Origin of the sequence: Streptomyces sp. NPDC015032, assembly GCF_043080425.1 — a bacterium.
Taxonomy (GTDB): Bacteria; Actinomycetota; Actinomycetes; order Streptomycetales; family Streptomycetaceae; genus Streptomyces.
The window spans coordinates 1-56739 of sequence record NZ_JBIBVN010000038.1 but is presented as its reverse complement, the minus strand read 5'-3'; the positions used below and the strand labels follow the sequence as shown (position 1 = coordinate 56739).

52 protein-coding genes and 1 pseudogene are annotated in these 56739 nt (G+C 69.7%); 24 read left to right on the top strand and 29 right to left on the bottom strand.

Annotated elements, in window-relative coordinates:
* The first annotated feature begins 916 nt into the window (after positions 1-916).
* Entirely contained in the window at positions 917-1507 is a 591-nt protein-coding gene (locus ACF08M_RS34065; protein WP_392189135.1) for a hypothetical protein, read from the top strand.
* A 578-nt stretch (positions 1508-2085) separates the two neighbouring features.
* Positions 2086-2880 carry a nucleotidyltransferase domain-containing protein gene (locus ACF08M_RS34060; RefSeq protein WP_392189134.1) on the top strand — a complete coding sequence of 265 codons (795 nt, stop codon included), beginning with the start codon at positions 2086-2088 and terminating at the stop codon, positions 2878-2880.
* 590 nt (positions 2881-3470) lie between these two features.
* Here the strand turns inward: ACF08M_RS34060 and ACF08M_RS34055 are convergent.
* Both ACF08M_RS34055 and ACF08M_RS34050 read right to left on the bottom strand, forming a co-directional pair.
* A complete protein-coding gene (locus tag ACF08M_RS34055; RefSeq protein ID WP_392189133.1) occupies positions 3471-3812 on the bottom strand; it encodes a GNAT family N-acetyltransferase in 342 nt (113 codons plus the stop codon).
* A 21-nt stretch (positions 3813-3833) separates the two neighbouring features.
* Positions 3834-4757: a pirin family protein gene (locus ACF08M_RS34050; RefSeq protein WP_392189132.1), complete on the bottom strand. Its 924-nt coding sequence runs from the start codon at positions 4755-4757 to the stop codon at positions 3834-3836.
* 110 nt (positions 4758-4867) lie between these two features.
* On the opposite strand from ACF08M_RS34050, the gene ACF08M_RS34045 reads away from it, so the two are divergent.
* Positions 4868-5347, top strand: coding sequence for a carboxymuconolactone decarboxylase family protein (locus tag ACF08M_RS34045; RefSeq protein WP_392189146.1), 480 nt, complete (start codon positions 4868-4870; stop codon positions 5345-5347).
* Positions 5348-5867: 520 nt separating this feature from the next.
* On the opposite strand, the gene ACF08M_RS34040 is transcribed toward ACF08M_RS34045, so the two are convergent.
* Positions 5868-6920, bottom strand: a complete 1053-nt coding sequence (locus tag ACF08M_RS34040; protein WP_392189131.1) for an alpha/beta hydrolase — start codon at positions 6918-6920, stop codon at positions 5868-5870.
* Positions 6921-7034: 114 nt separating this feature from the next.
* On the opposite strand from ACF08M_RS34040, the gene ACF08M_RS34035 reads away from it, so the two are divergent.
* The 5 genes from ACF08M_RS34035 (at position 7035) to ACF08M_RS34015 (ending at position 13641) form a co-directional block, all read left to right on the top strand.
* Complete coding sequence (locus ACF08M_RS34035; protein ID WP_392189130.1) at positions 7035-7634, top strand: TetR/AcrR family transcriptional regulator; 600 nt, start codon at positions 7035-7037, stop codon at positions 7632-7634.
* Between the two features lie 878 nt (positions 7635-8512).
* A complete protein-coding gene (locus ACF08M_RS34030) occupies positions 8513-10450 on the top strand; it encodes a multicopper oxidase family protein (RefSeq protein ID WP_392189129.1) in 1938 nt (645 codons plus the stop codon).
* Positions 10451-10493: 43 nt separating this feature from the next.
* A complete protein-coding gene (locus tag ACF08M_RS34025; RefSeq protein ID WP_392189128.1) occupies positions 10494-10922 on the top strand; it encodes a MarR family winged helix-turn-helix transcriptional regulator in 429 nt (142 codons plus the stop codon).
* Positions 10923-11564: 642 nt separating this feature from the next.
* A complete protein-coding gene (locus ACF08M_RS34020; protein ID WP_392189127.1) occupies positions 11565-12605 on the top strand; it encodes an NAD(P)/FAD-dependent oxidoreductase in 1041 nt (346 codons plus the stop codon).
* A 613-nt stretch (positions 12606-13218) separates the two neighbouring features.
* The gene (locus ACF08M_RS34015; protein ID WP_392189126.1) at positions 13219-13641 is read left to right on the top strand and encodes a hypothetical protein; all 423 of its coding nucleotides are present in this window, start codon (positions 13219-13221) and stop codon (positions 13639-13641) included.
* 218 nt (positions 13642-13859) lie between these two features.
* Here the strand turns inward: ACF08M_RS34015 and ACF08M_RS34010 are convergent.
* From ACF08M_RS34010 to ACF08M_RS33985, 6 genes and pseudogenes are all read right to left on the bottom strand, one after another.
* Positions 13860-13931 (bottom strand): annotated as a pseudogene (locus tag ACF08M_RS34010) (hypothetical protein); the annotation flags it as partial.
* 25 nt (positions 13932-13956) lie between these two features.
* Positions 13957-14643 (bottom strand): HAD family hydrolase, encoded by a 687-nt coding sequence (locus tag ACF08M_RS34005; protein ID WP_392189125.1) that lies wholly within the window; start codon positions 14641-14643, stop codon positions 13957-13959.
* 123 nt (positions 14644-14766) lie between these two features.
* A complete protein-coding gene (locus ACF08M_RS34000) occupies positions 14767-15894 on the bottom strand; it encodes an ABC transporter ATP-binding protein (protein ID WP_392189124.1) in 1128 nt (375 codons plus the stop codon).
* Between the two features lie 277 nt (positions 15895-16171).
* Complete coding sequence (locus ACF08M_RS33995; protein ID WP_392189123.1) at positions 16172-16999, bottom strand: ABC transporter permease; 828 nt, start codon at positions 16997-16999, stop codon at positions 16172-16174.
* Entirely contained in the window at positions 16987-17919 is a 933-nt protein-coding gene (locus ACF08M_RS33990; RefSeq protein WP_392189122.1) for an ABC transporter permease, read from the bottom strand. Before ACF08M_RS33990 ends, ACF08M_RS33995 begins: the two co-directional genes overlap by 13 nt.
* Complete coding sequence (locus tag ACF08M_RS33985) at positions 17916-19016, bottom strand: ABC transporter substrate-binding protein (RefSeq protein WP_392189145.1); 1101 nt, start codon at positions 19014-19016, stop codon at positions 17916-17918. The genes ACF08M_RS33990 and ACF08M_RS33985 overlap by 4 nt, the downstream gene beginning before the upstream one ends.
* A gap of 305 nt (positions 19017-19321) precedes the next feature.
* On the opposite strand from ACF08M_RS33985, the gene ACF08M_RS33980 reads away from it, so the two are divergent.
* Entirely contained in the window at positions 19322-20035 is a 714-nt protein-coding gene (locus ACF08M_RS33980) for a GntR family transcriptional regulator (protein WP_392189121.1), read from the top strand.
* 196 nt (positions 20036-20231) lie between these two features.
* Here the strand turns inward: ACF08M_RS33980 and ACF08M_RS33975 are convergent, their stop codons facing one another.
* The 6 genes from ACF08M_RS33975 to ACF08M_RS33950 all read right to left on the bottom strand — a co-directional run bounded on the left by ACF08M_RS33975 (position 20232) and on the right by ACF08M_RS33950 (position 26820).
* Positions 20232-21530, bottom strand: coding sequence for a nitrate/nitrite transporter (locus ACF08M_RS33975; protein ID WP_392189120.1), 1299 nt, complete (start codon positions 21528-21530; stop codon positions 20232-20234).
* Positions 21527-22612: a sugar phosphate isomerase/epimerase family protein gene (locus ACF08M_RS33970; protein WP_392189119.1), complete on the bottom strand. Its 1086-nt coding sequence runs from the start codon at positions 22610-22612 to the stop codon at positions 21527-21529. Before ACF08M_RS33970 ends, ACF08M_RS33975 begins: the two co-directional genes overlap by 4 nt.
* 133 nt (positions 22613-22745) lie before the next feature.
* Positions 22746-24266, bottom strand: a complete 1521-nt coding sequence (locus ACF08M_RS33965; RefSeq protein ID WP_392189118.1) for a PLP-dependent aminotransferase family protein — start codon at positions 24264-24266, stop codon at positions 22746-22748.
* A gap of 698 nt (positions 24267-24964) precedes the next feature.
* On the bottom strand, positions 24965-25639 hold the full coding sequence (locus tag ACF08M_RS33960; RefSeq protein WP_392189117.1) for an alpha/beta fold hydrolase: 675 nt from the start codon (positions 25637-25639) through the stop codon (positions 24965-24967).
* A 239-nt stretch (positions 25640-25878) separates the two neighbouring features.
* Positions 25879-26367, bottom strand: coding sequence for a hypothetical protein (locus tag ACF08M_RS33955; protein ID WP_392189116.1), 489 nt, complete (start codon positions 26365-26367; stop codon positions 25879-25881).
* A gap of 57 nt (positions 26368-26424) precedes the next feature.
* The gene (locus ACF08M_RS33950) at positions 26425-26820 is read right to left on the bottom strand and encodes a hypothetical protein (protein ID WP_392189115.1); all 396 of its coding nucleotides are present in this window, start codon (positions 26818-26820) and stop codon (positions 26425-26427) included.
* Positions 26821-27121: 301 nt separating this feature from the next.
* Here ACF08M_RS33950 and ACF08M_RS33945 point away from each other — a divergent pair, with 301 nt between their 5' ends.
* The 3 genes from ACF08M_RS33945 to ACF08M_RS33935 all read left to right on the top strand — a co-directional run bounded on the left by ACF08M_RS33945 (position 27122) and on the right by ACF08M_RS33935 (position 29055).
* Positions 27122-27385 carry a hypothetical protein gene (locus tag ACF08M_RS33945; protein ID WP_392189114.1) on the top strand — a complete coding sequence of 88 codons (264 nt, stop codon included), beginning with the start codon at positions 27122-27124 and terminating at the stop codon, positions 27383-27385.
* A 31-nt stretch (positions 27386-27416) separates the two neighbouring features.
* Positions 27417-28076, top strand: coding sequence for an NADPH-dependent FMN reductase (locus tag ACF08M_RS33940; RefSeq protein ID WP_392189113.1), 660 nt, complete (start codon positions 27417-27419; stop codon positions 28074-28076).
* Positions 28077-28428: 352 nt separating this feature from the next.
* A complete protein-coding gene (locus ACF08M_RS33935; RefSeq protein ID WP_392189112.1) occupies positions 28429-29055 on the top strand; it encodes a TetR/AcrR family transcriptional regulator in 627 nt (208 codons plus the stop codon).
* Between the two features lie 3 nt (positions 29056-29058).
* On the opposite strand, the gene ACF08M_RS33930 is transcribed toward ACF08M_RS33935, so the two are convergent.
* Positions 29059-30090, bottom strand: coding sequence for an SMP-30/gluconolactonase/LRE family protein (locus ACF08M_RS33930; RefSeq protein WP_392189111.1), 1032 nt, complete (start codon positions 30088-30090; stop codon positions 29059-29061).
* Positions 30091-30236: 146 nt separating this feature from the next.
* Positions 30237-31298 (bottom strand): SDR family NAD(P)-dependent oxidoreductase, encoded by a 1062-nt coding sequence (locus tag ACF08M_RS33925; RefSeq protein WP_392189110.1) that lies wholly within the window; start codon positions 31296-31298, stop codon positions 30237-30239.
* 176 nt (positions 31299-31474) lie between these two features.
* Between ACF08M_RS33925 and ACF08M_RS33920 the strand changes: the two genes are divergently transcribed.
* Positions 31475-33289, top strand: coding sequence for a flavin-containing monooxygenase (locus ACF08M_RS33920; RefSeq protein WP_392189109.1), 1815 nt, complete (start codon positions 31475-31477; stop codon positions 33287-33289).
* 225 nt (positions 33290-33514) lie between these two features.
* Here ACF08M_RS33920 and ACF08M_RS33915 read toward each other — a convergent pair whose 3' ends face one another.
* From ACF08M_RS33915 to ACF08M_RS33900, 4 genes are all read right to left on the bottom strand, one after another.
* Positions 33515-35587 carry a discoidin domain-containing protein gene (locus tag ACF08M_RS33915; RefSeq protein ID WP_392189108.1) on the bottom strand — a complete coding sequence of 691 codons (2073 nt, stop codon included), beginning with the start codon at positions 35585-35587 and terminating at the stop codon, positions 33515-33517.
* 198 nt (positions 35588-35785) lie between these two features.
* Complete coding sequence (locus ACF08M_RS33910; protein WP_392189107.1) at positions 35786-37042, bottom strand: MFS transporter; 1257 nt, start codon at positions 37040-37042, stop codon at positions 35786-35788.
* Between the two features lie 14 nt (positions 37043-37056).
* The gene (locus ACF08M_RS33905) at positions 37057-38424 is read right to left on the bottom strand and encodes a GH1 family beta-glucosidase (RefSeq protein ID WP_392189106.1); all 1368 of its coding nucleotides are present in this window, start codon (positions 38422-38424) and stop codon (positions 37057-37059) included.
* Between the two features lie 902 nt (positions 38425-39326).
* Positions 39327-39989 (bottom strand): TetR/AcrR family transcriptional regulator, encoded by a 663-nt coding sequence (locus tag ACF08M_RS33900; RefSeq protein WP_392189105.1) that lies wholly within the window; start codon positions 39987-39989, stop codon positions 39327-39329.
* 167 nt (positions 39990-40156) lie between these two features.
* On the opposite strand from ACF08M_RS33900, the gene ACF08M_RS33895 reads away from it, so the two are divergent.
* Positions 40157-40459 (top strand): hypothetical protein, encoded by a 303-nt coding sequence (locus ACF08M_RS33895; protein WP_392189104.1) that lies wholly within the window; start codon positions 40157-40159, stop codon positions 40457-40459.
* A 398-nt stretch (positions 40460-40857) separates the two neighbouring features.
* On the opposite strand, the gene ACF08M_RS33890 is transcribed toward ACF08M_RS33895, so the two are convergent.
* Positions 40858-41751, bottom strand: a complete 894-nt coding sequence (locus ACF08M_RS33890; RefSeq protein ID WP_392189103.1) for an oxygenase MpaB family protein — start codon at positions 41749-41751, stop codon at positions 40858-40860.
* A gap of 24 nt (positions 41752-41775) precedes the next feature.
* Positions 41776-42069, bottom strand: a complete 294-nt coding sequence (locus ACF08M_RS33885) for a hypothetical protein (protein WP_392189102.1) — start codon at positions 42067-42069, stop codon at positions 41776-41778.
* A 178-nt stretch (positions 42070-42247) separates the two neighbouring features.
* Here ACF08M_RS33885 and ACF08M_RS33880 point away from each other — a divergent pair, with 178 nt between their 5' ends.
* Genes ACF08M_RS33880 through ACF08M_RS33865 form a run of 4 tightly spaced genes read left to right on the top strand, consistent with a single transcriptional unit; the run spans position 42248 to position 44611 of the window.
* Positions 42248-42463 (top strand): hypothetical protein, encoded by a 216-nt coding sequence (locus tag ACF08M_RS33880; protein WP_382693649.1) that lies wholly within the window; start codon positions 42248-42250, stop codon positions 42461-42463.
* Positions 42460-42924 (top strand): Clp protease N-terminal domain-containing protein, encoded by a 465-nt coding sequence (locus tag ACF08M_RS33875; protein WP_392189101.1) that lies wholly within the window; start codon positions 42460-42462, stop codon positions 42922-42924. The genes ACF08M_RS33880 and ACF08M_RS33875 overlap by 4 nt, the downstream gene beginning before the upstream one ends.
* A gap of 32 nt (positions 42925-42956) precedes the next feature.
* A complete protein-coding gene (locus ACF08M_RS33870; RefSeq protein ID WP_392189144.1) occupies positions 42957-43778 on the top strand; it encodes an ABC transporter ATP-binding protein in 822 nt (273 codons plus the stop codon).
* Complete coding sequence (locus tag ACF08M_RS33865; protein WP_392189100.1) at positions 43775-44611, top strand: ABC transporter permease; 837 nt, start codon at positions 43775-43777, stop codon at positions 44609-44611. The genes ACF08M_RS33870 and ACF08M_RS33865 overlap by 4 nt, the downstream gene beginning before the upstream one ends.
* A 334-nt stretch (positions 44612-44945) precedes the next feature.
* On the opposite strand, the gene ACF08M_RS33860 is transcribed toward ACF08M_RS33865, so the two are convergent.
* Genes ACF08M_RS33860 through ACF08M_RS33850 form a run of 3 tightly spaced genes read right to left on the bottom strand, consistent with a single transcriptional unit; the run spans position 44946 to position 47766 of the window.
* A complete protein-coding gene (locus ACF08M_RS33860) occupies positions 44946-46463 on the bottom strand; it encodes an LCP family protein (protein ID WP_392189099.1) in 1518 nt (505 codons plus the stop codon).
* Entirely contained in the window at positions 46460-47356 is an 897-nt protein-coding gene (locus ACF08M_RS33855; protein ID WP_392189098.1) for a caspase domain-containing protein, read from the bottom strand. The genes ACF08M_RS33860 and ACF08M_RS33855 overlap by 4 nt, the downstream gene beginning before the upstream one ends.
* A 23-nt stretch (positions 47357-47379) precedes the next feature.
* Positions 47380-47766 carry a hypothetical protein gene (locus tag ACF08M_RS33850; RefSeq protein WP_392189143.1) on the bottom strand — a complete coding sequence of 129 codons (387 nt, stop codon included), beginning with the start codon at positions 47764-47766 and terminating at the stop codon, positions 47380-47382.
* 682 nt (positions 47767-48448) lie between these two features.
* Here ACF08M_RS33850 and ACF08M_RS33845 point away from each other — a divergent pair.
* The 3 genes from ACF08M_RS33845 to ACF08M_RS33835 all read left to right on the top strand — a co-directional run bounded on the left by ACF08M_RS33845 (position 48449) and on the right by ACF08M_RS33835 (position 50121).
* Entirely contained in the window at positions 48449-49120 is a 672-nt protein-coding gene (locus ACF08M_RS33845) for a DUF4232 domain-containing protein (protein WP_392189097.1), read from the top strand.
* A 5-nt stretch (positions 49121-49125) separates the two neighbouring features.
* Positions 49126-49380, top strand: coding sequence for a hypothetical protein (locus ACF08M_RS33840; protein WP_392189096.1), 255 nt, complete (start codon positions 49126-49128; stop codon positions 49378-49380).
* A gap of 225 nt (positions 49381-49605) precedes the next feature.
* The gene (locus tag ACF08M_RS33835) at positions 49606-50121 is read left to right on the top strand and encodes a GNAT family N-acetyltransferase (RefSeq protein WP_392189095.1); all 516 of its coding nucleotides are present in this window, start codon (positions 49606-49608) and stop codon (positions 50119-50121) included.
* A 213-nt stretch (positions 50122-50334) separates the two neighbouring features.
* On the opposite strand, the gene ACF08M_RS33830 is transcribed toward ACF08M_RS33835, so the two are convergent.
* Entirely contained in the window at positions 50335-50559 is a 225-nt protein-coding gene (locus ACF08M_RS33830; RefSeq protein WP_392189094.1) for a hypothetical protein, read from the bottom strand.
* A 236-nt stretch (positions 50560-50795) separates the two neighbouring features.
* Between ACF08M_RS33830 and ACF08M_RS33825 the strand changes: the two genes are divergently transcribed.
* Positions 50796-51761, top strand: coding sequence for a S1 family peptidase (locus ACF08M_RS33825; protein ID WP_392189093.1), 966 nt, complete (start codon positions 50796-50798; stop codon positions 51759-51761).
* Positions 51762-51889: 128 nt separating this feature from the next.
* Here the strand turns inward: ACF08M_RS33825 and ACF08M_RS33820 are convergent, their stop codons facing one another.
* Complete coding sequence (locus tag ACF08M_RS33820; protein ID WP_392189092.1) at positions 51890-53116, bottom strand: PucR family transcriptional regulator; 1227 nt, start codon at positions 53114-53116, stop codon at positions 51890-51892.
* 87 nt (positions 53117-53203) lie between these two features.
* On the opposite strand from ACF08M_RS33820, the gene lysA reads away from it, so the two are divergent.
* A complete protein-coding gene (gene lysA / locus ACF08M_RS33815) occupies positions 53204-54547 on the top strand; it encodes a diaminopimelate decarboxylase (RefSeq protein ID WP_392189091.1) in 1344 nt (447 codons plus the stop codon).
* 159 nt (positions 54548-54706) lie between these two features.
* The gene (locus ACF08M_RS33810; RefSeq protein WP_392189090.1) at positions 54707-56017 is read left to right on the top strand and encodes a serine hydrolase domain-containing protein; all 1311 of its coding nucleotides are present in this window, start codon (positions 54707-54709) and stop codon (positions 56015-56017) included.
* Between the two features lie 578 nt (positions 56018-56595).
* On the opposite strand, the gene ACF08M_RS33805 is transcribed toward ACF08M_RS33810, so the two are convergent.
* Positions 56596-56739: transposase (locus tag ACF08M_RS33805; RefSeq protein WP_392186332.1), on the bottom strand; the 144-nt coding region annotated here is incomplete at its 5' end.

Sequence of the window (56739 nt, the reverse complement as noted above, 5' to 3'; positions counted from 1 at the left end):
TCTCCTTTCGGGTGCCGCCGTTCTTGCTGGCCGCCTCGCCGGCCAGGGCCTGGCGCGCGAGGTTGACCCGCTCAGCTCGGTCATGCGATCACCGCCCCGCCCGTCTCGCCGGTCAGCAAACGGGCGGCGAACTCGGCCGGCCTCTCGGCGAAGGGTCCGGAGGCGGCCCTCTGGGTCCGGGCCGTGGTCTGCTCCTTGCGCGGCTGCTTCTCCCGGGGCCGGCAGGCGCTCGGCGGTCCGGTTTCGGGCCTCCTGCGCGGCGCATTCGGAGGCCGCGAGCGCGCCGCAGTCCGGGTCGGCCTCGCGCCGGCCGGGCTCCACCGCGTCGAGGTACCGCCGGCGGGCCGCCTGGGTGAGGGCGCCGAGGATTTCCCGGACCTCCCCGACGGCCCGGGCGGCGGCTTTGGTGTCTGTGGGGCGGCCAACGATGCGACGGTCACCAGCTCGGCCTCCGTCAGGAGATCTGCCACCCGGCGCCGGTAGCCGCAGCCCCCGCACGGCCCGGCCGCCCGTTCCTGGCCGCAGTCCTCGCACGGCAGAGCCTGCCGGGCCGCCTCCTCAGCCGCCGCGGCCCGGCGCTTGTGCTCCGCCCGCCCCTGGGCAGTCGTAGGGACGGCATCGCGGCGGGCCTGCACTGTGGCGGCCTGCTCACGCCGCCACACGAAGTCCTCCGCCTCGATGGCGGCCTGCTCGCGAAGCCGGCCTTCGAGGACCTGGCTGCGGTCGCCGCCGGTGAGGCCGGGCAGCTCCCGGTCGATCTCCGCAGCGCTCTTCGGGCGGTGGGTGCGTCGGAGGTGTCCCGTGGACCGGCGGCAGGGGAGCCGGCACGGGCTCGGCCGGGCCCCCGGGCGGACGGGGGATGCGAGACGGGCCCGTTCCGTGTGCAGCCGTTGTACCCGAGAGGTACGGTCAACTCATGCTGACAGCCGCTCGGTTGAGTGATCACCTTCGGGCTCATGCACCCACGTACGTCGGGCTCGCAGCCGTCGTCGGCACGGTCATGGCCGGGCATCTCCAGGCGCAGGGCGTTCTGGAGACGGGAGAGAGGCAGGCGGCAAGCGTCCTGGAAGCGACGAGGAGCGAGGCGGACGGCCGACGGGACCGGGACCGGGCGCGTGAGCAGGTGACCCGCTACGGCGAACTGATCCAGTCCTCCACGCGCATGCGCCTCCTGATGCAGCGCTTCGAAAGACTCGACGCGAAGTCCAGACGTGATCCGGCGATCGTCGGGGAACTCACGGCGGGCACCGACGACCTGGCGGCGAGGGCGAATTCGGCGGCGGTGATCCTGCAGAACCATGAAAGCGAGGCGGTGCGGGTGAACTCCCACGGCATCGCCTTCACGATGCCCTACGCCGCACAGTGCCTGGAGACAGGTCTGCCGGGCAACGCGAACGGCTACCGGGTGGACTATCCGGGCCGGGGGCTCACCGGCTGCGGGGACCTGCGGGAGTGGCTGGAGGTCCACGAGAGCAGTCTGGCGAAGGCGTCGCCGACCTTCTCGTAGTCACGGCGCTGTCGTGGCCCGACGGGCACGGCACCCGGGCCGACGGCCCCGGCCTCCTCCCGGCCGTCGTGGCCGGGGCGGAGCCGGGCGGAGTTGCCCCAGGGTATTTTCCGGTCCGCGGTCGCTGTGGATCACACAGCCGGACTCCAGGCGGCCCGGTGCGGGTGCCATGTCCAGGGCATCGGCAACGAGTTCGGCGCGAGGCGGCCGGCCATCGAGCAGTCGGCCGCCTCGCGCGCCGCGCCCGGGCCGCACCGGCACAAGGCCCGATCAGACCTGACATGCTGCCCGGTCCGGACGGCGAGCGGCTCGTACCGCAGGACACTCGGTGACCGGCGCGGGCGTGCCGGTTCCGAGGAGGGGGCCCGCGACGGCCATGCTCCGCATCGCCCCAGGATGACTGAGAAGAGCCCGGACCGGCACCGGCTGCCCGATGCCGGCCGGAACTCGGACAGGGCAGACGGCGGAGGTGGATGACGGGCTCTCATGAACGGGTCGCCTGTGAGAAATTCGGGTTGAGATTGCTGCCCGGCGGAGTGTTACGTTGATCTGCTTCGCTCCGATCGGAAGGAAAGCAGATGGACGCCCCCTCCTTGCACCGCCGGTTCCTGAGCGACGCGCTTCCCCGGATCCGGCAGGATGCGCGCGTGGCCGGCGTGGCGATCACTGGGTCGATCGTGGGAGGCCGCCCCGATGTCTACTCGGACGTGGACCTGATCCTGGTCATCGATGACGAGGCGTACGAGGCGGTCATGCGGGAGCGGCTCGTGCTGATCGGCTCCTGGGCCTGCCTGGTGGCCGGATTCACCGGGGAGCATGTCGGCGAGCCGCGCGTGATCATCACGCTCGTCGGGCCGCCCCTCCTGCACGTCGACTTCAAGTTCGTCCGGGCCTCCGGCTTCGCCGAGCGGATCGAGGACCCGGAGATCCTGTGGGACCGGGACGGCCTCCTGGCCGGCGCCCTCGCCCAGCAGCAGCCGGTCACCCCGGCGTTCGACCTCCAGTGGATCGAGGACCGGTTCTGGATCTGGGTGCACTACGGCGCGACGAAGCTCGGCCGCGGGGAACTGTTCGAGACCATCAGCTTCCTCACCTACCTGCGCGAGACCGTGCTCGGCCCCCTGGCCGCCCGCCGGGTGGGCGCGTTCCCCCGCGGTGTACGCCACCTGGAGACCATCGCGCCCGAAGAGGCGCGCACCCTTCGGGCAACGCTGTGCGGCTACGACCGCCACGAAGCCGGACAGGCGCTCCTCGCCACCGTCGATCTCTACCGCCGGTGGTCCGATGCCGGCGGAGCGATCGTTGAACGGCGCCACCACGCCGAGAAGCTCGCCATGCAGTACCTCCACGACGTCATCGATCAGGGCCGCTGACATTTTCCGGCCCACCTCACCCCGGTCAACGAGCCGGCCGCCCGGGAACGACGCCGAGGCATGGGTCCTTCAAGGCCGGCCCGGCCGCGCCGTTTGCCGCCGGCCGGGCGGCTTTCGCCCCTGGGCGCGGTGCGGGGGCCGGGCACCGGGGCCGCGGTGAGCGAGGCGAGCCGTTCGGCTGAGCCATCAGGCCCTCGGCGAGCACCAGCAGGGGCCCGGAGCACGAACTCCATCACCTGGTCCGGCACGGCGTACGCCCTGGGGCAGCAGCCCCTGCGCTGGTACGGCTTCAGCTCCAACGGCAGCGCGGGCAGAAGGCATCCCCACCCCACCCGACGCCCAGCTCCTGCCGGACGCGCCGCACGCACTCGCGCGGACGCCTCCGAGATCACCCCCTCTGCCCCTCCCGGGCCCACCTCGGCCGGACCCCCGACCGGAGCGGTGCGCCTCGAACCGGGCGGCTGCGCCAGGGGTGATGCCGTGCTTCTGCAGGAAGCGAGCGATGACGACCGCGCTGGTGACCAAAGGGGGGCAGCAGCGGCCGCACAGCGGAGATGTTCACGCCGAACGGGGCGCCGGGAGTGGTGGCGTCAGCGTTTCAGCCGGGCGTCGAGCCACGTGAGGACCTCGGGGGTCACGGGGTCGGTGATGTCCGTGAACTCCTGGTGTTTCTTGAGGAACTTGGCCACGTACGGGCAGACGGGGACGATCCGCATCCCGGAGGCGCGGACGTCGTTCAGGGCCTGCTCGACGAGGATCGCGGCGAGTCCCTGGCCGGCGTAGGCGTCGTCGATCTCGGTGTGGAAGAAGACCCGCCGGTCGTCGCGGTCGCGGTAGGCGGTCAGGCCGGCGCGCTCGTCGTCGACGAGGATCTCGTAGCGGTGACGGGCGTCGGCGCGTCGGACGAGGGGGGCAGCGGTCTGCTCGCTCATGACGGTCCTTCCGGTGGGGGTTCAGCGGTGGGAGGGGTTCTTGCGGGGGGCGATGACGGCGTTCGGCAGGGCGGGGGCGGGCAGCCGGTCGCCGGGGTAGCCGTCGACGCTGCCGAAACGGTCGGAGGCCCGCTCCCATTCCTCCCGCGCCTCGACGATGTCCTGGTGGCTGCGGCCGATGAAGTTCCACCACATGACGATCTCTTCGCGAAACGGCGTGCCGCCGAGCAGGACCGCCCGTGCGCGGTGGCCGGAGACGTTGGTGAGGGTGAGCGCCGTCCGCCCGGTGGCCACGTAACCGAGTTCGGCGGGGCGGAGGACCGTGCCGGCGAGGCGGATATCGCCTTCGTCGACGAGCAGGCCGTGTTCGAAGGACGGGTCGACATCGAGGGTGACGGTGGCGCCGGGGCCGAGGAGGAGTTCGGCGCCGAGGAGCGGGGTGAAGGTGCGGACGGGAGAGGTCTGGCCGGCCAGCGTGCCCAGGAAGACTCTGAGTTCGGCGCCGTCTACGCGGAGCGGCTCAGGGGCGTGGTGCTGGAAGTCGCGGGGGGCGTTGCGGTGTTCGCCGGGGAGAGCCAGCCAGAGCTGGACGCCGTGCAGGACGGTGGTGAGGGGCGTGGAGACCTCCGTGTGGCTGATGCCGTGTCCGCCGGTCATGAGGTTGATCTCTCCGGGGCGTACGAAGGCGTGGGTGCCCAGGCTGTCGCGGTGCTCGATCTCGCCGGTGAAGAGCCAGCTCACGGTCTGCAGCCCGGTGTGCGGATGAGGGGCGACGTCCATGCCGCCGGAGTCGGCGACCAGGTCGGGGCCATAGTGGTCGGCGAAGCACCAGGCCCCGATGAGCGTCCGGGCCCGCTGGGGCAGTGTGCGGCGTACGGTCATGGCGCGCGGGCCGCCCAGCGGGACGTCCCGGGCCGTGAGGACCTCGACCTCTGTGTCACCCATCTCCGACCCCCACAGTGTAGTTTCTATTTCAACAACTGTTGGATGATAGCCGTGCCGACAACGCCCGGCAACTGACGAAGGAGCACAGGGTGAGTGAGACGGCGCAGGTCATGACAGCTCTCCGGTCCACCGGACGGACCTACCTCGACAAGCAGAGCCCCACCGCGTACCAGGCGCTGGTGCAGGCGGCCGACGCCGTCCGCACGACCGCCGCCGATGCGGGTCTCGACCGGATCCTGGTCGAACTGGTCAACCTCCGCGTCTCCCAGCTCAACGGCTGCGCCTACTGCCTCGACGTGCACACCCGGGCCGCGCTGCGGGCCGGTGAGACCACCCGGCGCCTCGGCGTGCTCGCCGCCTGGCGCGACACCGAACTCTTCACCGCCCGAGAACGCGCCGCCCTCGCCCTCGCCGAGGCCACCACCCGCCCCGCCGACGCCCTCGCCCAGGAGCGGGCGTACGCCGAGGCCCGAGAGGCGCTGAGCGACGACGAACTGTCCGCGGTGATCTGGGTGGCCATCACCATCAACGCCTTCAACCGGGTCTCGATCCTGAGCAAGCACCCGGTACGGGAGACCCCCTCCCGCTGAAACGCAAGACCCGGGTGAGGTGCGGGTGACCACTGCAGGAAGCTGCCCGCTCCCGATCGCCTGCCGCGGCAGTGACAACCCGAAGTGCTCACCGGCGACCTCCAGCACCCGGCGTTTCCCTTCGACAGGCGGCCGGTCGGCCATGCCGGGATGGACCGACTCCGCCTCGACGGGTGGGCGTTCAGCTCGGGCTTCCCGGCCAAGTACCGGATGCCGGAGAAAGACCCGTACTGGGTGGACTTCCCCCCCGTTCGCGCACTGCGATGCGTCCAAGGCGGCCGTGGCCTGCACGGTTCCCGAGCCGTGACAGGCTACTGGCCGCTGGTGGGGCGGCCGGTGCCGGCGTGCGGTGGCGGATCGGCGTCGCCCCGTTCGCCCGCACACCCGGCGCGGCGCGGCCGGATCGAGTTCCTGAGCGCCGATGCGGACCTGCGGGCGCCGCCCGTGAGCGTCTCCTCCCGGCGACGCCACGCGCGGCGCTTACGGGTTGACGGCCTCGTGTCGCGACAGGACCGCCGGATCAGCCGGTCAGGGTGTCCTTCAGCCAGGGAGCGATCACGGCCATCGCCTCGCCGAAGCGCGAGATGGCGCAGTGGCCGGTGTCCGGGATCAGTTCGACCCGGGTGTCCCGGCGGCCCTCGAACACCAGGGTGTCGTCCAGCGGGACGTGGACGTCCTCGGTCCCGTTGACCACCAGCATCGGCCCATTGGCGTCCTGGTCCAGCAGCGGGCGCAGGTCGAAGGCCGCGAAGGCCTCCTCGCGCTCGGCCGTGCCCGGCATGGCGCCGAAACCCAGGGCGTTGCCGACGATGCCGTCCATGCCGAAGGCGAAGCCGCGGCCCGGAGCGAAGGAGCGCTCCACCGGGCCGCCGAGCACCACAGAGGCGTCCACCGCCCCGGTCAGTCCGGTCCGGGCGGAGTAGTAACCGCCCATCGAGATGCCGAAGTGGCCGGCCTTCCCGTTGCCGATCGTGCGGGCGAAGGAGACCAGCCCGGCGATCACCTCGGCCCCGCCGTCCGGGGTCATCGGCAGGTGGGCGGTCTCGCCGGTGCCGGCGATGTCGAACAGCAGCAGCCGTGCCGGCAGGGCGAGCGCGAGCTGCTCCCACATGCCGTGCAGGTCGGTCTTCCAGGAGTCCACCCCGCCGCTGGCCAGCACGACCGGCGCGTCGGCGGGCAGGCCGGGGGCGGCCATCAGGTGGATCGGCAGGCCGGCTTCGCCGCCGCGGTACGGGACGGTGAGCGTGCGGCGCTCGAACTCCACCGGGAAGCCGGGGGCGGCGAGGGCGTACTGCTCGACCTGGCGGGCGAGCGCGGTGCGCTTCGGGCCGTCGGCCAGTGAGGGGAACTTGGCCCAGCCGTACGCCTGTGCGGCCAGGCGATGGCGCCCGGCCTCGGCGTGCCGGGCGCCGAGGGCGGACCATTCGTACACCCAGCTGCCGGGCCGGTCGGGCCACATCTCGGTGACGGCGGCGCGGACCGCGTCCACCTCGTCGACGGGGAGGCCGAGGGTCATCTGCGGGTAGCGCTCGACGAACAGGTCCTGCGGGTCCAGGGGCCAGGTGAAGGACATGGTGATGCCTCCTGCTGTACTTAAAGCCGGAACTCTTGCATTAGTGACTATGCGCTCGGGCGGCGCTTAACGCAAGCGCTCCTGCGTTAAGGTGGTGGTCGAGGTGATCGACACATGACCGAGGAAGAACCGGAGCCGATCCGCCGCCGCCCGGGCGGCCGCGCCGCGCGCGTCCGCCAGGCCGTTCTCGCGGCCGCCATGGAGGTGCTGGCCGAGGAAGGCATCGCCCGGCTCAGCATCGCCGAGGTCGCGGCCCGTGCCGGGGTCAACGAGACCACGGTGTACCGGCGTTGGGGCAGCCGGGAGAAGCTCGTGCTGGACGCCATGCTGGTCGGCAGCGACGAGGGCATCCCCGTCCCCGACACCGGAGCCGTCCGCACCGACCTGGCCACCTTCGCCCGCGCGCTGGCCGAGTACCTGGCCACCCCGACCGGCCGCTCCGTTGCCCGGGCGGCCTCGCTCAGCTCCGGCGACCCGGACCTCGCCGAGGCCTGGCAGACCTTCTGGCAGTCCCGCCTCGATCAGGCCGGCGCCATCGTCGGCCGGGCCGTCGAACGTGGGGAACTCCCGGCGGACACGGATGTGGCCCTGGCGCTGGAACTGCTCTGCTCCCCGCTCCAGACCCGCTCTCTGCTCGGCCACCGCCCGATCGAGCCGGACTTGCCGGAGCGCTTGGCGGACTTGGTGCTGGACGGTCTGAGGGGGAGGAGCTAGGGGCTGCCTCCCCAGGCCCTCAGGGGGCTGCTGGACAGCGGCGTTCCACCGCCGCCCAGGGTTCCAGCGTCGCTCCAGCGCGGCACCCGCAGCCGCGACTTGCGCAGGAGGGCGTTCTTGTCGCAGTCCCTGCTGGTGTCTGCGTCGCGCTGCGCTGGTGTCTGCGTCGCGCTGCCGAGGGGCCCGGCAGCCGCACACCAGGTGATGACGTGCCCGTGCCCACAGGCTCCACCGGACGAATACTGCATATGACGAATACCGCACATTCGGAATGACGCTCCCCGCCGGCCGGGGCGCCTGAGCGGTCGACGGACGAGCGGCGGGCCTTCGCGAACGACCTGGCCCGATCGCAGCTGACCGCGGCGCCGGCCGGCGGCAACCGAGCGAAGGGCGGCAAGGCCCCGGGGAACTGGCGCCCGCCGCTGAAGTCGTACCACTGCACCTGCAGCCGTGCCTGGACCGGCGTGAAGTCCGACTATGACCTCACCGCCAACCCTGCCGAGGCGGACGCCCTGTCCCGGATGCCCGACACCTGCAACGCCCGGCCCCTCCGGGCGGAACACCGGGCCGCATCGAGCGGGCACTTCGCCCGGGAGGCCGCCGGAGCGCCGGACGGTGACGCCCGGCCCCGGCCCGTCGCGGGGGCAGGGGAGACAGGACACCCCGCCCGGCCGCTGCCTCCGCGGCGACCCACCACCCCCGGGCCCGAGCTGGTTGCCGGATCCCTCCCCTGGAGGATTACGGCAACGCGCGGATCTGCCGGCTGCGGCAACCTGATGGTGCCCGGCCCTTGTGGGCGGTCCCGGGGTACTGCCGGGCGGAGCCGGTAAAGGAAGCAGCGCCGGAGCCGGTCCGGCAAATGAGGGAGGACGCAGGTGGTGACGAGGCGACGTGTCGTGCAGGCAGCGGTCGGCGGAATGTTCGTGCTCCTTCCGGCAGCCACCGCGCCTCCACGTCTGCGCGAGCCCGGCGGCAAGGGCGTTCTGGATCCGGTAAAGGTGGACAAGTACGTCACTCCGCTCGTCGTCCCGCCCGTTATGCCGCAGGCCGGGGGCGGCGTCGCTGATCACATCGACCACTACGTCATCGGCGTGCGACAGTTCCAGCAGCAGGTGCTGCCCTCCGGTCTGCCGGCGACGACCGTGTGGGGGTACGGATCGGCTCTGCATCCGCGCAGCTTCCACTACCCCGCCTTCACCATCGAGGCCCGTGCCGGAACGCCTGCCCGGGTGAGGTGGAAGAACCAGCTGCTTGATCGCAGAGGCCGGTACTTGCCGCACCTGCTGCCGGTCGACCCCACACTGCACTGGGCGAACCCTCCGGGCGGAGCGTCGGCCCGGGACTCACGTCCCGGATTCCGCTCGACACCCGGACCGTACTCGGGCCCGGTGCCGATCGTGACACACCTGCACGGCGGGCGGAACTCGGAGGAGAGCGACGGCTACACCGAAGCCTGGTACCTTCCCGGCGCGCTTGACATTCCGGCGGGATACGCTGAAGTCGGCTCGTTCTACGAGGAGTTCAAGGAAAAGTTCGAAGGCCGGTTCGGCGACGCCTGGGGCCGGGGGGACGCCGTGTTCCAGTACGCCAACGAGGAGAGAGCCTCGACCTTCTGGTTCCACGACCACACCATGGGCGTCACGCGGCTGAACGTCTACGCCGGACTGGCAGGGTTCTACCTTCTGCGGGGCGGACCTGCGGACCTTCCCGACGGGGTATTGCCCGGTCCCGCACCCCGGGCCGGTGATCCGCCCGGCCGGAAGTACTACGAGATCCCTCTCGTCATCCAGGATCGTTCGTTCCACGCCGACGGCAGCCTCTTCTACCCGGCCGGACGCACTGCCTTCGACGGATTCAGGGGCCCCTACATCCCGGACAGCGACATCTCTCCGATCTGGAATCCCGAGTTCTTCGGCAACATGATGGTGACCAACGGGAGGACCTGGCCGGTCCTTCAAGTCGAACCGCGCCGCTACCGGTTCCGGCTTCTCAACGGATGCAACTCGCGATACCTGATCCTGAAGATTGCCACCCGCCCACTCGCCCACCGCCCCGCGGCCCCCGCCCTCCCCTTCTGCCAGATCGGCAGCGAGGGAGGCTTCCTCCCCGCGCCCGTACGACAAGACCAATTGCTCATCGCTCCCGCCGAGCGTGCCGACGTGATCGTCGACTTCGCATCGGTACCGGTCGGGACCGAGTTGTATCTCATCAATGAGGGCCCTGATAAAGCGTTCCAGGGCGGAAAGGCGGGTTCGGACTTCTCCCCGGCCGACCCGGCCACCACCGGGCAGGTCATGAAGCTCACGGTAGGAGCACTCACCGCTTTGGACAGGACCGTCCCACCCTCCCAGCTGTCGCTGCCGTCGTTCGAGCCGTTGGGGGAGGCGAGCCGCATCCGACGGCTTTCCCTCAGTGAGCAGAACTCCGCATCACTCCCGCATGTAGGACCCCGGCACATGCTGCTCGGCACCCTGGACCGAAACGGAGCCGCTGTCCCGATGCACTGGGACGACCCCGTCACGGAGAATCCGGCCCTGGGAGCGACAGAGATCTGGGAGATTCACAACCTCACGAAGGATGCCCACCCGATCCATGTCCACGAGGTCCAGTTCCAGGTCCTCGACCGACAACAGGCCGGCCGTGCAGCCCGGCCCGCAGAGCCGTGGGAGAGCGGCTTCAAAGACACAGCAGTCGCCTACCCGGGTGTTGTGACGAGGCTGAAGGCGACATTTGACCGGCCTGGCCGGTACGTGTGGCACTGCCACATGCTCGAACACGAGGACAACGAGATGATGCGTCCCTACACCGTCGGATGACGGCGCAGGACGAGGGCCCTGCGGGACCAGGGGCCCCCAGGGTGTGATCGGCCGGCTCCATCGCCCTGCCGGTCTTCTGACCGAGCAGTTGTGCCTGGTCTACCGGCGTTACGGACTGAACGAGGGAGAGTTCGACGTCCTGGCGGCGCCCCGGAGGGCCGGGGAGCCCTTCGAGCGCGCCCCTGGCGAGCCGGCCACGTTCACCATGGTCACCACGGGCGCGATGACCAAACGCATCGACAGGCTCGAACGCAACGGGTTGGTCACACGTCGCCGGTCCGTCGAGGATGGCCGGGGACGCGTGGTCGCACTCACCGCGGTGGGACGGGAGCTGTTCGACCGGGCCTTCACCGACCACATGAGCAATGAACGCCGCATACTCGACGAGCTCAACCCCGACGAGGCCGCACGCCTCGAAAAACTGCTCACCGCCTGGCTGGCACGTGTCGAACCGCCCCCCGGCACACCGTAGTGACTCCTGCGGATGTCACGGCCGAAGCCCTTCGGCTCGCTCAGCATCCCCGTGTTTCACCCGAACCCGCAGATGCACCGACTTGAAGCGCACCGGTGGACCCGTGGGATCGCGCTGAGAAGCCTTCGGTCCACCAGAACCACGGAGATCTCGGCCCTGCTCTCCCGAAGCTGCCGCGAAGTGACGAGCAGCGCGGCGAACTGCGCGTTCACATGGCTTCTGGAGCGCGGTCCGACCCGACGCGCATGTCTCATGCTGCGGCTCGCGCACCCGGTGCGGTGCGCGGACGCAGCACGGTGCCGGAGACCGAGGACCGGGGAGATCAATGACGGTTCAGGGGCCGGGCCGTGTCCGGGTGTCGACCATCAGTACGTCGGGGCCGGCACGGACGCCGGCCCGTCGGAGCAGGACATCGACGAACAACTCGCAGGCACTGGCCTGGTCTGCATCAACACGGATTCGGCCTACGCCCGACCGGCACCTCTTGCGGCGACATCGATGTGGTCTTCGACGTGGCTTCCGCTGAGCCGCCGCCGACCTGCCAGGGGTGGGACGAGGCCGTCGAGGTCGGCCTGTACTTCCCGAGCGACCATGTTTCGGATAGCGAAGTTGCCCGAAACCGTGCCGGATATCATCTTGATCATGTCACGCATTGATGGTCGTGAGAACGACCCGATTCTCGTGATCGGTGCCGGGATTGTGGGCGCCTCGATCGCGCATCATCTCGCACGCTCTGGCCGCCGGGTCACTGTCTTGGAACGGAGCTCCGCGGCTGAAGGCGTGACCGGAAAATCGTTTGCCTGGATTGGGTTCGCAAAGAGTGCCGCGGCAGCCTATTCCGATCAGTTGCGAGGGCGCGCCGCCGAAGAATTCGACCGTCTCAAGCGCGAACTCACTGAGCCCGTCGGCCTTCGTAGCTGTGGCGCGATCACCTGGGAGGAAACGGAAGCGGAGACGCGGGAATTCATCGACTCCCATCATGCGCTCGGTCATCCGATCAGGCTCCTGAGCAGAGAAGACGTGCTGGCTCGCGAACCCAGCTTGCTCAAGGCTCCGAAGGTAGCCGCATACGCGCCGGGCGACGTCGGCGTCGACCCGGCTGCGTTCACGCGAGCGCTCCTTCGAGCCGCCGAGGAGAACGGTGCCACCGTTCATCCGGGAACCGACGCGCTGTCATTGCTGACGGACGGTACTGAGGTGCGCGGTGTCTCGACCGCTCATGGGCCCGTCTACGGCTCGACCGTCGTGCTCGCTACGGGGACCGAGACTCCCAGACTTGCCGCGTCAACCGGAGCCGTCGTCGAGATCGATGCCTCACCCTGCTGTCTGATCAGATACTCCACGCCGTATCCGCTGGTGAACGGCATTCTTTCCGGCCCGGATTTCGAGATCAGGCAATTGGACGATACGACGCTGATCGCGGCCGAGGACGTCCCGGAGGGGTTCGAGAACGATCCTCGCGAACTTGCCCGACCGACCCTGCGCGCGATCCGCAGGCTCCTTGCCGGCGGCAATGAGGTCGAGTTGCTGGATGCGGCCATTGCCGACCGTCCCGTGCCACGTGATGGTCGTCCTCTTCTCGGCTACGCGGAGGGAGTCAGCGGCCTGTACTTGGCTGCGGCACACCCGGCGATGATCCTGTCCGGAGCGATTGGAGCTCACGTGGCTCAAGAACTCGCCTGACCGGGCGGGGTACGCGAGGAGCAGCCGTCCCGGCCGGCCATGGTGGGGCCGTAGCTGTCGCCGGGCCGGCCGGCCGCCTGGGGGCGCCTGCGCTGTGTACGAGGGGAGCGAACGGCTCGGACGCCGCAGATGGGTCATCCGTCGTCGCTGACCGGCTACCGCAGACTCAATCACCGCTACGAACGCCACCCCCGGTGCATCTGGGTGTCGCGCCAAGCGCGGTACGCCGCGGTGCCGTTCACAGGCAGGCGGCAGTGGGCGCCGCGCGACGGCATGCCGCAAGCGTGAAGGGCGTCGTGCCAGGTGCCTCACGCGCGTGCCCCACGAGCTGTCACCTGAGACAGCCGAAAGGCCCAGAAGCGCTACCGCTGGACGACGCCCCCTTCTTGCCGTTTGCGATATCGGAGCGCTCAGGTCGGCGGGACACCGCTCCCAAGAAAGGCTTTGGCGGGATCAGGCTCTGGTTGGCGGGCTATGTCGTGAATTCGTAAAGGTGCCGGGTGAGGGGCAACGCGTGGGGCGGCCGGCTCATCTGGACAGTCAGCGAGGCGCGCCGGGCGCCTTCGCGAAGGGGTGGGTCTCGCCAGGTGGGGGATCCGCGGGAGGGAAGTCCATGACCAGGACGAAGAAGACCGGGGTAAAGACGCGGGGCGGCCGTGTGGCTGTGATCGGTGCGCTGGGTCTGGCCTCAGTGACCCTGGCCGCCGGGCCGGCGTTCGCCAAGGGCAGTGTGGACATCACGGCGCCGCCCACGGCGCAGGTCGGCAAGACCATCACGGTCAAGGCGCACGGCGGCGATGACAGCGCCGGCTACCTGCACCAGCTGTGCCTGGAGGAGAACGGCTTCGGCCAAGGCTGGCACCAGGAGAACTGCAGCGCCGCGGTCGAGGGCGACGTGCGGGTCACTGCCCACGGCACTTCCGCGCGCCGCGGCAACCTGAAATTCCGTGCGGTGCTGTACGGCCTGACCAGCCCGCACGACCAGAATCCCGTGCGCCTGCACGCCTCTGACGTGGTGACGGTGCACGTCCGCTGAGCCGGCAGCGCGGCCGTGGACAGCCGGCACGACCACTGCCCACGGCCGCGCGTCGGACGGGGCCGCCGCGCCCTCGGCCCGGCGGTTTGAAGCCTGGACGGTGACGGCGCAGCACGGCCGGGGCCGCCCGCCCATCCGTACGCCCCAAGGCAGCAGGAACCCGCTGCCGGGTCGGGACGGTGCGGGCTGACGGAACACGCTGTTGCCGCCTGGCGGTCGTCGAAGCCGCGTACGCCGTTCCACGTGCCGAAGCAGTGGCCGAAGCTGCGGTTCTTCTGCATCGGGATCACGACGTGGCGGATGTCGTCCACGGTGTCACTTCCTTTCCGCCGACGTGATGAGGGAGCCGAGCAGGGCCAGGTCGGCCCGCTCCAGGGAGTCGAGGACTGTCCGGTTGGCCGCGGGCCGGATCAGTACGGTGGAGGGCACGGCGAGCACCGCGCACCCGGCAGCCTCGGCCGAGGTGACACCCGTGGGCGTATCCTCGACGACCACGCACGCGTGCGGATCGACGCCCAGAGCAGCGGCTGCGGCCAGGTAAGGGTCAGGCGCCGGCTTGGTGCGGACGGTGTCCTCGACTGCGAAAGTCAGCGTGAACCGGTCTTCCCCCAGCGCCGCTCGCACGAGGTCGACGACATGGCGCGGCGAGGCGGAGACGATCGCTGTGGGCACGCCGGCCGTGGCCAGCTCGTCCAGCAGGCGCAGTACGCCCGGACGCGGGACGATATCGCGGGCGACCCGGGCGGCGAACACGGCATCCAGCTCGGTGGCGAGCGCGTCGGCGTCGCAGGCCGCCGGAGCACCAGTGCGGTGCAGGTGAGCAGCAGTGTACGCAGCCGGCCGGCCCAGTACATGAGGGGTGTCCGTGTCGGTCAGTGGCCGCCCGATCCGGCCTGCGACCTGTTCCACCGCAGCCCTCCACAGCCGCTCGGTGTCGACGAGCGTGCCATCCATGTCGAACAGGACGGCAGCGGGGATGACGGGTGCGGCGATGCGTTCCAAGGTGCGTTTCTCCATCCGGAAGTCAGGAGCGGGAGCAGACGGCGCTCCGCGTCCAGCAAAGGGTTCGTCAGCTGGGGCGATGACAACTGACGGTGTCTTGTGGTGGGGCATCGGTCTGGTCCGTCAGCTTCCCCCGCAGCCGCTTGCGCGGCGGCGGTCCACCAGCACGGGCCGTTCCGGCAGTGTCAGCGTCACCGCCGCACCGACCGGTAGCGTGGTCATGGCGTGTGTGGGCACGTCGGCCGACACCTCGGCGCCGCCTGCCAGCCGCACGGTCAACCGCGAGGCCGCGCCCAGGAACGCCGCGCCCGTAATCCGGGACGTGCCGTTCTTGTCCGGCGTGACCTCGACTGCCTCCGGCCGTACCAGTACGTCCACTTCACCGGTGCCGCCGGCGCCCTGGGTGCCCAGCAGCCTCCCGTTGACCGGCAGCCTGCGGCCGAGCACGTGCACGGTCTTGTCGTCCGTCCCGGTCCGGGCGGGGATCCGGCTCATCACCCCCACGAACTCGGCAACGAACGCGGTCGCGGGGCGTTCGTACAGCTCCGCCGAAGGCGCGCACTGCTCCAGTCGCCCGGCACGCATCACTGCGACCCGGTCAGCCATGGAGAGGGCTTCCTCCTGGTCGTGTGTCACGAAAAGGGTCGTGATGCCCAGCTTCTGCTGGAGACGGCGGATCTCCTCGCGCAGCGTCAGCCGTACCTGTGCGTCGAGTGCCGACAGCGGCTCGTCGAGCAGCAGCACGCGTGGCTGCAGTGCCAGAGCCCGCGCCAGCGCGATCCGCTGCTGCTGGCCTCCGGACAGTTGATGCGGATAGCGGCCGGCGTGCTTGGGCAGTCCGACCAGTTCGAGGAGTTCGGCGGCGCGAGCCCGCCGCTCGGCTTTGCGGATGCCGCTCATCCGCAGCCCGAAGGCGATGTTGTCGAGGGCGGTCAGGTGCGGGAAGAGGCTGTAGGACTGGAACACCATGCCCGCGTCGCGGCGGTGCGCGGGAACGCCTGTGATGTCCTCGCCGTCCACGAGCACCTCGCCCGAGTCGGGCCGCTCGAATCCGGCGAGGGTGCGCAGTGCGGTGGTCTTGCCGCAACCGGACGGGCCGAGCAGCGCCACGAGTTCACCCGGCTCGACCGTCAGGTCCAGGCCGTCCAGCGCGGTCGTGGCGCCGAAGGAGCGGCGCAGCCCGCGGAACTCGACGGTGGCACCGGCCCGCGTCGGGCTGATGGTTCCGAGGTCGCTTGCGAGGTCGGTCATGGGGTCTCCGTAAGGTGTTTGCCGGCCCGGGAGGGCCGGATGTGGTTTATGGGGTCTTGCCTTCAGTGGCTCCCAGGAAGTGGCCGTCCGGCTCTTCGGGGCGCCTTGGTGGGGGACCGAACCGGGATTTCTGCCTCAAGAAGCGTGGCGAGGGCTGCGAACACGTCCAGGCCGTCATCGCGCTGGCCCGCCGGCGGGCCGGCGTTCTGCGGGCCCTTCCGCGCGACAACCGGGCCTTCGCGCCCGTCCTGCCCGTCGCACAGGCGGCTCGACTCCGTCATCGGGACTCCTTGGGATGGCGAGCGCGTCCGGCAGTGGCGACGATCAACAGCAGTGCCCAGGTGACGAGCAGGCCCATCACCGACACGGCCACCGACATCTGCGCCTGCGAGCCGCTGATGGCGAGGATCCACACGGCGAACGGCTGGTAGCCGAGGATCGCGGCGACGGTGTACTCCCCGAGCACCAGCGCCAGGGTCAGGAACGCCGTGTTGAGCAGCGCCCCGCGCAGGTTGGGCAGCACCACCTGCAGGAGGGTGCGCGGCCATGGCGCCCGGCAGGCCCGGGCGGCCTCGACAAGCATCCGCAGGTCGATGGCTGCGATCCCGGCGTCGAGTGTGCGGTACGCCAGCGGCAGTGCCATCAGCGTGTACGCGAGCACCAGGACGAAGGGGAAGTTCTGATCCTGGATGGCTACCAGGGCCTGGAAGACCGGGGTGCCGGCGAAGTGGTCCGGTCCCCAGCTCAACACCGCGCTGATTCCGGCGACAAGGGCGACAGCGGGTACGACCAGCGGCAGCATGCACACGATCTCGACGAGTGTGCGCAGGCGCGGTGCGGCCAGTCGTACGGTGACCAGGGCAGGCACGAGCAGCCCCAGCACAAGCGCGATGGTGGCGGCGGCCAGTTTCAGAGTCAGCGTCAGACTGTCGGTGAAGCCGTTGGCGCTGAAGATGCCGGTGTAGGCCCCGAAGTCGATGCTCCGGCCCGGGATGCCGGCGCCGATGCTGAAGGCGACGGCGCAGGCGATCGGGACGAGGAAGTACGCACCGGTGAGCAGCAGCACGGCGGCGCGCCCATACCGGAGTTCGCTCAGGCGAGCCATCGTGTGCTCCTGCGTTGCAGCGGCAGCTGAATGGCCATGACGAGCCCTGCCACCAGCACCATGTCGACACCGAGTGCGAGCGCGACATTGCCCTGGCCGACCAGGACGTCGCCGGACAACGCGTCCGCGATCTGCATGGTGACCAGCGGTACCGAGCTGCCGACCATCGCGGCGGCGGTCGCATAGGCGCTGAACGCGCTGCCGAACAGCAATACGTAGCCGCCGAGGAGTGAGGGTGTGAGGACGGGCAGCGCGACATGTGTCCAGTACTGGAAGGCGTTCGCACCGTTGTTGCGGGCGGCCTCCCGCCATTGCCGCCGCAGCCCTTCCAGAGCTGGGGTGAGCGTGAGCACCATGAGCGGAATCAGGAAGTAGAGGTAGACCAAGGTCAGGCCCCAGAAGCCGTACAGGCTCCAGCCACGGCTGAGCAGGTGGAAGCGGCTCGTCAGCACGCCGGCGTTGCCGAGCGTCGCCACGAAGGCGAACGCGAGCGGCACACCGCCGAAGTTCGCCAGCACGCCCGACGCTGCCAGCACCGCCTCTCGCAGGGCGCGGAATCGCGAGGTCACGATCACGTGGGCGATCGGCAGGCCGACGACGGTGGCGACCAACGCGGAGACGGCGGAGAGCTTGACGCTGCCGAGCAGCGCGGTCAGATAGGTGCCGTGCAGCGAGGCGCTGATGTTCGCGCCGGTGAGACGGGCCCCGCCCGGCTCGGTCCCGGGTGTGGTGAACGCGCCGAACACCATCGTCCCGAAAGCCAGGCCGAACACCACGGCGGCGAATACGAGCAGCGGCAGGACACCGAGCCAGCCGGCCAGACGCGGAAGGCGTCGCCGCCGGCCGGCCCCGAGGCCTGCACTGCGGCCGGCGTAACGGGTCCTGCTGTCGCCGCCGGCCACCGTCTGGATGGCACTCATCCGGCGACCGCCTGGGACCAGCCCTGGGCGACGTCCTGCTTGGCCTTGCTGATCTGGCCCTCGGTCGGGAAGGCGCCCGCACCGTTGCCGGGTACCGGCGGGAGTTTGGCCGCGGAGGCCGTGTCGAGAGTTCCAGCCTGCTTCATCGAGGGCATCAGCACCGGGCGGGAGTATCCCTTGAGCCACAGGTTCTGGCCCTCGGGGCTGTACAGGAACTCCTGCCACAGGCGGGCCGCGGCCGGGTGCGGTGCCCACTTCACGATCGCCTGCGAGTAATAACTGGCGTACACACCGTCCACCGGGATGCTGACCTTCCAGTCGACGCCCTTGCCGCGGAACTGGTCCGCGTACCCGGCGTTGAGGTAGTCCCAGGTGATGCTGATCGGCGTCTCGCCCTTCTGAATGGTCGCAGGGCTCGACTCGACAGGGTTGAAGTTGCCGGCCTTCTTCAGGCGGGCGAAGAAGTCCAGGCCGGGCTTGACGTTGTCGTAGGAGCCCTTGCCGGCGAGTGCCGAGGCGTACACGGCGCCGAAGGCCGAGGCGGACTTCGTCGGGTTGCCGGTCAGCGCGACCTGGCCCTTGTACTGCGGATCGAGCAGCTCGGCGAAGGTCTTCGGGCACTTCTTGACACGGGCCGCGTCACAACCGATGGAGATATAGCCGCCGAAGTCGTTGTACCACCGGGCCTGGGGGTCCTTCTGCGTCTTCGGGATCTGGTCGAACGCACTGACCCGGTACGGCGCCAGGAGGTTCTGCCCGGCCGCGCTCATGGCGAAGGCACCGCCCACGTCGATGACGTCCGGAGAGCGGTCCTGGCCCTTGCGGGAGGTGACCGCGCTGATCTCGTCCTGGCTGGAAGCGTCGGGGTTCTCGACCTCGACCTTGATCCCGTACTTCTTCTCGAAGGTGTCGATGATCTCGCCGTAGTTCGCCCAGTCGCGAGGAAGGGCGATGGCGTTCAACTTGCCCTCCTTCTTTGCGGCCGAGACAAGGGCGTCCATGCCGCCGAACTCCTCTGCCGAGGCCGCGGCCCTGCTGCCGCCATCACCCCCAGCGCTGCTGGACGAGCTGCAGGCAGTGAGCCCAACCGCGGCCATGACGACGGAGCAGGCAAGGCTCACCGTGCGAACGTGCAGTTTCACAAGGTTCTCCAGGTGGAGTGAAGTTGGCTGTACAACTTGAGCCATTACCGCGAAGGAGGATGTCCAGGAGATGAACACCAGCACGCGAAGGGGCGAGCTTCACAGGAAGAGGCTGTACGCCGGCCCGGCGGCTGGAACCTGCCTGGTAGACGGCTGCGACCAGCGGATAAGGTCATCCGGAGCAGCGGGAGGCGGCTGATGGCGAAGGGGGCGGCATGGCAGGCGCAGACAGTCGCGCAGCCGGGGCCAGGTACCGGCAGTTGGCAGCCGACCTGCGGGAAGCCATAGCCTCGGGGGCCTACGGGGCCGGCGGGCGTCTGCCCAGTGAGGAGAAACTCGCCCAGCAGTACGACGTGTCCCGCGGCACCGTTCGCCAGGCGCTGTCAGTACTGCGCGCCAACGGCCTGGTCACGTCCCGTCGTGGCACGCGGCGCGTCGTACTCGGCACCGCACGCACTCAGAGCTTCTTCGAGCTGCTGAGTTTCACCCGCTGGGCACGATCGATCGGAGAGGAACCGGGCGGCCGCACGATCGATGTCGAATGCCGTCCCGCCGGCCCGTTGGAGTGTGAACAACTCGCTCTCGAACCAGGGTCGCAGATATACCGGGTACTGCGGCTGCGGACGCTGTCACGCGTGCCGGTCATGATCGAACGCAGTATTTACCCTGAGCGCATCGGCGCCATGATCGCCGGCCTGGAACCCGATGCCATCTCGCACACCGAGCCACTGGCGGACCTCGGAGTGGTGTTCGCCGACGCCGAACACACCATTGACCTCGTCTACGCCGACGCAGAGGACGCACGCCGGCTCGGCTGCGCGGCCGGCGGGCCGTTGATACAGGAGCGGCGGCGTGTGACAGATCCGGCGGGCACACCATTGGCGTGGTCGGAGGACCGCTTTCTGCCGGGCACGGTGGCATTCACGGTGCATAACTCGGTAGCCACGACAGCGCTTTCGCGCCGCCGTGGCTGACCGGGTCGAGGCGCTGCACATCGGTAGGGGGAATTCCCGCCGCCGTCCCTTCACCTGGCCGGCCGGAGCGAGCAGCAGGATGTTGCCGAGGGCGTCTGGTTGCGCTCCGTAGCGCTCTTGCACCACCCTCAGCTGCGCCTCGTCGTGGCTGTACCTCCGTTTCCCGCTCAGCTCCCGCACCCCCCGTGGAGCGGGCTCAGCCCTCCCGCACGGCGGCGGTACGGTGCGCGCGGGCCACACGTGCCAGGCCGGTTGCGACTCCCGCACCCACCAGCGCGAGTGCGGCCATCAGGACGAACACCAGGTGGTATCCCGCCGCACCCGGGTTGGCATCGAGGATCGCGCCGTACACGAGGAAGGCGAACATTCCGGGGGCGTAACCGACGAGGCAGGCGATGCCGAACGCGGTGCCGCTGACCTGGTTGGGGATGCCGACCTCGTCCATGGGCGCCCAGAACACACCGCGCATCGTGAAGATGATCAGTGAGAACAACAGGCAGGCGGCCATCGCGGGGACCTGGTTCTGCCCACCGGCCGGCAGCAGCAGGATGATCACTGTGATGGGGATCAGGCACACGAACCCGAGACGGAGGTACCTGCTGGCCCCCTTGAAAACCTTGTCGACGAGTACCCCGCCGAGCGGGCCGCCGAGGATCTTGAGACCGTACTGGTTGATGATGCCGTAGGCGCCGGCGAGGGCGGCCGGCAGCCCGTACACATACGTGAGATAGGGGATGAAGTACGTCAGACCGCAGTACACGACGTACACCATGAACACAGTTGCACTGACCCACCACAGCTGCGGCAGCCGGGCGGCATGCAGGATCTCGCTCAGACCGACACGCTTCTTCTTCGGCGCATCCACGGCGGACTCGGGGCCCTGGCCACGCAGCAGGAAGAACAGGAGCACGCCGACGGCGATGTCAATCAGCGCGTAGAAGGAGATCGCGGCACGGAAACCGGCGGCGCCCGAGCCGAGCAGGGCGAACACACCGAGCGCCGAGAAGGCGACCAGCGTGTCGACGACGCCGCGACCGCCCTCGAAGAAGCCGAACAGCCGCCCCTGTTCTTCCGGCCCGCCCAGGCGCCGGACACTCTTGAGCAGCGCCGGCCAGATCAGGCAGTCGGAGCAGACGGCCAGCACCGCGAAGATCGGCACCAGCTGCCCGTACCCGGGGAACGTGCTCATATAGAGCCCGAGCCCGCCCGCCCCGATCAGCCCGAGCGGAATCAGGATGCGGGTCGAGAACCGGTCGGCCAGGTACCCTCCGACCACGAACAGCGCTGTCGCGACGAGCGAGTTCACGCTCAGTAGCGCACCGATCTCGGTGTTGCTCAGCCCCATCTGCTGCTGCATCGGGACGTAGAAGACGTCCTTGATGTTGGCGAGCTTGTAGATGGTGCCGCCCGCCATCACGAGGACCGCGAAACGCGTCCCTTTGGCCCTGTCGAACCCGGTCTTGGCCGGCGCGGCCTTCATCATGATGTCCGTCATTGCGCACCTGCCGGGGCGCCGGCGGCGGCCAGGCGAGCCGCAGCGAGTTCGCGCATCCGGGCGAGCAGCCCGCGCACATGGACGACCTGGTCGACAGCCCAGCCGGGCTCGTCGGCGAGCAGGTCGCGCAGCGCCCATCCTTCGGGAAGGCCCGTGGTGCTCAGCTCCCGGTAGGGGATGAAGGGATCGTCGCCCTCGCTGTGATGGCGGAAGGCGGGCGCGTAGTACAGGTTCTCCTGCTCGAGCGCGAAGGTGATCACCTGCGGCTCGTCGTCGCCGAGCATGAGCAGGTCGAACAACATCCGCGCCCCCGGCAGATCGTCCTCCGGGCTGCCCTGCAGCACGCCGCGGTGGCCGAACCCGTCGCCCTCGGGAAGGACGTGCACGCCCTTCAGGTGCGCTTGCAGGACATGCGGCGCCAGCTGGGCCAGGGCATCCATCGGCTGTTCACACGCGTTGATCATGTTGCCGAAGTCGAACATGACGTGCAGACGGGGGTGCCCGACGGTGCGCAGCAGCTGAGCGATCTCGCCGGAGCGCAGTTCTTCGTGCTGCTCGAACGAGAAGTGCAGGCCGTGGATGTCGGCGAGGTCGCCGAGGCGGCGCAGATCGTCCTCGATACGCGACAGCACCTGCGACAGCTGCCCTTCGTAACGGGAGTAGACGCGAATGTGCTCGACGCCGAGGACGCCGGCGATCCGGACGGCCTCGTCCACGGGCTCACGCTCGGTCGTGCTGATCTCGATGTGCAAGGCCATGCCGTAGCCGCGGGCACGGGCGGCGAAGGCCCGAAGCCGGTCGTCGTTCATTCGGCTCAGGCTGCGCTCCTCGCCGTCCAGGACATGGACGCAGACGCCGGCCAGACCGTGCTCCCGGGCGAAGTCGAGGACGTCGTCGGGGCCGTAGGTGCCGAAGGTGAGGTTGGTGAGCAGGGCGTAGGAGTGACCGAAGAGCCGGACCCGGTCGATCCGGTCGATCAGCACCCGCGCACGCTCGGCCGTCAGGCCGGGGACCTGCTCGATCTCGGCTGCGGTGAGATTCGGACTCAGGAGTGCTCGGAACTGCGCATCGAGGTGGGGCATCGTTGTCTCCTTGGAAAGCGGGTCGCGACTGTGCGTCGCCGCCACCTCTTCTTCCTAACAACGCAATGGATGGTGCGTTAGAGCCATTGGCAGCCCAGTTCTGCGGACCAATTCGGCGGGCCCGCCTCTCGGGCTACACCTCGGCAGCTCCGCCGGATTCGAGCCGCTCGAACGCCCCTGCCATCCGCGCCACGGCACGCGCCATGTGCTCGGCTGCGGTGCCCGCGAACCCGATCAGCAGCGCAGGCGGCAGCCGGCGCTGCACGCGATACTCCCCCAGGGGATACGTGAAGACGCCCTGCCGGGCAAGACCGCGCGCGCAGTCGATGTCGTTGACGGATTCACCAAGCCACCCCATCACGTGGAGCCCGGCGGCGACCGGCCCCGCCGTCAGCCGGCGCGCAAGCTGCGCGTCGAGCTGTTCGAGCAGGGCGTCCTGGCGGGCGGCATACAGCCGGCGCGTGCGCCGCAGGTGGGTATGCAGGTGCCCTTCGGCGAGGAAGTCGGCGAGCGCCGCCTGCATCACGGTCGCGGGGGTGCGGCCGATCACCGAGCAGGCCGACGTGAACGGCTCGACGAGGTCGTGGGGCAGCACGGCGTAGCCCAGTCGCAGCGACGGCGCCAGCACCTTGCTGAACGTGCCGACGTAGATGACGTGCCGCGCCTGGTCGAGTCCGAACAACGGGGGCAGCAGCGTGCCGTGATAGCGAAGCTCACTGTCGCAGTCGTCCTCGACGATCCAACGCCCGTGCGCCTGCGCCCACGCGATCCACTCCCCGCGCCGCGCCGGACTCATGACCGTGCCCAGGGGATGCTGCCGGGACGGCGTGAGGTAGGCGAGGCGTGCAGACGGGTCGCCCCCTGCCGCCACCGCGCCCGCGTCGTCGACTGGAACGCCCTGGACACGGCATCCCTGCGATTGGAACGCGAGCCTTCCGGAGATGTGGCCGGGGTCTTCGACGAGCACCGTGTCGGCAGGGTCGAGCAGCAGCACCGCCAGGACATTGAAGGCCTGCTGTGCCCCGGAGGTCACCACGATCTGCTCGGCGCCGCAGCCGAGGCCCCGCACGTCATTGAGGTAGTCGGCGATCGCCTGGCGCAGTGGCTCGTACCCGCGCGGGTCGCCGTACCCGATGGCGGCTGCGTCGGTGCGCGCTGCGTGCCGCGCCAGCAGCCGCCGCCACACCCCGGCAGGGAACGCGGATGCCGCTACCTGGCTGGGGACGAACGACTCGGTGTCTTTCGGATCCCACCAGTGCGGCGCCTCGCTGAACAGGCTGGCACCGCGTGCCGACATCGCTGCGCCGCGCTCGGACAGCTGCGGGCGCGCAACAGGCGCCGGTGCCATCGCGGCCGTCCAGAGTGCGTCCACATACGTGCCGTCCCCCTGGCGCGCACGCAGGAACCCCTCGGCCGTGAGCTGCTCGAACGCGGTGACCACGGTCAGCCGCGAGACGCCGAGCTCGGCGACGAGCGTTCGCGTCGAGGGCAATCGGGTTTCCGGCGGCAGGGTGCCGTCGAGGATGAGTCCCCGCAGATGCCGATACAGCTGCAGGTGCAACGGCAGGGCGCTACCGCGGTCGAGCTTGACCGCGGCCAGCATCCGGCCCCCGGCACCTTTCAGGATGCGCGGGCGCGCCGGTGGGTTTGACATGTCCTCATCCTAGCCAGTGCTGCATCAGGCAGCGGTACGTGATATGCGGCGCGTGCAAGCGTCGGCACCTGCTCGCCGAAGCCCGTCGCCGCCTCGCCCACGTCCTGCGGGGCCGCCCCCACCGTGCCCGGCCCGGACGAACAGATCATGCAGGCCGTCGCCGACGGCCGCTGTACCCGCGTGACACGGAGGACCAGGCCGTGGCGCGTCCGCCGGCCCGCGCCCGCATGGGCCCGTCCTGCCGCCGGCGCGCCGCGGGCCCGGGTCCATGCGGTGCGGCGCTCGGATCGCCTGGGCTCCCGGATCCGGCCGCACACCGTCGTCGTGCCCGCCGCCCCGAGGTCCCGCCCGCGGCCGCCCCGTACGGACCGGAAGGCGAGCCGCGGCCCGGAGCAGGCGACCGGTGTCGCCGCGGTGGAGCAGACCCGCCGGGCGTTCGAGGCCGCCGCCAAGACGGCCGCCAAGCTCCAGGACCGCATCCGGGACCGCATCCGGGACCGCGCCGTCGCTCACGGTCCCCGACCACGGCCCGCCCCGGCCACGGCCCCGCCGCCGCTTTGCCTCCGGACAGTCGCGCCGGGCCCTTGTCCGTGCGCGCGGCCGCCTGCGTCAGCGGCGGCAGGTGTTTTCGGGGACGGGTCGCAGCGTGGGAAATGACGGCGCTGTGGTGTCGTCGGACGGGGAAGGTCCGCCGCCCGTCAGCGCAGATACTCGATCAGTCGGTCGGCCAGGTCGACCGGGCGCGACAGCGCAACCAGGTGACCGCCGGGGACCTCGTCGGCATTGATCCCGAGGCGGTCGCGGGCCACTCGGCGCTGGAACTCCGCGGGGAAGAACCGGTCCTCGGCTGCGGCAAGCACGCGAGTGGCCACGTTTGGCCACCGTTCGATGCCGCAAGGCTGGCTGAACGCGGCGTCGGCCTCGGGCCGGTCGTGCGCCGCGCCGGCGGCGGCGACCTCGGCGGGCACGTCGTGCAGGAAGTAGGTGGACAGGTCGAACTCCGGGCTGTACCCGCCTGCTTCGGCTGCTGCGACGCGGGCCGCCGGCGATCCGGTGTTGTCCCACCACTGTCCGGGCGTCTCGCCCGGCAGCGGGATCATCGCGTTGACCAGCACCAACAGATCTACTTGCACGTGAGCGCAGACCATCGGGGCGGTGAAGCCACCCATCGACTGGGCCACCAGCACAACGTCGTCGTGGTCGCCGATCGCAGCAACCACCGCGTCGGTGTACTCGGGCAGCCCCGCGGATTCGTCGGCGCCGGGCAGTTCAACAGCGACCGCCTTGTGCCCCCTGGCGTGCAACTCGGGCACCACACGATGCCAGTACCAGGCCGCACCCCCGGCCCCGGGAATCAGGACAAACATTCCCATCCCTCTCATTCTTCGCTTCGCTCTTGGAACATTGAGACCGCCGGGAACAATGAGAATCATCGGTCATGACCGTGGCAACCGTTTGCCAACCGAAGCACGGACAGCGCCACGTTCGACTGACCACGGGATGACCAGCCTCTTTGATGCAGACCGCCGGTTGTGCAAGCGGGCGGCTGCGGAGTCGACCCGGCAGAGGGACTCGGTGGCCACCGGCACTGCCGAGCCGTCGAGGGCAGTGGTCAGGCAGCGGGCCTCACGGGGCAGGCTGTCTCGGCGGCCAGGCGCCGTAGGGCGGCTTCGACCAGCAGGACGAGGGAGAGCACCGCGATCGCGGGCTGCAGGGGTGCCCAGTAACTCAGCGCGCCCGAGGTTCCCAGCAGGAGCAGGACCGCCTTGTTGCAGACAGGGCAGCCGACGGCGAGGAAGGACAGCACCGCACCGGCCGACCCGAGCGAACGCCCGGTCGCGTCGTCATGGCGCGAGACGGGCCGGGTTCGCACATAGGTGGCGAGCACCACGGCCGACAGCACGCTGGTGAGGACGAGCACCGGGTAGTTCCACCACTCCGGCGGCACGGAGCGGGAAAACAGCGGGGTCGGGATGAGGGCGGTGGGCACACCCAGGACGAGGGCCGCCAATGGCGTGGCCGCCGCCAAAGCGGCCCATCGGCTTCGGGGCCAGCAGCGCAGGGCGGCCCACGCCGCACGGGGGGAGCGGGAGACAGACAACGAATGACTCTTCCGGTCGGGGGAGGTGACAGGGACGCGCGGAAACGGCGCGCGGGCCTACACCCGCCGTACGGAGAGTTCGGTGAGGTCGGGAGGAGACGGGTTCGGCTCGAAGTACCGGACACCCGTGTGCCCGGATGCCGGCACCGGAGATGTCATCTCATCGGCCTGCGCCGGCAGAGCACGATCGAGCAGCGCACCGGTCCGCAGGTGCTGTTGCTCCGGCTGAACCTTCTTCAGGCACGACGCCTTTCCTGCGGAGAAGGACGCGTCGTGACTGGCGCCGTCCAGCGTCTCGTGACGCGGCGCCACGTGCGGGTCTGCCGCCGTCGAGGAGGGCGCTGCCTGGAACGCGGGCGGGGAGGCGGCCGTGGCGCAGAACAGTGCGGCCAGCAGGGTCAGCAGCGCGAGGGCGGCGCCTATGGCACCGTGCCGCTTGCGATGCATCGCCATTCCTCCAATCCCTCGGCCCCGACACCCTAGCCCAGGTACCCCCGGGCGTATCGACGTCCGGGCCGGGCACGTCACTGCACCGGGACCAGAGACCAACGTCGTGCCGGCGGACGACCAGATGTCACACGGCGGCCGGTACGACCCCCGCACCCGTTGTCATCCGTGTCTCCCAGTCCGGTCCGCTGACCGCGTTCCTACGTCTCCCAGTCGCCCTGGCCCCGCCGTCGGCCTGAGCGCGCGATGCAGCAGCGGAAGTTCCGGCGCCCCCGCGAGGTGCCGGACCGGGCTGCCCCATGTCGCGGTGGCCCGGATCGACTCCACCCAGCTGTCGGTGGATGAGATCCGCGCCACGGTGGAGGAGGCAGAGGCCGCGAACCGGTACGTCGCGGGGCACGCCTGCACGGCGCGTGCCGTCAACCGCGCGCTGCGGGCCGGCGTCCGGAGCATCGAACACGGCAACCTGCTTTGTTCTTGCTCCGTCCGGCCTGTTCGGGGAAAGCCGTCCGCCGGCCGCAAGCGTGTCGTCGCGTGCGGCAGGCCGGGGCCGGGAAAAACTGCCTGCTGAGGGCGTTCCGCCTGCTGGAAGGGACCACAGGATGACCACGGACGTTGGCCCGGCTCCCGTTCGGGTCCTTGTATTCGGTGCGGCCCGGCGTGCCGGGTCCACCAATGCGCAGTTGGCCTCGCTGGCGTCGGGCCTGGTCGCCGAAGCCGGTGCTGAGGTCGACATGGCCGGCATGCGGGATTTTGACATGCCGCTGTACGACGGGGATGTGGAGGCCGCCGAGGGGCTGCCCGCGGGTGCTCTGGCCCTGTGTGAGCGGATCGAGCGCTGCGATGCGTTCGTGATCTCGTCTCCCGAGTACAACGGCTCCGTCCCGGGGCTGCTGAAGAACGCCATCGACTGGGTGTCACGGGTACGGCCGCAGCCGTTCAAGACCAGGCACGCGCTGCTGCTGTCGGCCTCTCCGTCGCTGATCGGTGGCAACCGCGGCCTGTGGGCGCTGCGGGTCCCCTTGGAGCACCTGGGGACACGGGTCTACCCCGACATGTTCAGCCTGCCCCGCGCGCACGAGGGCTTCACCGAGGACGGCCGGCTCGCCCGACCCGAAGCCCAGGAGCGGCTCGCCGAGATCATCTCCGGGTTCATGCAGCTGGTACAGGCCGACGTGCAGTTCGTCTGCCTGCAGCGCCGCTGGTACGAGTTCCCCGGCGACCGCACCGACGCACCGGTCACCCAGCGGGCCGAGGGCTGACTTTGGGACTGGCCGCGCCAGTACCACGAGCGTCCGTGAACGGTTCGGCGGGGGAAAGCGCGGGCTGGGCGGCCGCAGATTGCGCAGCCGGGAGGCGAGGGCGGGCCCGTTCGGGTTCTTCACCCGGCACGGCAGTTCGCCGTTGGTGGTGGCGCGGGCGAGGCCTGCATGCCCCGCTTGGATACGGGCTGCCGCGATGGCCAGGGAACACGCTTCTGCCGGCCCACCGGGCGGCGGCGGACATCGACAAGTCCGAAGCCGTCCTCGTGGCGCACGAGATGCTGGACCTGGCCCGGGCCGGAGTCACGGACGAACCCGACCTGCCCTTGCGTGGTCGTACTACGCTTCCCAGGTGACGAAACCCGCCGAGTCCCAGGACCCGCGGCCCGCCGCCCGGAGCTCGGCCGCGCAAGGAGGGCCGCCCGGCCAGGGCCGCCCGGCCAACCAGGGGCGCCGGGTCGCGGCCCGCAACCGGACCGCCCTTATCGCCGCCGCCCGCGAGGTCTTCGCCGAACAGGGCCTGAACGCACCTCTGTCCGTCGTCGCCCGCCGTGCCGGGGTGGGGCAGGGCAGCCTGTACCGGCACTTCACCGACCGGGTCGCTCTGGCCTCCGCCGTCCTGGACGAGAACGTCCGGCAGATCGAGCGGGCCGCTGCCGAGCCCGGCGCGAGCCCGGAGAGCGTCCTGGGCGTGATCACCTGGCACCTGAGCCGCTCGACGGCGTTCGTCGACCTCCTGCGGGTTCGCGGTGAGCAGGCCCGCACCCTGTCCGAGCGCGTCCGCACCGCCCTGAGCGGGTGCCTGCCCGCAGGCCATCGCCTGTCGCCCGACGACGTCATGCTTGCAGTGGCCATGGTCTCCGGAGCCGTCGCCGGCCCCACCCCGGCGGAACGAGAGCGCCTGGCCCTGCGTGCCTGGCGGCTGCTCGGCGTCGAGGTGGGACCGTTGCGGCCCTTCGAGGCGGCCGTCGACGAGTGACCGTCAGCCGCCGTTGGACTGGCGGATCCCCTCGGCGAGCGCGGTGAACCTGTAGATGTACCCGCCGTCGGGGCCGCTGACGGTCATGTAGGCCGCCCGGCCTCCCGGGGCGATGGCGACGTTGGTCGCCGACCGCAGACCCCCGGCGTCCTTGGCGGGGACCTCGACAGTGGCGAGGCGCTCCCCGTACTTGCTGTAGACGGCCATGGCCGGCCGGCCGTGCAGCGCCTGGTAGAGGTTGCCGGCGGCGTCCACGGCGATGGAGTCGGTCTGGGCCAGGCCGCCGTCGACACGGATGGCCTTGTGCTGCGAGGTCACAGCGGTCTTGTCGGCGTCGAGCGACAGGTAGGAGACGGTGTCCTCGGTGAGTTCGCTGATCCACAGGCCGCGCGCCTCGGGGTCGAACATGACCCCGTTGGGGTGGGCGAGCCCGCCGGTCAGGACGATCGTCCCCGTGCCGTCGCGTTCGATGCGCACGATGCGCCCCCCGGTGTCGCCGGGCTTGGTGCCGTGCGAGTCGCTCACGTACAGGTTGCCCTCGTCGTCGAAGGCGATGTCGTCCGGGGTCATCCGCGAGCCGTCGACCTCGCCGGAGAAGAACGTGCGCGGGTCCGAGCCGTCCCGCTCGATGCTGACGACGGAACCGGTGGCGAAGTCGGTGAGGTACAGGCGCCCGTCGTACGGGCTGATCTGAGCGGAAGTGTAGGCACCTGTCTTGTCGGTGTAGACGCCCTGGTGCTCACCGGTGGCCACGTCGACGGAGATGACCTTGGGTTCGCCCGGGGGCGCGGTGACGTCCACGACGTACAGGTCGCCGTTCTCCATCAGGACCGGGCCCTCCAGCAGTGTCATGCCGGTGGCCTCGTGCACGTCGGTCACGTGCGCGACCCGGGTGGCCCGGATGCCTCGGCCCTCTTTGGACGGCGAGGAGTCCGAGGCCGGGGCGGCGCCGGTCTTAGTGCCGCATCCGGTCAGTGCCAGGAGTCCGATGGCTGCCAGACCCGCCAGGGCGCGGAGTGTGCGGTGCGTGGTCATGGGGTGGTGTGGCTCCTTCCTGTCGCGTCCGGCACGTCCGGACGCCGTGTCGTGCAGGAGAAGTGCCCCGGCTGTGGCGCCGGGCGCGAAGGGGCGGCCCCCTCACCGAGAGGGCGGGCCGTGGGAGGGGCCCGGCCGGGCAGCGATCAGGCGGCCGACCAGCCGCCGTCAGAGGGCAGGATCGCGCCGTTGATGTTCACCGCGTCCTTGCTGAGCAGGAACGTGATCGAGGCGGCCAGCTCCTCGGCCGTGGCCAGGCCGGGGATCGCCACCCGCATCTTCGCGGTGCGGACCGAGCCGTACGGGGCGCCGGCCGGCACGTGGATGCCGGTGGCCACGGCGCCCGGGGCGACGGCGTTGACCTGAACGCCCGTGCCCGCGTACTGGTAGGCCGACGACTTTGTCAGGCCCACCAGGGCGTGCTTGGAGGTCGTGTAGGCGGCGCCGGCCGCCGAGCCGCGCAGGGCGGCCTCGGAGACGACGTTGACGATCCGGCCGCCGCCCGCGGCGAGCATGCCGGGCACGACCGCGCGCATCAGACGCATGGGGCCGTCGACATTGATCCGCAGGACGCGCTCCCAGATCGTGTCGTCGACCTCGTGCACGGCGGCGTCGTCGTCCATCACCCCCGCGACGTTTGCCAGGGCGTCCACACGGCCGTCCGCGGCGGCCAGGACGGCGGCTGCGGACGCGGGCGCGGTGATGTCGGCGGCGACGGGCACGACCGCCTTGCCCAGGTCGGCGGCCAGTGCCTCGAGTCCGTCGGCGGACACGTCGACCGCGACGACGCGGCCCCCCTCGCGCACGATGCGTGCGGCGACGGCCCTGCCGATACCGGCGGCGGCGCCGGTGACGACGACGGTCTGGCAGCCGAAGCGACCGGCCGTGACCTGCTCGGTCCACGGCTCGGGGGTGCCGGTCCCGACGCCGGGGCCGGGCTCCACGGCCGACACGGTGCCTGCGAAAGGAGCGGTGGGCAGCCGCTCCTCCACCCGGCCGGTCCCAGCGGCTGTGACGGGCGCGTCCGCGAGCTTTGGCGGGAGCTTTCCGCCGGACATCCTCACCAGCCGCTCCAGCGGCAGACCGAGAGCCGGGGCGAGGGCCTGTTCGCTCTGTCCTTCCGAAGCCGGCAGACCGTGCAGGACCTGCCCGGCGGCAGAATCCGCCGGCCAGTCGCGCAGCGGGGAGGCGGGGACGAGGTTCGACATCGTGGGCCTTTCGTGCCGTGGCGCTCGGGCAGGGCCGCGTGCGCCGGGACCCACCCCAACCGGACAGTGCTGTCCGGTTCTTGGGTTACGGTACCGGTGACCGCGCGGGATGCCGCGAGGACACTGCCCCCGCACGCGGCCGGCCAGCGCACCTCCCCCGAGAGAGGAATCCCCCCATGACCCTGCCGCAGTGCGACACCCCGCCCACCCCGCAGCAGACCGCCGGCCTGCGCGAGCGCTACCGCATCGAGCGGGAGCGCCGCGTGCGCCCCGAGGGACCGGGCCAATACCGGTCGACATCCGCGGAGTTCGGCTACTTCGCCGCCGACCCGTACGTCGGCGCGGTGCCGGAGCGCGAAACGCTGCACGACGCCGTGGACGTCGCGGTCATCGGCGGCGGGTTCGGCGGGATCCTGGCAGGCGCGCGCCTGCGCCGACAGGGTGTGGCAAGGGTGCGGGTCATCGAGAAGGGCGGTGACTTCGGCGGCACCTGGTACTGGAACCGCTACCCGGGAATCCACTGCGACATCGAGTCGCACGTCTACCTGCCGATGCTCGACGAGACCGGCCACATACCCGAGTGGAAGTACGCCCCGGGCGAGGAGATCCGCAGGCACGCGGTGCGCATCGCCGAGCAGTTCGACCTGTACGAGGACGCTCTCTTCTCCACCGCCGCCACCTCCCTGACCTGGGACGAGACCGCACAGCAGTGGATGGTTGCCACCAACCAAGGCGACGGTTTCCGCGCCACCTACGTCATCACCGCCACCGGCACCCTCACCGAGCCCAAACTGCCCGGCATCCCTGGCATCGAGGACTACCGGGGCCACACGTTCCACACCTCCCGCTGGGACTACGGCTACACCGGCGGCGGCCCCGAGGGCGGGATGACGGGCCTGGCCGGCAAGCGGGTCGGCGTCGTCGGCACCGGCGCCACCGGCGTGCAGGTCATCCCCGTGCTGGCCGAGGATGCCGGACACCTGTACGTCTTCCAGCGCACCCCTTCCTCCGTGGACATGCGCGGACAGCGGCAGATGACACCGCAGGAGGTCGGGGCGGCCCGTGGGGGCTGGGCGGCCGAGCGCCGGGAGAACTTCCTGCGGATCGTCTCCGGGGAGCACACCGAGCAGGACCTGGTCGCCGACCGCTGGACGGAGTCGGCAGCCCTGCTCGAGAAGCTCCTGCCGAGCTTCCGCCGCGACGGGGAGCCGGACTTCGAGGCCGCCTACGAGGCCGCCGACCACACCGCGATGAACGCTATCCGGGACCGCGTGGCCGCCGAGGTCACCGATCCCTCCACGGCCGCGGCCCTCCAGCCCTGGTACCGGTACGCGTGCAAGCGCCCCACGTTCTCCGACCGGTATCTGCCCACGTTCAACCGGGACGACGTCACGCTCGTGGACACCGCCGACAGCCACGGCATCGAGCGCATGACCCCGCGCGGCGTCGTCGTGGGCGGTGTGGAGTACGAACTCGACTGCCTGGTGTTCGCCACCGGGTTCTCCGTCGGCGCCTGCGGCATCACCTCCGGGAAGCTGCCCGTGACCGGCCGCGACGGGGTCCGGCTCCTCGACGTACGGACGCAGCGCGGCCCACGCACCCTGCACGGTTTCACCAGCAACGGGTTCCCGAACCTGATCCAGATGGGCTCGCTGCAGAACGCCAGCAGCGTGAACTTCACGCACATCCTGGACGAGCAGGCAGTGCACGCCGCCGCCCTGGTCGCCGCCGCGGAAGAACACGGCGCCGTCGTGGAGCCCACCCGCGAGGCCGAGGACGCCTGGACCGGCGTCTGCGCCCAGGGAACCCCCGACCACGAGTGGTTCCACGCCGAGTGCACCCCCGGCTACTACAACCGGGAGGGCCGCGGCCGCCCGAACGGCCCCCTCGCGTACCCGCACGGCGCCGTCGCCTTCCACGATCTCCTGCGCCGCTGGCGCGCGGAGAACATCATCGAGGTACTGCAGCCCAAGGCCTCCACCTCGGTCTGACCGCGACGACGGCCACCGCCCACCAGGGGACGGCCACCCGTACGAGGCCATCTGCTCCCGCAACGGGCCAGTCCTGGTGACCCGTTCCGCATCCTTCCCGCACTCGCCGAGGCGCCGGCATCGGCAGGGCGCCTGCGCTCTTCGTGGTGTGCCGGGACGTCAGGCCGGCCGGATCGGGAGAGTTGATCCGGCCGGTCCCGGCCCGGGACACCGCCGCCGGTGCCGTCAGTCGCTGTAGACGCCGACCTCTCGGAGTGAGCAGCCCCACTTGGTGCCGCGCTCCAGGCCGTGGATTCGTACGTGGCGCGCCGGAGTCCGGGCGAACCACGCCGTGTCCAGGCCGCCGTCACCAGCGGTCGTCGACCATGCCGTCTGCCAGTTCGTGCCGTCCTGCGACAGGTCGATGCGGTACGACTTCGCGTATGCCGCCTCCCAGTCGAGGGTGACGCGCTTGACCGGCTTCGCGGATCCGAGGTCGATCTGCAGCCACTGGTCGTCCTTCCACTCGCTGGCCCAGCGGGTGTCCTTGTCTCCGTCCACGGCCTTGCCGGGAGCGAAGCTGACGAACGGGTTCCACCACTCCGACGTGGACGCCGAGGCGGCCGCACCCGAGGCCAGATTCACCCCGGACTTGTGCTTCTCGGAGTTCCCCCAGGTGCGGAGGTAGGACTCGGCACCCGTGAAGAGGTCGTCCACGACCTCCTGGCCGCCGACGATCCGGATGTCCTCGATCCAGTCCGGGACCATGCCGTAGTGCGCCGCACCATCGGTGTTGAGGTCCCACGTGCGCTCGCCGGTGGTCTGCTTGTCGATCACCGACCCGCCGTCCGTGCTGCGGAAGGGGTACTTCACCGGGTTGGGCGTGTCCCCGCCCCGGGGGCCCGGCCAGCCGCCGACGCCGTTCATGTCGGTGCCGTAGCCGTAGCCGACCTGGTACTTCTCGCGCAGCGCGTCCGTGCGCCCGGCCTCCGCGCTGAACGCCGCGGAGCCGCTCATGTACTGGGTGGCGAACCCGCCGAGCTTGTAGAGCCGCTCGGTCCACCCCAGGTCCATCCAGCTGTGCGAGGAGATGACGCCCGGGTACGACTCGGACTCGAGGACGTCGAAGGCCTGATCCGCGGCCTTGACGCTCATGTGGTCGACCTCCAGCATCATGTGGCGCTTCATCAGCCCGCGCACCGCATACTCACCCAGGCTGGTCAGCCCGCGGGTGTTGCACTGCGCGCCCGAGGCGTACGAGGGGACGGCCACCCCCTCCGGCAGTTGCTTCTCCGCCTCCGCCGCCACCGCGTTGCCGATGGGGTTGTCGTGCTGCGGGCCGCGGCAGGTCTCCGTCTTCCAGAAGGTGCCGGTCGACAGGAACTGGCCCACGTTGATCGCCGTGCCGAGGGCGCCGGAGTCGTAGCGCACCCCGCACAGGGCGTTGTCGAACTTGTGGCACAGGAACATGCTGCTCACGCCCAGTTCGTGCAGCTCGTCCAGGCCGCGGTCGATGTCCTCCTTGCTGCACTGCGCGATGTCCAGGATCTGCTTGCAGCCGAACGGCTCGGAAGTCTCGACCCCCAGGACGACGGCCAGCTTGCCCTGCTCGATGACCTCGCGGGCCTGCGCGCTGCTGGTGACGATCCGGAACCAGCCCTTGCCCGGGCCGCCGTACATCTTGTCGATGAAGGCCTGCATGTCGTACGACTTCTTCGCCTCAAGACGGATGGCGGTCATCTCGTCGCAGCTGCGGTCCTTGAAGAAGTAGACCGAGCAGATCACGCCGTTGGTGACCAGGTCGTTGACCAGCACCCGCTGGCCGCCGCGCCATGCCCGCTCGATTCCGGCGTAGTAGTTCTGCTGGTGGGTCAGCGAGTCGTGGGCGGGCCAGTCCTTGAAGGTGGGCCACCCATTGGGGTCGTGCTTGCCGTCGCCGCCCTTGGTGATGAAGTCGAAGATGGCGAGCGAGCCGTCGGGGTAGTGCTCGGGGCAGTCCTTGAGCGCATCGGCGACGCCCTGCTCCGAGAACGGCTTGCCGCAGATCAGCCGGCCGCCGAAGCCCTCGTTGGCCATGATGTGGTCGTGGGCGTCGACGAAGCCTCTTACGCGGCCCTGGGCGTCGGTGCCCTTGAAGGGCTCGCCCGTGACGTCGATCTGCGCGTCGGGCGCAGGCCGCGCGGTCGGGGTCCACCAGCCGGGGTCGGGCTCCGCCGCGGAGCTGGGCATCGGGCCGAGTACCAGGGCCATCACGGCGAGGAGCAGTGACACCACCGTGAGGGAGCTGAGTCTGCGGCGCGGAGATTGAACCATGGTCATCACTCACTTTGATTGACATGTGCACTCAAGTTACTGACGAGTTTTCAGAATCGCGACCACTGTCGGCGGAGTCAACGGTCCGGGCCGAGAAACATGAGGATTGCTCAGCTTTGGTGAACTCCTGCTCGGCTGCGGTCAGGTGAGGGTTGATCGGGTGTCGAGTGGCCCGCACGGTCAGGCCCGCCGGTTTGGCTGACGTCAGGCCACGCTGCGGATGCGGTTGACGAGGAGGCCGCCGATGAGGATGACCAGGGCCGCGGTGGTGTAGAGGCCGGTGTAGCCGCCGAGGTGGGTGATGATCGGCGAGGCGAGGGCGGGGGCGAGGACCTGCGGGCCGGAGTTGGCGATGTTGATGACGCCGAGGTCTTTGGCGCGGTCGGCGGCCTCGGGCAGGACTTGGGTGACCAGGGCCTGGTCGACGGCGAGGTAGATGCCGTACCCCGCGCCGAGGACGGCCGCGGCGGCGAGGGCGGACGGCCAGGTGTGGAGCAGGGCGAGCAGTACTGCCGCTGCGGCCATGACCAGTGAACAGAGGACGACGAAGACCTTGCGGCGTCCGACGCGGTCGGACAGGACACCTGCGGGGATGGCCGTGAGTGCGGCGCAGAGGGTGTAGATCACCGTGAGGATCAGTACGCCGGTGCCGGGGTCGCCGTAGTGGACGGCGTCGGCGAGGAAGTAGAACAGGTAGAGGGTGCCGAGGGCGTTGCCGAGGTTGATCAGGAACCGGGTGAGCCAGGCCCAGCCGAAGTCGGGGTGCTGCCGGGGACTCACCCAGAGCGAGCGGGCGAAGGCGCGGGCGTCGAAGGCGGGGCGCAGTGCCCGGGGCAGGGGCGGCTCGGAGTGGCGCAGCACGAAGGGGAGGGCGAGTGCGACGGTGAGCACGGCGAGGGTGCCGTAGCCGGAGCGGACTCCGGTGATCAGCAGCGTGGTGATCAGCGCGCCGAGGACGAGGCCGAAGGACTGCATGAGGCCGGTCCAGCCGGAGACCTGAGCGCGTTGGGTGAGCGGTACACGGTCGGCGATCGGGGTGGTGACCCCGGCCAGCATCGCGTTCAGGCCTGCCTGCGCGAGGCACCAGCCGACGGCGACCCCGGCCACGGTGTGCTGGGTGGCGGTGACCGACAACCCCGCTGCCCCGGCGAGGGCGCCGCCGAGAATCCAGGGCCGGCGGCGGCCGAACCGGCTCGTGGTGCGGTCCGACCATGCGCCGGCGAGCGGGTTGGCCAGCACCGCGACGAGCGCGCCGAGGCCGGTGACGAGCGAGAGTGCCTCGTTCTTGCCGTGCGGGTCGATGTGCTCCAACTGGAGTGGCAGCAGGATCTGAATGGGTGTCATGAACGCCATGAAGACGGCGAGCGTGGCCAGCGAGAGGCTCACCGTCCAGCCGGCCCTGACCGGGGCGGTGGGCTCGGCGAGGACGGCGGCGTCGTCCGCCGCGGAGGCGTGGGACATGACGACTCCGTCGCTCAGGACCGCTGGGAGGCGATCAGGTCGCGGTACCACTCGAAGCTCGCCCGGGGCGTGCGACGCCGGGTGGCGAAGTCGACCTCGACCAGACCGAAGCGCTGGTGATAGCCCTCGGCCCACTCGAAGTTGTCGAGCAACGACCAGGTGAAGTAGCCGCGCACGTCCACCCCGCGGGACACGGCGCGGGCGACCGCGGCGATGTGTCCGGCGAGGTACTGGATGCGCGCCTGGTCGTGCAGCCCGGCCGGCTGGGAGCAGCCGTTCTCGGTGATCCACACCGGCGGAAGGCCGTCGCCGTAGCGGGCCTTGAGGCCGGTGAGCAGTTCCGTGAGCCCGTCGGGAACCACCGGCCAGTCGAACGCGGTTCGCTCGTACGGCTCCGCGGGCTCGGCCAGGTCGAAGGGCAGCGCGGCGGCAGGATCGGTTGGGGCGGTGACCCAGGTGGGGTTGTAGTAGTTGACGCCCAGCCCGTCCAGCGGTGCGGCCATGGTGGCGAGATCGCCGTCGCGCACCACTCCTCCCCAGCTCGGGTCGGTCATGCCGTAGGCCGACAGGTCGGGATAACTCCCCAGCAACAGGGGGTCGTTGAAGAGCCGGTTGTGCAGGGCGTCATAGGCGGAGGCCGCCGCCACGTCCTTGTCCTGCTGGGCGTCGGAGCGCAGCCGGACGGGCGTGCAGTTGTTGGCGATCAGTATCTGCACACCTGGAACGGTGGCCCGCAGCGCCGCGGTCGCGAGGCCATGGCCGAGCAGCTGGTGATGTGCGACGGGCAGTGCGTCCAGCATCAGTGCGCGGCCCGGGGCGTGGACACCGAAGCCGTAGCCGAAAGACATGTGGACGAAGGGCTCGTTCAGGGTGATCCACCGCTTGACCCGGTCGCCCAGCCGGTCCGCGACCACGGCCGCGTACTCGGCGAACCGATAGGCGGTCTCGCGGTTCAGCCATCCGCCCTCGTCCTCCAGGGCCTGCGGCAGGTCCCAATGGAACAGGGTGGGTGTGGGCTCGATCCCGGCGTCGAGCAGCGCATCGACCAGGCGGTCGTAGAAGTCCAGTCCGCGCGGCTCGACCTTGCCCGCCCCGGTCGGCAGGATGCGAGGCCAGGAGACCGAGAAGCGGTACGCGTCGAGCCCGAGCCGGCGCATCAGCGTGACATCCTCGTCGAACCTGTGGAGGTGGTCGCAGGCAACATCGCCGGTGTGGCCGTCGCGCACGGCCCCGGGGCGCCGTACGAAGGTGTCCCAGATGGATGCTCCCTTGCCGTCCTCGTCGGCCGCGCCCTCGACCTGGTACGCGGCAGTCGAGGCGCCCCAAGTGAAGTCCGCCGGAAGCCGGGGGAGTCGGGTGGCATCGGTGGAGCTCGTCGTCACTGGCGCCTGCCTTCATTGGTGATGCGCGAATCGCCCGGGTTCGGCCGCCCGCGCGCGGTTCCGGAATTCTGCCGACGGCCGCTCTTCGCGCCCCAACGGCAGCCTGGGTGGCCGCTGTTCGTGCCCGGGGCACGCCGTCCGAGGTGGGCCGCACCGTAACATGAACCACCGTTCACGTTCTATGGGTCGGGCCTGGTCACGATCTGGCCGGCGGGGAAGGGGGGGCACTGCTCGGGCAGTGGCAGCCTTGGCCGGGACCTCCCAGGGCGATACACCCAGGGCGAGCGTCGAGGCCGGGACCACGGCCCGCGGCGGCGGACCCCGGGCGGTGGCGGACCTCGTCGGCCGGCTCGGCGAACCCCCAGAACCGGCCCCCGGCGGGGGACCTCGGGTAACTGGGCCCGGCCGGCGCGAGTTGCCGGGCAGGGCCTCACCGGGACGATGGCCCGCGTCATGACGCTCAGGGCGCGGGCTGGTCAGCGGCGGTACCGGCCGGCCCCACAGTCCGGGCCCGCGGCCCGGCGAACTGCTGAACCGTTCCTGGGCAGTGAGCGGGAGTGAGTTCCGCACACTGGCACGCCCCGAACGGTTTTGGGCGCACTGGTCGTCCGCTTTCGCATCCCGGGCGGCGACACGGATCGTGTCCGTGGTCCGAGCCGGGCGGGCGGAGTCCCTCACGACCTGGCCATATGGATACGGCCAGAGGCGACGGGGAGGCCCTGAACCATCTCGCTGGTGGAGCAGGGGCCCCGCACGCTGGCACCGTGCCCGGCGTCCCAGATCGCACGGCAACGCTACCCCGACCGGCCCAGTGCATCGCAAGGCTGCAAGCCGACCATCACACGATCGAGCTAAAACGACCTCACACACGCTCCCTAATCAGCAGTTGCGAACCCCTCGGTTCACCCTTCCGCGGCCGTCAGCCGGCCGCGCAGGTCTTCCCAGTAGGCGTTCAGCATCCGCTTGAGCTCGTCCACGGCTTCCAGGTCCGGCTCGCCGTCGCTCTTGAACACTTCGTGCAGCACGGCGTTCGCGGCCCACACCACCATCCGCGTCGCCCGTTGCGCCCGGTGACCGCCGGGCCCGCCGGTCAGGTGCTCCACGATGCGCTGCAGGCCCTCGGCGATGTGTGTGTTGCTCGCCTCGTCGGCCCGCGCGAGCTCGGGACTGAGGTGCCGCCCGGCCCACAGCGCCATGCCGCCCGCCTGGGACCGGAAGAGCTCGGCGTAGACACCGACCATCATGCCGACCGGGTCGGCCAGTTCGCCCTCGACGGTACGCTCGACGAGTTCGTCGATGGCGGCCTTGAAGGCATTGAGGTACCGCTGGCCCAGCGCGTCCACGACGGCGCTCTTGTCCGGGTAGAACTGGTAGATGCTGCCGACCGGCGCGCCCGCCTCCTGGGCGATCCGCCGCATCGTCAGCGCCTCGTACCCCTCCTGGGACAGGACCCGGTCGGCCGCGGCGAGGACGGCCTCGACCCGGGCCCGGCTGCGTGCCTGCTGAGGCTGCCTCCGTAGCCGCGCCCCCGACGTCGGCTGCGGTTTGCCTGCTTCCGTCACCACGTGCCCCCGGTCGTCCGATGACGCGAACGTAGCACGCGGCCACGGAAGCGGGGCCTGGCCATGCTGCGCCCCCGCTCCGTGCGTCGGCTACAAGGCCCCTGAGCCGCGTCCGTCGGCCGTGAGTCGTCGGGGAAGGGCTGGCCGGTCAGCTGCCATATCCTTCTGCCGTGGTGAACTGGTGGCAGACTCTCGGCAATGCGTTCTGGGTTCTGGATCGGGCTCTGGGTGGGCAGCGCCGTCCGGCTCGGATCCAGAAGTGGGTGGCCCGGCATCCGATCGGCGCCGCTCTCTACGTTGCTGTTCCCTTCACGCTCTTTTGCTTGTTGTTGTTTTCTGAGGGGGAGCCCAACAATTTCCTGTTTGGTGTGCTCTTTGGGGTGATCATGGGCCTTGTCTTCGGGCTCACGGCCGTCGCGGAGCGGCTGCGGCAACGCAGGCTCAAGCGTCTGGGGATATGGGACGGATCTTGAGTGGGCCAAGCGCGCGAGCGGTGGTTCATGTCTCGTTCCCGCCCCGGTCCTCGTGCGGGGGTGGACTGGTTCCTCTCGGCTGGAGTGGCCCGGGCGGAGACTTGCGAGCGCAGAGGGAGGGCGGGGATGTCAAGAAACCTCGCCGGACCATCTGGTAGGACACATCGGCGCCGTGCTCCTGGACGATCCTGTGGAAGATCCGTGTGACCGTATGCCGCTGCTTGCGCGGCGCGTCGAGGTCCGTCCGCAGCAGCTCGCCGATCACCGGCTAGTACTGCAACCGCGTTTGATGTGACGGTCTGTCGGTTTACGGGCTGTGGCCTCGTCGTCTGTAGTGGCTGATGCGTGCTCGGTGTTGCGTTCGTCGCCGCCCGTGGGACCAGTAGAAGATCTCGACGTCATCCCTGCCGCGCCCCCGCCAGCCGCCCCCGCGCGGCGGCCTGGATCCGGGAGGGCCCGAGCCCCCACTGGAGGGTGCGTCCGACGGCCGTCGCCAGGGGCCGGTCCCAGCCGGTGCGGACGAGGGCCGGGCGGTGGATGCCGAGTTCGGTGCGGGCCCAGTCGGGGAGGAGCCCGACCGAGGCATTCGTGAGCAGGCCCACGACCAGCCGCTCCCGTCGTGTGCGTCCGAAGCGGCGGAGGAACAGTACCGACTCCAACGCGGCCGGAGTGGCGTGGAGTTGAGGGCGCAGGCGAGCCAGGTAGCGCTCGGCTTCGAGGGACGTGCGCGGTACGTTCCGTGCGCCCAACGCCTCGGCCACGGGGGCGGCTTGGCGGTAGTAGGCGTCGCACTCGGCGGGGGTCAGCCGGAGCGGCCGGGGTGCGTAGGTCTGGTGGCCGGCGAGGAAGCTGCGTACTTCGGCGGTGTGCACCCAGGTGAGCAGGTCGGGGTCGTCCGCGCGGTACGGCCGGCCGTCGGGGGCGGTGCCGTGCACCTGGGTGTGGATCCGCCGGACGAGGTCGATCACCTCGCGGGCGGCGGCCGAGGAGCCGAAGGTGGTCGTGGTGATGAACCGTACGGTTCCGTTCAGCCGCCCGACCGGATCGGCGCGGAAGTCGGAGTGCTGGTCGACCCCCGCCATGGCCAGCGGATGCAGCGACTGGAGCATGAGCGCGGCGAACCCGCCGGTGAGCATCCCGGTGGCCTGCCCGTGCACCCGCCACACCGGATCCCCCGGCGCGATCCCGAACAGCCCGGGATCACCGGGCGGCCCCGCATACCGCTCCAGCTTGAGATCCCCGCCGTGCATGGTCGCCGTGAGTTCCGCCGCGATCCGTTCCCGCAGTCCCACCAGCACCTCCAGGATCCGTGTCCTTCAGCCGAGGGTACCGACCCGCCCGGCGAGCACGGCCACGAGGATGAGCAGTCCGCACAGAGGATTGGTGCCGAACGCCCGCCCGCAGGCTCCGACATCCGCAGGGTCGGCCCGCCATACCTGCCATCCCAACTGCCCCGCGACCACGTACAGTCCGGGCCAGTACAGCGGCCCGAGCCCGGCCACGACCCCGAACCAGGCGAGCAGCACCACACACCCCGCGTACACGCTGCCCACCAGCACCCGGCTACGCCGCCCCAGCAGCACGGCGGCCGACCGCACCCCGGCCCGCACATACGCCGCGATCGGTCACCACGCCGGCGCCGTAGGTTCCGGTCAGGGCTGCGGCGTAGGTGTGGAGGCACCCGCGCCTGCCGAACCTGCGGCGCAGCCGTGTCCCGGCTGCGGACCGCCTGAGCAAGTTTAGCAACCTTGGTTGCTTCGGCCCGATTAGTCAACTACGGTTGCTTCCATGTCCAGCAAGGATCCCGCGGACGCACTTGCGGCCGTCGCCGCCCTGCGCCGCCTGGCCGATCAGCTCGAAGACGCCGCCGTCGAACAGGCGATGCGGTCCGGCTGGGGCTGGCCGCAGGTCGCCGAGGCACTCGGCATCACGCGCCAGGCGGTCTACAAGAAGCACGCCAAGCGGCTCATCGCCGCCGGAGTCACATTGAGGAGGCGGGGATGAGCCGGTTCGACACGTACCTCCAGTCGGTCATGGACCGGGCCGAGGCCGAGGCCAAGGAAGACAGCTCGGCGACCATCGACGCACACCACCTGCTGCTGGCGGTGGCCGCCCAGGACGGTACCGACGCACAGCGCGCGCTACACGCGGTCGGCCTCGCCTACGAAATGCTCAAGGACGCCCTGCACCGGGAGTTCGCCCACAGCCTGGCCGCAGCCGGAGTGTCGCTCGACGACTTCGACCTGCCGCGGGCAACCCAGGAACCCGCGCGCCACCCCCGGCTGGGCGCCTCGTCCAAGCTCGCCATGGAGCGGATGGCCACCGTGCACCGCAAGAAGGACCTGTGCTCCGGCCACCTGCTGCTCGGCGTCCTCCAGGCGGAGGGCGGCACGGTCCCGCGCACCCTCACCCTGGCGGGCGTGGACCGGGCAGAGCTCATCGAGCGGGTACGGAGCGAGTTGTGACGAAGGCCGCCCTGAGCGTTGAAGGGCTGCGCATGCGGTACGGGAGCGCCGACGTCCTGCACCACGTGACGTTCCGGGTACAGCCAGGCGAGGTGGTGGCATTACTAGGGCCAAACGGCGCGGGAAAGACCACCACAATCGAGATCCTCGAGGGCTTCCGCATGCGCTCGGCCGGCCGTGTGCAGGTGCTCGGCACCGACCCGGCACACGCCGACGAGCGGTGGCGCGCCCGGGTGGGCGTCATGCTCCAGTCCTGGCGCGACCACGGCAAATGGCGGGTCCGCGAACTCCTCGCCCACCAGGCCTCCTACTACGCATGCTGCGCACGCACCCCGTGGGAGCCGGACGAACTCGTCGACGCGGTCGGCCTGACCGCGCAAGCCGACCAGAAGATCAGAACCCTGTCGGGCGGGCAGCGGCGCCGCATGGACGTGGCGCTCGGCATCGTCGGCCGCCCCGACGTGCTGTTCCTCGACGAACCCACGACCGGCTTCGACCCTCAGGCCAGGCGCGAGTTCCACGAGCTGGTGCGCCGCCTGGACACCACGGTCCTGCTGACCACCCACGACCTGGACGAGGCGGAGAAGCTCGCCGACCGCATCGTGATCCTCAACCGCGGGCGGATCCTCGCCGACGGCTCCCCGCACGAACTGGCCCGGCAGATCGCCGGCGAGGACCGCGTGCGGTGGCGGCACGGCGAGCAGCGCTTCAGCCGGTCGACGCCGCAGTCGACCGACTTCGTACGCAAGCTCTTCCAGCAGCACGGCGAGGAGATCAACGAACTCGAAGTCCACCGCGCCTCGCTGGAACAGACGTATCTGGCACTCGTGCACGAGGCGGAGGCTCCACGATGACCTGTGCGATACGCGCCGGCCTGACACGCGGCCTGATCGAGCTGCGACAGTCGTTCACCAACGGAGCGGAGCTGTCCAGCCACCTGCTCTGGCCGCTGCTGATGCTGGGCGCCTTGTGGTTCATGCGTGACGCCGAGTTCGGGAGCACAGGGCTGCTGCTCGGCACCCTCGCACTGCCGAGCATCCTGGGCATGAACGCCTCCTTCGGCATGGTCAGCATGAGCCAGCTGCTCACCGCGGAACGCGAGGACGGCACTCTCCTGCGCGCCAAGGCCACCCCCCACGGCATGACCGGCTACCTCATCGGCAAGGTCCTCTCGGTCTCCGGCGGACTGCTGGCCGACCTGACGATCTTCCTGATCCCCGGGCTGTTCCTCATCGACGGGCTCGACCTCGGTGTGGACGCGTGGCTGAGTCTTGCCTGGGTCGCGGTGCTCGGCATGGTGGCCACCCTGCCGATCGGCGCCATACTCGGCTCGGTGTTCACCAGCGCACGCTCGCAGGGGCTGATCCAGCTGCCCGTCCTCGGGATGATCGCAATCTCGGGCATCTTCTACCCCGTCACCGCGCTGCCGGAGTGGCTGCAATGGATCGCCCAGGTATTCCCGGTCTACTGGCTCGGCCTGGGCATGCGCTCCGCACTGCTGCCGTCCGACGCTGTGGCCGTCGAGATCGGGGAGTCGTGGCGGCACCTGGAGACGGTCGGCGTACTGGGCGCCTGGGCGGTGTTCGGCCTGCTCGTGGCACCGGTCGTGCTGCGCCGGATGGCGCGCAGGGAGTCCGGCTCCAGCATCGCCGCGCGCCGCGAACGCGCCCTGCAGAAGGTCGGGTGAGGCCAGCGCGAGCCGCGACACGCGCGGACGTGACCGGTGAGCGCGTCCGGTTCAGGGCAGCGTGCGAGCACTGACTTCAGCTTGAGTCGATCGTTCTCCGGCAGGGTGCAGGGATGGGTCAGGATCCACCCGGCGACGGTCCGCGATCGGGGTGGTGCGAAACGGTTGGAGGCAGTCACGGACGGCTCCGTAGCTGCCACGGTAGCCGTGCGTCTTGATCTCTTCCCAGAGGGCTCATGCGTCCGTCCCCCCGCCGACACCTCTGTTCATGGTCCAACCCCGTCGCCTGACTGGCGCAGTGGGCCGCCTGGCCCACTGCTTCTGGAGGCCGCGGCTATTGCACGCAGACGGCCTCGTCCGCCTGGACCTGCTGGCCGGCCGAGGTCCTGTCCGGGGCCGTAAGCGGGGTGCCTGCCTCCGTGAAGTCGCGGCCAAGGGTCAGCACCATTGGCTCCGTGGCGCCCGCGTCCGTCTTCGTCGGCTTGAGGGCCGCGGCTGGCAGGCCCATCAGGTCGGCCAGCCGGCGTGCCTGGTCCGCATGGTTGGGTGCGTAGACGAGCTGGGTCTGCTCCACCATCGCTGGTGCGTTCATCATGTTGGAGGACTTCAGCACGCCTTCTTCGTTCCGCAGCCAATCCACGGTCTCAGTCGCGGCACCTGCGCTGTTGCTGCCGTTGTAGACGTTGACCCGTACGTCCGCCGAGCTGGCCATTTCGCCCTTCAGTTTGGCGTCGTTCTCGGCCTTCTCCTTCTTCTTCGTCTCGGTGAAGGAGACGTCCTTGCGCAGCATCGAGAAGACCTGCGCCGCCTTGGGCTTGTCGAGGGCGACGGGCATCGTGCCATCCGGGTCGCTCAGCACCGGGACTGTGGTCAAGGTGATGTTCCTGGGGTCGACCGAGGTCAGCTCCGTACCCAGGTCCCTCAGCTGGTTGATGTCGCCGATCCGGTTGTCGACGGTGAGCGTCCTTGCGGCCGTCTCCGCCAGCGACTGCGTCTTGGTGTGGCTGGTCAGGGCGTCGCTGGACTTCAGCTTGCGCATCAGTGAGCCCAGGAAAAGCTGCTGGATTTCGATGAGGCTCAGGTCGTCGCCGGATCCGACGGAGTGCCGGGTACGTAGAAAGGCCAGGGCCTGCTCACCTTGGATGGTGTGCTCGCCTTTGGACAGCTTGAGGTGGGAGTCCTTGTCGTTGATGTCCTTGGCGAGGCAGATGTCCACGCCCCCGACGGCGGTCGTCAGCGTCTTGACCGCGTTGGAGTCGGCCACCATGAAGTGGTCGATCTCGATGCCGGTGAGCTGCGTGACGGTCCGCATGGTGCAACTGGGGGTGCGCTCGGACTGCCCGAGGCTGGTGTCGAAGCGCCCGCCGCGGGTCCCCGGGATGTTTTTCTTCTTCCCGTTCTCCAGGGTCGTTGGGCAGTCGGGGATGTCCGTTATCAGGTCGCGCGGGACGCTCAGTGCAGTCGCGTTCGTGCGGTCCTTGGAGACGTGGAAGAGGATGCTTGTCCCGGCGTTCCCATAGCTCTCGTTTCCCTTGCCGGCGCGCTTGTCGGTGCCGATCACCAGGACGTTGATGGCCCGGTCCTTACTGAAGCCGCCGGTCCCGGCCCCGTCGGTGGAGACAGCCGTGATGCTGTGATTGAAGTTCTGGTAAACGAGATAGCCGACGGTGCCACCACCCACGAGCAGGAAGGCGAGTATCCCGCCAGTCCACACCAGGACCTTCTTCTTGCCGGACTTCTCGGGATTCGCTTTGCGACGTCCCGCAGCAGGTTCTGGTGTTCGGGTGCGCTGGGTGACAACGGTTTCGCGGATGGTGTGAGGGCGACCTTCCTCCGCAGTCTCGGGCGTCATGCGGGCTTGTTCGAGTGCCTTGGAGAGCACCGCCCCGGGCTGTTCGCGGACGGTCTTGATGAGGTCGAGCCCCTCATCCCTCCTGAGGCCGATTTCCGCGCCGGCACATCTGGCTCGGGTGGACGCTCCGATGAAAGCGTCGGCTCGGTCCCAGCCCTGGTCTGGTCCGGATTGGCTGCGGCCTGTGTGTCTCTGACAGGCCCCCGGACCAGGGAGAGGTCGCCGACCGCACCGACGGAGCGCCGTTGCGGACAGGGGAGGCCGAGCCCGGCCAGCTCTTTTTCGACGTGGCGGTGCACCTCGTCCAGGGTGAGCGGACCGGGAACTGTCAGCGCCTGCAGCATCGCCCCGGTGAACGCCGTATGGGCGGCGCCGGGCCGGGCATGAGAGGGGGCGGTGGCCGTGGTGGACGTCAGAGTGTAGGTGCCGGTCAGGCTCAGCTGTCCCAGGGCCAGATCGTCCGGTCCGGCCATAGCCGAGACCGCCTGTCCCGAAAAGCAGCAATCCAGCAAGAGCACTCGGGCCTTGGCTCGGGCCCCGCCGACCATCCGCTTCACCAGGTCGAGGTTGATGGCAGAGAAACCAACGTTCTCGGATTCGGATTCAGTCAGGGCGAAGTGCAGAAGCCCGGCGTCATCGAGCAGGCCGTGCCCGCAGTAGTAGACCAACAGCAGGTCCTCGGCCTCACGAACCGCTCGGGACAGCGCCGCTCCGGCCGTGCTCTGGTCCTTGGGATTATCCACCACCATGCAGTGCTCGGGCGCGAATACACCATGAACCGGGTGAGTGAGGGTCCGCCGCAATGCGTCCAGATTCGCTCGCACGGCAGGGATATCAGGCAACTTGGAATCCTGGAACGTACCTGTCCCGATGAGCACCGCCCGGCTGGCCATACCCTCCGGGAAACGTGGGCCACTCACCTGGGCTGCTCACTGGATGCCGGGAACCGTTCCGCAACCTCCCGCAGCAGCGCCTGAGGATCGGCTGCACGCTTGACGTCCACCTCGATCCGCTGCCCGTCCTCAGTACTCATCGTGATCTTGACGTCGGTGCCGCGAGAGGTGAGCCAGGTGCACACCGATTGGATGAGCACTGCCAGAACGCCGCCCGAGCCAAGGGCCACCGTCAGCACTTCCACGGTGGAGCCCATGTGACCAGGGAGGGGAGGCTGTCGGTGGGGCCTCACCCGGCCGCGCAGGGCATCCTCGGAGACCAGCCAGTCGCGCAGCGCGATCACATGCGCCCCAGCGCCTGACTCCTCCGGGCTCTCGACAGCCACCTTCAGTTCTGCTCCGCCGTGCATACCTGACACAACGACCCCTCAAAAGACGTCACTTGAGCTAGTCATCATGGCACGCGGGGAGCACACCGTGGTCTATCGGGCAGGCCGCGACGAACGTCAGCAGATACCGTGAGCGGGGTTGTGCTGCGCATGCATGGCGCGAATCCATCCCCTGTGCTCAGTCCGGGTGGCCCCGGGCAACTCTTGAGGGCCCGGTACGACTTCCTGCCCGACAGAGTGAAACGACCTCCACAGCAACGGTTCTGCACCGTGCCGGCGCCGAATCATGAGGGTCATGATTCGCCTTCCGCGCCGTATCGCGCTCCTCACCGCCGTCTCGGCCCTGGCCGGGGCCGTGATGACCGTCGCCCCCACCACCGCGACCGCCGCGGTCACTCACACCCTTACTTCTGGACGGTGGTTGACGACACCGCCTGCCCCACGCCCGGCGGCGGGGCGCCATCGCAGAGACGGAAGCCCAGGGGATGCCGCCGACCAAGTCCCACCGGCCGGGGTTGCCGGGGCGGGCTTCGTATTCGGCGGAGCCGCCGGCCCCGTACTCACCCGGACGAGATGCTGCAGGCCGGCCGTGAGGTCAATACGCCTGTGACAGAACGAAGACGTCGCGGAGGACCGCCTGTGACTCGGTGCGGGATACAAATACTTCCGACCGCATGCACCGCGCTACTCCTGGGGGAACACCATGAAGTACACCCGCATCACAGCTCTCGCCGCCATCGGCGTCGCCGCCACCCTCTCACTCACCGCCTGTGGCGGCGACGGCTCCGGGAAGGACTCGTCCTCCAAGAGCTCCTCGTCCTCGTCTTCTTCGTCCTCGGACGGTGGCTCGAAGCCGGGGGGCGGTTCGGGCTCCGGCGGCCCGGAGGCCGTCAACGCGAAGTCGGGCTCCGGTGAGAACACCGGGGCCCGCGCCGGCGCCGCGACCGGCGCGACGAAGACCGGCGGCAAGGTCACGTTCTGCAAGACAAAGGACCTGGCCATCGATGCCAGGGACGCCGCGCCCGACAAGGACTCCGGCAGGATCGACATCACCATGATCAACCGGGGTTCGACCACCTGCTCGGCGACGGGCTTCGCGGGCGTCGACATCAAGGACGCCGACAACACCTCGAACCCCATCGAGCGCGGCCACGCCCAGCCGCGTATCACCATCCTGAAGCCCGGCGACGCCGCTGTCTTCAACCTCGCCTACGACATCGACAACAGCGGCAACAGCCTCGCGTCCCCGACCAACATCCTGGTGACGCCCCCGAACGAGACCCACACCGTGAGCCTGAAGTGGCCCGCGGGCGCGGGGGACATCAAGGGCGCCTACACCGACGTCGAGGTCTATCCCACGCACACGACCGAGTAAGGGCGGTGCGCGCGGCCGGCCCTGCCCATCAGCAGGCCGCGATGCCGGAGCTGCTGGAGGGCGACCCGGCGACGTGGCTGCGGACACCCAAGAACCTGGACCGGCTGGCCGCCCTCACCCGCGCGGCCGAAGCCCGCCGCCGCGCCACCGCCGACCGGCCGCAGCCCGAGCAGCCGAGCGACACGGCCAGTCCTGCCGGCCAACAGCAGCACCACACGACCCGGTCGGACCAGGGCAGGGGAGCGGGCCGCGACCACTGAGCCACGCACGACGCACTGCACCGCACGCACCCGGTGGATCCACCGAGCGGGCCGGGCGTAATTCTCCTTGACACGGCGCCAGGTCAAGGAGAAATACACCCGACCGCCCACCGAGTGGAGTGGCCCGGCACCCGGTGGTGCCGCCCGCCGGGGACCTGCGTCACCGCGGCACGGCCCGATGAAAAACTGGTTTTGTCCCTGCCGAAGCCTTCCTACACTCGGCCCATGATCCGTTCTGCTGTTCCAACCGATGCGCGTGCCATCGGTGATCTGAAAGTGCGCGCGTGGCGAGAGGCGTACGCCGGGTTCATGAGCCGGGAGTATCTTCGCGGGCTCGATCCCGTGGAGGACGCTGACGAGTGGGCCGAGTATTTGGCCGAAATCCCGGATGAGCACCGCTTGTGGATCGTCCAGGAGAGCGATGCCGTAGTCGGTTTCTGCCGAACAGGACCGAGCGATCAGGACCAGGATCCGGATCTCGGTCCTCGCGCTGCCGAGGTCTATGGTCTGTACATCGAGCCTGAGCGCATCGGCACTGGTCTGGGCAGGCAGCTCTTCGGGCACGCAGTAGCCGACCTGCAGGGGAGGGGCTACAGCCCGTTGTGCGTGTACGCGTATGTTCCCAACACTTCAGCAATACGTTTCTATGAACGATCGGGTTTCCGGCTCGATGGCACGACTCGCGCAGATGAAGAGAGCAGGATCGGACTCATCGAAGCACGGCTGGTGAAACCGAGCTGAGCGCGCCGAACCGGTCCTCCCGCACGCCTCGAATCAGGGAATCGGACACACGCCGCCGCCATCGTCTCGCCGCCGGGAAGTCCCGCCGACCCCGTCTCCGGAAGAACCGGATCACCGCACTTACCAGGCATGGGTGAGGGTGCTCCCGGCGCGCGGCCCACTCGGTGGAGTCCACCGAGTGGCGTCCACTCCCTGATGGCGGGGGAGTGGACGTCACCGGCCGAAGGCGGATGGTTTCCACTGAGTGGACGCCACCTGGTGGGCGCCGCGCCTGCACGGTGGTGCCGCCCGTCGGCCCGACGCGGCGATGCCCTGCTCGACTCCGGCGGCCTGGAGCCGGGCCAGGACGTCGTCGACGTCCTGGCCGTTCTCGGTGAGGACCTCGGTGGTGAAGCGGATGATGGTCCGGCTGACGCCGACGAGCTGCGCGGGGCACACGTCGTCGGCGCGGTCAACGGCTCGCTACCTGGCACATTCACTTCGCCAGGACAGTAGGTCGGATGGATCACCGTTTGGGTGATCTGAGTGGGGCGGAAACGCTCCGGCCCCCGAGTTTCCTCGGTATAGAGGGGGGGCTAGCCACATCATCGACCGACCCGTTGCCCGGATGGTGCAGCAGGTTTCGCAGAACGATGCTGAATGCATACGGATCCACCGAGTAAAGGGAACCCTCTGTGTTCAGCTTCAAGTCGCCGAGCCGCCGTACCGCCCGCACTGCTGCAGTCGGCGCTCTCGCCGCTGCGGCCTGCGTCACTGTCATGGCCGGCAGCGCCGAAGCCATCGTCAACGGGTCGGACTCCACCGAGACCTACCCGTTCATGGCGACCATCCCGGAGTCGGCCCCGGAACAGGGTCTGGTCGACGGGAACTGTGGGGCGTCGCTGATCGATCAGCAGTGGGTGCTGACGGCGGCTCACTGCCTGAAGGTCGAGGGCATCAAGCTGGACGGCATCGTGCGGATCGGCAGCGACCACCGCAAGTCCGGCGGCACCGTCCGGAAGATCGACCGGACCTTCGTCCACCCCGGCTATGTGAACGGCGACAACAAGGCCGCCAACAAGGACGACATCGCGCTGGTACGCCTGGACCGCCCGGTCACCCAGAAGCCCATCAAGATCGCCGAGCAGCCCGGGAAGCCCGGCACGCCGACCCGGCTCCTGGGCTTCGGCACCACCGCCGACGGCGAGTTCAAGTTCCCGGACCGGCTGCAGGAGCTGAACACCCGCAGGGGCGCCGGGTCCGAGTGCGCGCCCGGCTACGCGGACCGGACCCGGCTGTGCACGATCACCACCGTGCCCAAGGCCATGGCGTGCCACGGGGACTCCGGCGGACCGCAGGTCCAAAAGGGCCGGGACGGCCGCTGGGAGCTGATCGGTGTCACCTCGGGGCCCGGCGCCCCGGGCGTGCCGTGCTCGCAGGGCCCCGGCCTCTACACCAGCGCGCCCGCCTACGCGGGATGGATCCACAAGACCATGAAGACCAACAGCGCTCCGTCGACTGAGGCCAAGGGCTCCGACCTCGCCGAGACCGGCACGAACGACAACACCGCGGCGATTGCCGGCGTGGCCGCCGTGCTGGTCGTCGCCGGTGGCGGCACCGCCCTCGCAGTACGCCGCCGCAAGACCCGCCACGCCGCCTGAGCGAAACCGCCGCAACCCCAAGGCGGCCCCCTCGCCACGGGCCGCCGCCCCTCGCCCATCCCGGAGCGGTGCACGCGCCGTCTGCCTGCCGGCGTCGTTTTCGCCTGCTGTCCACCGAAGAGGAGGAGTCATTGCGGGGGTATGTCGCGGGATGCGCGGAGTTGCAGCCACAACGAAAGGCGGTCGTCCGGGTGGTCGAGGTCGAGGGTGAACAGCTCACGTGCTCGCCGCAGCCGGTACTTGAGCGTGTTGTGGTGAATGGTGAGCTGTTCGGCGGCTTTCGCCGCGTTGCCGCCTGCGTCGAGCCAGGCGCTCACTGAGGCCGCGTACTCGGTCTGGTGCTCGTGGTCGTACGTGGTCATCGCGTCGATGCCAGGATGGCGAAGCCTGGGCGAGCGGGCGATCTCGTCCGCGAACCGCGCAAGGAGGATGCGGGCGTGTGCCTGTGCCGTACTTGCAATCCGGTGCGCCTTTGGATCGAGCGTTGTGACGCGCAGGATGACGTCGACTTCCGCACGCAGTTCAGGCAGTTGATCGGGTTCGTGTGCTGGACGGCTGAGCGCCACGCGCAGGTCGGTAGGGGACGAAGGTGCGAGCGTGGCGAGTGCCTGTTCTGCTAGGCGGCGTGCTGTCTGCTCGGTTGCTTCGGGCAGCAGCACGTAGACAGTGCGACCGAGCGTCGCCACGGCGGCCTCCGGTCTGACGGCCGCCCAGTGGCTGACTGCCGCGGCACCGAGCCGGACGACGGGCGGTGCTTCGCTTCTGGGGGTGCGCACGGGGGCGATGCCGAGGAGGGTGATGCGTTGCCGCTCGGGCAGTCCCAGCGCGAACTGGGTGTCGCGGCCTGCGCTCTGCCCGCTGAGTGCGGCGCGCAGCGCGGTTTCGCGGGCTTGGACGTCCAGCTCGGCGGCGCTGCGGCTGCGCAGCATGTGCAGGGCGGCGAGCTGGGCGCAGTCCTGGAGCACTTCCTCGCCGTGAGCGTCGAGCGGGTGTTTGCCCTCGATCGCCCAGACCGTGCCGAGGGGCATGTTGCCGGCGCGGATGGCGATCGCCGCGCGCGGCAGTTCGTCCGGGGCCAGGACCTGCATCCTCAGGACTCCGGTCGAGGCAAGGACCTTGCGGTACTGGTCCTGTTGCCCCGGCAGGTCCGGAACGTGGCGGTCGAGGATGCCCTGACGGCGTAGTTCGTCGATGCGCTGGCCTGGAAGCGAGGAGTAGGCCAGCACACGCCGGTCAAGGTCCTCGATCGCGACGGAGCCGCCGATGACCGCGGCCACCGCGTTCGCGAGTGCGAACAGCTCCTCGCTGGTGCCTTCCGCAGTCGCGTTCGAGATTGTCAGCTTCGCCCGATCCATGACGTGATTATAGGCAGAATCGACAACGAATTTTCTGGCCCCGAACCGCACTATGTTCCGCAACTCATCGATGGAAACGGGCTGCTCATGCCGACACGGACCGCACAGACTGCGCCAGCCGAAGCGCCGCACCAGGACAGGGACGTCCTCGGCCTCTTCCCGCCTGGCAGCTCGACCACGCCCGACGGCGAACTGCTCGTCGGCGGATGCGCCGCGACTGAGCTCGCCGAGGTGTACGGCACACCTGCCCTGGTCGTCGACGAAGCCGCGGTGCGCGCCCGCGCCCGCAGCTACGCCGACGGTCTCGCCGCGCGTTGGGCCAACTCCAGGGTTGTGTTCGCCTCCAAGGCCTTTCCCTGCACTGCCATCTACCGGCTGATCGCCGAGGAGGGCCTGGGAGCGGACGTCGCCAGCGGCGGCGAACTCACACTCGCACGCGCGGGCGGCGCGGACCCGGCGGACATGGTCATGCACGGCAACGCCAAGACGACGGCGGAGCTCCGGCTCGCGGTGGAGGCGGGTGTGGGCCTGATCGTCGTCGACGACTTCGACGACATCAACCACTTGGAGGCGCTCCTCTCCGAGCCCGGCCTGCGGTCCGCCCGCAGCGACAGCGACCGTCGGCAGGGCGTGTTGGTGCGGCTCACTCCCGACATCCACCCGGACACCCACGAGGCAGTTTCCACCGGACAGCGCGGCTCGAAGTTCGGCATGCCGATGGAGCAGGCCCGCCTGGCCGTCGAGCGGCTGCGCTCTTCCACGCTTCTGCGGCTCGATGGCGTGCATGTCCACGTGGGGTCGCAGATCCTCGACACCGAGCCGTTCGAGCGCGCCGTGCAGGCAGCCGCTCAGCTCGGAGAATTCGACGTCTACGACCTGGGCGGTGGCCTCGGCGCTCGTTACACCTATGACGATCGGCCGCCGAGCGTCGAGGAGTACCTGGACGCCCTCGTCGGAGCCGCCCGCCGCGAACTGCCGGCCAACGCCGGCCTCCTGATCGAACCCGGCCGGTCCATGGTGGCCGAGACCGGGATGACGCTCTACCGGGTCGCCACCGTCAAACGCTCCGGCGACGAACCGATCGTGGCCGTGGACGGCGGCATGGGCGACAACCTCGAGGTGGCCCTCTACGGGCAGCGGTTCGAGGCAACCGTGGCGACCCGTGTCGGCGGCGGCCGGCCGCACCGGCTCGTGGGCCGCCACTGCGAGTCAGGCGACGTCATCACCCCTGGCACCGTACTGCTGCAAGATCCGCGCCCCGGAGACCTGATCGCCGTCCCGGCCACCGGCGCCTACACCTACTCGCTCACCAACAACTACAACGGCGCGCTGCGCCCCCCGGTGATCTTCTGCAGGGACGGGCGCTCGTGGCCGGTGGTTCGCCGCGAGACCTACGCCGACCTGATCGGTCGCGACCTGCCCCCGGCCTGACCTCCGCTGCATCCTGCACGTCCTGCAGGCGCTGCACACCGCGAGTGCCCTGGTGCTCCCGGCGGGCTCGTTTTTCCTGCGCGAGCGCTCAAGCGTTTGTGGCTGCCGCGCATCACGACCCGCTCTCGAACGGATCGTCAAAGCGAAAGGAATGCATCGATGACAAGGAGCAGCAAGGACCTGCGCAGCTCACCGCCGAGGGCAGGAAGCCACTTTCGGCGATACTTGCGAAAGGGCAGAACACGCTGGCTCGTGAGTGGGGCAGCCGGTATAGCGGCCGCCGCACTCATCGTCAGCCTTGCGGTTGCGAATCCGCCGCAAGCCGCTCGAGCCGGCGACGATCACCCTGCCCCCGCGAGTCGACAGCAAGACCTCTCGCGGAAGCTGGATCAGGCACTCAAGCGTGCATCTGCCGATGTAGGCGACCCAGGAATTCAGGCGGTGCTGATGAAAAACGGCCGCCTGGTCTGGTCGTCAAGCCAGGGCATGGCGAATCGGAAGTCCCAAACGCCTGTCACCGACAAGACGCTGTTCAACTACGCCAGCTTCGGCAAGCAGATGATCGCCGCGTTCGCCCTCCACCAGGTCGAAGCCGGCGTGCTCGATCTCGACACACCGATCAGCAAGTACCTGGGGGACGAAGTCGCGGGCTCGCACACCGTCACGCTACGCATGCTGCTGACGCACACAAGCGGTTACCCAGATGCGTACGCCGATCCCGCTGTGGCGCCATTCATGCCGTTCACGTCCAAGGGTGTCGGCAAGCGATACGACCCGGACAAACCGTGGACGTTCGCCAAGATAAATGCAGGCATCCATGATCCGGTCAAGCCCGGTGCGCGCCAGGAGTACTCCAACACCGGCTATCTCGTGCTCGGGCGAGTGCTGAGCAAAACGGCGGGCGGTGACAAGGCGCTTGAGCGCGCCATCCAGCGCTTCCTGTTGCGCGCAGGCGAAGTGAAGCCGATGACGGAGGACCAGGTCACCTTCCAGCGTTCCGAGCGCGCGCTGCGCCACTTCGCGCACGGCTACTACACACTGGAGGACAACGGGCCGCTGTCCGACATCTTCACTGCTTACGGTGCCAAGGGCATTCCAACCGACTTGTATGGCTTGCCGTTCACCGATGGCCTGTTCTCCGGCACCGCCCTCGGCGCCGCACAGTTCCTGGACGCGCTGTTTGTCCGCCACAAGCTCCTGTCGCCCAGGACGGTCGACGCGATGATCACGCCAACACCGCAGTCAGCCGCATCCCTCGGCAGCTATGGCATGGGCACGCAGCGCGATGTCGTGGGAGATCGGACCTGGCAGGGCCATCACGGCAGCTACCCCGGGTTCAGCTCGCAGGGCGCAACCGATCTTGAGCGCGGAGTGACGCTCGTCGTCGTGGCGAACAAGTTTACGGTGAAACAGAGTCCCGCGGACGTCATCTGGAAGCAGCTCGCCAAGACATACGCGACCGCAAGTTGAACCAAGCGTCGGGTGTCACTGAGCTGTTGACAGCAACGGATCAAGACGCCGCGTGAGGAGAGTTCGTGAAGCCCCGGGTACCCGGACTTGATCTTGACAGACCAGTTCATACCAGGGGCTTCACCGTTCCTAGCCAGTGTGCATGAGTGGGTCCTCGCCAGGACGTCCCGGTATTGCGCTGGTTCACGTGATGGCCCATCAGGTGGGCGTGTGCTGGAGGCGGTGCGGGACGGCAGCACCCTCGTGCCGCGCCGCCGGCCGCGCACGGAGTCGACCATCCGCCTGCATCTGTCGAGGGCGCCGCCGGCCCTGACCCGCTGGGCACAGGGCGCGAATACCACCCTGTGCGAGGTCACCGTCGGTGACGTCCGCGCCGTGCTGCCGCCCTCGGGCACGGGCCGCCACCGCATGTGGCCGCGACATGGCCGGCGCAGCGAGACTGCTCGCTGCGCATCCCAGCACATGCCGGTATCGGCTCAAGCAGGCCCGGCATCACCTCCCCATCCCTGGTCTTGCGTGGGTATCCCCGGCTTCGGCCGGGGAGGGAAACGCATCTTGAGACCGCCTTGACCTGCGCGTCAGAGTGGACGTTTTTGCTGCTCGATGTACTGACGGATCACCGTGAGTGGTGCACCGCCGCACGAGCCCGCGAAGTAGGAGCGGGACCAGAAGACCGAGCCCATGCCGATGCGGTTGATGCGGCCTGTGTATTCGGCCCGCAG

Bases quoted from the DNA above. Each gene is read 5' to 3' on its own strand.
- ACF08M_RS33880 (WP_382693649.1), top strand. From the start codon at position 42,248: ATGTCCAGCAAGGATCCCGCGGACGCACTTGCGGCCGTCGCCGCCCTG.
- ACF08M_RS34020 (WP_392189127.1), top strand. From the start codon at position 11,565: ATGTCACGCATTGATGGTCGTGAGAACGACCCGATTCTCGTGATCGGT.
- ACF08M_RS33870 (WP_392189144.1), top strand. From the start codon at position 42,957: ATGCGGTACGGGAGCGCCGACGTCCTGCACCACGTGACGTTCCGGGTA.
- ACF08M_RS33925 (WP_392189110.1), bottom strand. From the start codon at position 31,298: ATGTCGAACCTCGTCCCCGCCTCCCCGCTGCGCGACTGGCCGGCGGAT.
- ACF08M_RS34015 (WP_392189126.1), top strand. From the start codon at position 13,219: ATGACCAGGACGAAGAAGACCGGGGTAAAGACGCGGGGCGGCCGTGTG.
- ACF08M_RS33820 (WP_392189092.1), bottom strand. From the start codon at position 53,116: ATGGATCGGGCGAAGCTGACAATCTCGAACGCGACTGCGGAAGGCACC.
- ACF08M_RS34045 (WP_392189146.1), top strand. From the start codon at position 4,868: ATGACAGCTCTCCGGTCCACCGGACGGACCTACCTCGACAAGCAGAGC.
- ACF08M_RS33920 (WP_392189109.1), top strand. From the start codon at position 31,475: ATGACCCTGCCGCAGTGCGACACCCCGCCCACCCCGCAGCAGACCGCC.
- ACF08M_RS34060 (WP_392189134.1), top strand. From the start codon at position 2,086: ATGGACGCCCCCTCCTTGCACCGCCGGTTCCTGAGCGACGCGCTTCCC.
- ACF08M_RS34000 (WP_392189124.1), bottom strand. From the start codon at position 15,894: ATGACCGACCTCGCAAGCGACCTCGGAACCATCAGCCCGACGCGGGCC.
- ACF08M_RS33910 (WP_392189107.1), bottom strand. From the start codon at position 37,042: ATGTCCCACGCCTCCGCGGCGGACGACGCCGCCGTCCTCGCCGAGCCC.
- ACF08M_RS33865 (WP_392189100.1), top strand. From the start codon at position 43,775: ATGACCTGTGCGATACGCGCCGGCCTGACACGCGGCCTGATCGAGCTG.
- ACF08M_RS33810 (WP_392189090.1), top strand. From the start codon at position 54,707: ATGACAAGGAGCAGCAAGGACCTGCGCAGCTCACCGCCGAGGGCAGGA.
- ACF08M_RS33985 (WP_392189145.1), bottom strand. From the start codon at position 19,016: ATGGCCGCGGTTGGGCTCACTGCCTGCAGCTCGTCCAGCAGCGCTGGG.
- ACF08M_RS34055 (WP_392189133.1), bottom strand. From the start codon at position 3,812: ATGAGCGAGCAGACCGCTGCCCCCCTCGTCCGACGCGCCGACGCCCGT.
- ACF08M_RS34035 (WP_392189130.1), top strand. From the start codon at position 7,035: ATGACCGAGGAAGAACCGGAGCCGATCCGCCGCCGCCCGGGCGGCCGC.
- lysA (WP_392189091.1), top strand. From the start codon at position 53,204: ATGCCGACACGGACCGCACAGACTGCGCCAGCCGAAGCGCCGCACCAG.
- ACF08M_RS34065 (WP_392189135.1), top strand. From the start codon at position 917: ATGCTGACAGCCGCTCGGTTGAGTGATCACCTTCGGGCTCATGCACCC.
- ACF08M_RS33875 (WP_392189101.1), top strand. From the start codon at position 42,460: ATGAGCCGGTTCGACACGTACCTCCAGTCGGTCATGGACCGGGCCGAG.
- ACF08M_RS33855 (WP_392189098.1), bottom strand. From the start codon at position 47,356: ATGGCCAGCCGGGCGGTGCTCATCGGGACAGGTACGTTCCAGGATTCC.
- ACF08M_RS34050 (WP_392189132.1), bottom strand. From the start codon at position 4,757: ATGGGTGACACAGAGGTCGAGGTCCTCACGGCCCGGGACGTCCCGCTG.
- ACF08M_RS33975 (WP_392189120.1), bottom strand. From the start codon at position 21,530: ATGACGGACATCATGATGAAGGCCGCGCCGGCCAAGACCGGGTTCGAC.
- ACF08M_RS33860 (WP_392189099.1), bottom strand. From the start codon at position 46,463: ATGACGCCCGAGACTGCGGAGGAAGGTCGCCCTCACACCATCCGCGAA.
- ACF08M_RS33845 (WP_392189097.1), top strand. From the start codon at position 48,449: ATGAAGTACACCCGCATCACAGCTCTCGCCGCCATCGGCGTCGCCGCC.
- ACF08M_RS34040 (WP_392189131.1), bottom strand. From the start codon at position 6,920: ATGTCCTTCACCTGGCCCCTGGACCCGCAGGACCTGTTCGTCGAGCGC.
- ACF08M_RS33965 (WP_392189118.1), bottom strand. From the start codon at position 24,266: ATGTCAAACCCACCGGCGCGCCCGCGCATCCTGAAAGGTGCCGGGGGC.
- ACF08M_RS33990 (WP_392189122.1), bottom strand. From the start codon at position 17,919: ATGAGTGCCATCCAGACGGTGGCCGGCGGCGACAGCAGGACCCGTTAC.
- ACF08M_RS33835 (WP_392189095.1), top strand. From the start codon at position 49,606: ATGATCCGTTCTGCTGTTCCAACCGATGCGCGTGCCATCGGTGATCTG.
- ACF08M_RS33960 (WP_392189117.1), bottom strand. From the start codon at position 25,639: ATGGGAATGTTTGTCCTGATTCCCGGGGCCGGGGGTGCGGCCTGGTAC.
- ACF08M_RS33940 (WP_392189113.1), top strand. From the start codon at position 27,417: ATGACCACGGACGTTGGCCCGGCTCCCGTTCGGGTCCTTGTATTCGGT.
- ACF08M_RS33995 (WP_392189123.1), bottom strand. From the start codon at position 16,999: ATGGCTCGCCTGAGCGAACTCCGGTATGGGCGCGCCGCCGTGCTGCTG.
- ACF08M_RS33970 (WP_392189119.1), bottom strand. From the start codon at position 22,612: ATGCCCCACCTCGATGCGCAGTTCCGAGCACTCCTGAGTCCGAATCTC.
- ACF08M_RS33915 (WP_392189108.1), bottom strand. From the start codon at position 35,587: ATGACCATGGTTCAATCTCCGCGCCGCAGACTCAGCTCCCTCACGGTG.
- ACF08M_RS33950 (WP_392189115.1), bottom strand. From the start codon at position 26,820: ATGGCGATGCATCGCAAGCGGCACGGTGCCATAGGCGCCGCCCTCGCG.
- ACF08M_RS33930 (WP_392189111.1), bottom strand. From the start codon at position 30,090: ATGACCACGCACCGCACACTCCGCGCCCTGGCGGGTCTGGCAGCCATC.
- ACF08M_RS33850 (WP_392189143.1), bottom strand. From the start codon at position 47,766: ATGCACGGCGGAGCAGAACTGAAGGTGGCTGTCGAGAGCCCGGAGGAG.